General features: G+C 67.0%; 48 protein-coding genes (2 of these 48 only partly in view). 20 read left to right on the forward strand and 28 right to left on the reverse strand.

Annotated elements, in window-relative coordinates; all coding sequences use genetic code 11:
- From EA796_RS05685 to EA796_RS05695, 3 genes are all read right to left on the reverse strand, one after another.
- Nucleotides 1–228, reverse strand: the 5' portion of a protein-coding gene (locus EA796_RS05685) for a YidH family protein (RefSeq protein WP_122107870.1). It extends 156 nt beyond the left edge of the window; 228 of the gene's 384 nt are visible here — the first part of the coding sequence; it begins with the start codon at nt 226–228; its stop codon lies beyond the left edge, outside the window.
- A 264-nt stretch (nt 229–492) separates the two neighbouring features.
- On the reverse strand, nt 493–1863 hold the full coding sequence (locus tag EA796_RS05690; RefSeq protein ID WP_122107871.1) for a DUF1329 domain-containing protein: 1371 nt from the start codon (nt 1861–1863) through the stop codon (nt 493–495).
- Nucleotides 1864–1875: 12 nt separating this feature from the next.
- Nucleotides 1876–3657, reverse strand: coding sequence for a DUF1302 domain-containing protein (locus tag EA796_RS05695; protein ID WP_122107872.1), 1782 nt, complete (start codon nt 3655–3657; stop codon nt 1876–1878).
- Between the two features lie 287 nt (nt 3658–3944).
- Between EA796_RS05695 and EA796_RS05700 the strand changes: the two genes are divergently transcribed.
- The gene (locus EA796_RS05700) at nt 3945–4916 is read left to right on the forward strand and encodes a LysR family transcriptional regulator (protein ID WP_122107873.1); all 972 of its coding nucleotides are present in this window, start codon (nt 3945–3947) and stop codon (nt 4914–4916) included.
- On the opposite strand, the gene EA796_RS05705 is transcribed toward EA796_RS05700, so the two are convergent.
- The 4 genes from EA796_RS05705 to EA796_RS05720 all read right to left on the reverse strand — a co-directional run bounded on the left by EA796_RS05705 (nt 4880) and on the right by EA796_RS05720 (nt 10585).
- Entirely contained in the window at nt 4880–6181 is a 1302-nt protein-coding gene (locus EA796_RS05705) for an MFS transporter (protein ID WP_122107874.1), read from the reverse strand. The two genes, EA796_RS05700 and EA796_RS05705, sit on opposite strands and share 37 nt — an antisense overlap.
- A gap of 72 nt (nt 6182–6253) precedes the next feature.
- Entirely contained in the window at nt 6254–7417 is a 1164-nt protein-coding gene (locus tag EA796_RS05710; protein ID WP_122107875.1) for an acyl-CoA dehydrogenase family protein, read from the reverse strand.
- 14 nt (nt 7418–7431) lie between these two features.
- Complete coding sequence (locus EA796_RS05715; protein ID WP_122107876.1) at nt 7432–8979, reverse strand: AMP-binding protein; 1548 nt, start codon at nt 8977–8979, stop codon at nt 7432–7434.
- 421 nt (nt 8980–9400) lie between these two features.
- A complete protein-coding gene (locus EA796_RS05720; RefSeq protein WP_122107877.1) occupies nt 9401–10585 on the reverse strand; it encodes an acetyl-CoA C-acyltransferase in 1185 nt (394 codons plus the stop codon).
- 342 nt (nt 10586–10927) lie between these two features.
- Here EA796_RS05720 and EA796_RS05725 point away from each other — a divergent pair, with 342 nt between their 5' ends.
- The 3 genes from EA796_RS05725 to galU all read left to right on the forward strand — a co-directional run bounded on the left by EA796_RS05725 (nt 10928) and on the right by galU (nt 13594).
- The gene (locus EA796_RS05725) at nt 10928–11251 is read left to right on the forward strand and encodes a hypothetical protein (protein WP_021442129.1); all 324 of its coding nucleotides are present in this window, start codon (nt 10928–10930) and stop codon (nt 11249–11251) included.
- A 102-nt stretch (nt 11252–11353) separates the two neighbouring features.
- A complete protein-coding gene (locus EA796_RS05730; protein ID WP_122107878.1) occupies nt 11354–12715 on the forward strand; it encodes a UDP-glucose/GDP-mannose dehydrogenase family protein in 1362 nt (453 codons plus the stop codon).
- Nucleotides 12716–12754: 39 nt separating this feature from the next.
- A complete protein-coding gene (gene galU, locus EA796_RS05735; protein ID WP_021442131.1) occupies nt 12755–13594 on the forward strand; it encodes a UTP--glucose-1-phosphate uridylyltransferase GalU in 840 nt (279 codons plus the stop codon).
- A gap of 88 nt (nt 13595–13682) precedes the next feature.
- Here the strand turns inward: galU and EA796_RS05740 are convergent, their stop codons facing one another.
- A complete protein-coding gene (locus tag EA796_RS05740; protein WP_122107879.1) occupies nt 13683–14105 on the reverse strand; it encodes a VOC family protein in 423 nt (140 codons plus the stop codon).
- A 76-nt stretch (nt 14106–14181) separates the two neighbouring features.
- On the opposite strand from EA796_RS05740, the gene gorA reads away from it, so the two are divergent.
- The 3 genes from gorA to EA796_RS05755 are packed head-to-tail and all read left to right on the forward strand — an operon-like array spanning nt 14182 to nt 16557.
- Entirely contained in the window at nt 14182–15540 is a 1359-nt protein-coding gene (gene gorA, locus EA796_RS05745) for a glutathione-disulfide reductase (RefSeq protein ID WP_122107880.1), read from the forward strand.
- 7 nt (nt 15541–15547) lie between these two features.
- Nucleotides 15548–16171, forward strand: coding sequence for a trimeric intracellular cation channel family protein (locus EA796_RS05750; RefSeq protein WP_021442134.1), 624 nt, complete (start codon nt 15548–15550; stop codon nt 16169–16171).
- Between the two features lie 2 nt (nt 16172–16173).
- Entirely contained in the window at nt 16174–16557 is a 384-nt protein-coding gene (locus EA796_RS05755) for a VOC family protein (protein WP_122107881.1), read from the forward strand.
- 30 nt (nt 16558–16587) lie between these two features.
- Here the strand turns inward: EA796_RS05755 and EA796_RS05760 are convergent, their stop codons facing one another.
- The 16 genes from EA796_RS05760 to tssA form a co-directional block, all read right to left on the reverse strand.
- Nucleotides 16588–17829 (reverse strand): TIGR02270 family protein, encoded by a 1242-nt coding sequence (locus EA796_RS05760; protein ID WP_122107882.1) that lies wholly within the window; start codon nt 17827–17829, stop codon nt 16588–16590.
- The gene (locus EA796_RS05765; protein WP_122107883.1) at nt 17830–18750 is read right to left on the reverse strand and encodes a hypothetical protein; all 921 of its coding nucleotides are present in this window, start codon (nt 18748–18750) and stop codon (nt 17830–17832) included. It lies immediately after the preceding gene.
- Nucleotides 18751–18768: 18 nt separating this feature from the next.
- On the reverse strand, nt 18769–19935 hold the full coding sequence (locus EA796_RS05770) for an HNH/endonuclease VII fold toxin-2 domain-containing protein (RefSeq protein WP_122107884.1): 1167 nt from the start codon (nt 19933–19935) through the stop codon (nt 18769–18771).
- Nucleotides 19935–20975, reverse strand: coding sequence for a hypothetical protein (locus tag EA796_RS05775; protein WP_122108011.1), 1041 nt, complete (start codon nt 20973–20975; stop codon nt 19935–19937). The genes EA796_RS05770 and EA796_RS05775 overlap by 1 nt, the downstream gene beginning before the upstream one ends.
- Nucleotides 20972–22084: a DUF2169 domain-containing protein gene (locus tag EA796_RS05780; protein ID WP_122107885.1), complete on the reverse strand. Its 1113-nt coding sequence runs from the start codon at nt 22082–22084 to the stop codon at nt 20972–20974. Before EA796_RS05780 ends, EA796_RS05775 begins: the two co-directional genes overlap by 4 nt.
- Before the next feature lie 13 nt (nt 22085–22097).
- On the reverse strand, nt 22098–22532 hold the full coding sequence (locus EA796_RS05785; RefSeq protein WP_122107886.1) for a DUF6484 domain-containing protein: 435 nt from the start codon (nt 22530–22532) through the stop codon (nt 22098–22100).
- A 35-nt stretch (nt 22533–22567) separates the two neighbouring features.
- Nucleotides 22568–24793 (reverse strand): type VI secretion system Vgr family protein, encoded by a 2226-nt coding sequence (locus EA796_RS05790; RefSeq protein WP_122107887.1) that lies wholly within the window; start codon nt 24791–24793, stop codon nt 22568–22570.
- Nucleotides 24794–24822: 29 nt separating this feature from the next.
- A complete protein-coding gene (gene tssH / locus EA796_RS05795; RefSeq protein ID WP_122107888.1) occupies nt 24823–27525 on the reverse strand; it encodes a type VI secretion system ATPase TssH in 2703 nt (900 codons plus the stop codon).
- On the reverse strand, nt 27518–28555 hold the full coding sequence (gene tssG / locus EA796_RS05800; protein ID WP_122107889.1) for a type VI secretion system baseplate subunit TssG: 1038 nt from the start codon (nt 28553–28555) through the stop codon (nt 27518–27520). The genes tssH and tssG overlap by 8 nt, the downstream gene beginning before the upstream one ends.
- Entirely contained in the window at nt 28519–30378 is a 1860-nt protein-coding gene (tssF, locus tag EA796_RS05805) for a type VI secretion system baseplate subunit TssF (protein WP_122107890.1), read from the reverse strand. The genes tssG and tssF overlap by 37 nt, the downstream gene beginning before the upstream one ends.
- Nucleotides 30375–30887 carry a type VI secretion system baseplate subunit TssE gene (gene tssE, locus EA796_RS05810; RefSeq protein ID WP_122107891.1) on the reverse strand — a complete coding sequence of 171 codons (513 nt, stop codon included), beginning with the start codon at nt 30885–30887 and terminating at the stop codon, nt 30375–30377. Before tssE ends, tssF begins: the two co-directional genes overlap by 4 nt.
- A gap of 2 nt (nt 30888–30889) precedes the next feature.
- Entirely contained in the window at nt 30890–31675 is a 786-nt protein-coding gene (locus EA796_RS05815) for a type VI secretion system accessory protein TagJ (RefSeq protein ID WP_122107892.1), read from the reverse strand.
- Nucleotides 31676–31837: 162 nt separating this feature from the next.
- Nucleotides 31838–32326: a type VI secretion system tube protein Hcp gene (locus EA796_RS05820; RefSeq protein WP_031303038.1), complete on the reverse strand. Its 489-nt coding sequence runs from the start codon at nt 32324–32326 to the stop codon at nt 31838–31840.
- A gap of 77 nt (nt 32327–32403) precedes the next feature.
- Entirely contained in the window at nt 32404–33900 is a 1497-nt protein-coding gene (tssC, locus tag EA796_RS05825; RefSeq protein WP_021443732.1) for a type VI secretion system contractile sheath large subunit, read from the reverse strand.
- A 16-nt stretch (nt 33901–33916) separates the two neighbouring features.
- Nucleotides 33917–34432 (reverse strand): type VI secretion system contractile sheath small subunit, encoded by a 516-nt coding sequence (gene tssB / locus EA796_RS05830; RefSeq protein ID WP_003245007.1) that lies wholly within the window; start codon nt 34430–34432, stop codon nt 33917–33919.
- Nucleotides 34433–34488: 56 nt separating this feature from the next.
- Nucleotides 34489–35511 carry a type VI secretion system protein TssA gene (tssA, locus tag EA796_RS05835; RefSeq protein WP_122107893.1) on the reverse strand — a complete coding sequence of 341 codons (1023 nt, stop codon included), beginning with the start codon at nt 35509–35511 and terminating at the stop codon, nt 34489–34491.
- Between the two features lie 375 nt (nt 35512–35886).
- On the opposite strand from tssA, the gene tagH reads away from it, so the two are divergent.
- From tagH to tagQ, 12 genes are all read left to right on the forward strand, one after another.
- Nucleotides 35887–37311 (forward strand): type VI secretion system-associated FHA domain protein TagH, encoded by a 1425-nt coding sequence (tagH, locus tag EA796_RS05840; RefSeq protein ID WP_122107894.1) that lies wholly within the window; start codon nt 35887–35889, stop codon nt 37309–37311.
- Nucleotides 37312–37379: 68 nt separating this feature from the next.
- Nucleotides 37380–37847 (forward strand): type VI secretion system lipoprotein TssJ, encoded by a 468-nt coding sequence (gene tssJ / locus EA796_RS05845; RefSeq protein ID WP_122107895.1) that lies wholly within the window; start codon nt 37380–37382, stop codon nt 37845–37847.
- Between the two features lie 20 nt (nt 37848–37867).
- Nucleotides 37868–39202, forward strand: coding sequence for a type VI secretion system baseplate subunit TssK (gene tssK, locus EA796_RS05850; RefSeq protein ID WP_031303387.1), 1335 nt, complete (start codon nt 37868–37870; stop codon nt 39200–39202).
- Between the two features lie 6 nt (nt 39203–39208).
- The gene (locus EA796_RS05855; RefSeq protein ID WP_122107896.1) at nt 39209–40570 is read left to right on the forward strand and encodes a DotU family type VI secretion system protein; all 1362 of its coding nucleotides are present in this window, start codon (nt 39209–39211) and stop codon (nt 40568–40570) included.
- Nucleotides 40567–44082 carry a type VI secretion system membrane subunit TssM gene (gene tssM / locus EA796_RS05860; protein ID WP_122107897.1) on the forward strand — a complete coding sequence of 1172 codons (3516 nt, stop codon included), beginning with the start codon at nt 40567–40569 and terminating at the stop codon, nt 44080–44082. The genes EA796_RS05855 and tssM overlap by 4 nt, the downstream gene beginning before the upstream one ends.
- Nucleotides 44079–44768: a type VI secretion system-associated protein TagF gene (gene tagF / locus EA796_RS05865; protein ID WP_122107898.1), complete on the forward strand. Its 690-nt coding sequence runs from the start codon at nt 44079–44081 to the stop codon at nt 44766–44768. The genes tssM and tagF overlap by 4 nt, the downstream gene beginning before the upstream one ends.
- The gene (locus tag EA796_RS05870) at nt 44768–45496 is read left to right on the forward strand and encodes a PP2C family serine/threonine-protein phosphatase (protein ID WP_178082537.1); all 729 of its coding nucleotides are present in this window, start codon (nt 44768–44770) and stop codon (nt 45494–45496) included. Before tagF ends, EA796_RS05870 begins: the two co-directional genes overlap by 1 nt.
- A 15-nt stretch (nt 45497–45511) precedes the next feature.
- On the forward strand, nt 45512–48571 hold the full coding sequence (locus EA796_RS05875; protein ID WP_122107900.1) for a serine/threonine-protein kinase: 3060 nt from the start codon (nt 45512–45514) through the stop codon (nt 48569–48571).
- Nucleotides 48571–49275: an ABC transporter ATP-binding protein gene (locus EA796_RS05880; RefSeq protein WP_122107901.1), complete on the forward strand. Its 705-nt coding sequence runs from the start codon at nt 48571–48573 to the stop codon at nt 49273–49275. The genes EA796_RS05875 and EA796_RS05880 overlap by 1 nt, the downstream gene beginning before the upstream one ends.
- Nucleotides 49275–50468 carry an ABC transporter permease gene (locus EA796_RS05885; protein WP_122107902.1) on the forward strand — a complete coding sequence of 398 codons (1194 nt, stop codon included), beginning with the start codon at nt 49275–49277 and terminating at the stop codon, nt 50466–50468. Before EA796_RS05880 ends, EA796_RS05885 begins: the two co-directional genes overlap by 1 nt.
- On the forward strand, nt 50461–52278 hold the full coding sequence (locus tag EA796_RS05890) for an SUMF1/EgtB/PvdO family nonheme iron enzyme (RefSeq protein ID WP_122107903.1): 1818 nt from the start codon (nt 50461–50463) through the stop codon (nt 52276–52278). The genes EA796_RS05885 and EA796_RS05890 overlap by 8 nt, the downstream gene beginning before the upstream one ends.
- A gap of 88 nt (nt 52279–52366) precedes the next feature.
- Nucleotides 52367–53266: a type VI secretion system-associated lipoprotein TagQ gene (gene tagQ / locus EA796_RS05895; RefSeq protein ID WP_122107904.1), complete on the forward strand. Its 900-nt coding sequence runs from the start codon at nt 52367–52369 to the stop codon at nt 53264–53266.
- Nucleotides 53267–53514: 248 nt separating this feature from the next.
- Here the strand turns inward: tagQ and EA796_RS05900 are convergent, their stop codons facing one another.
- The 3 genes from EA796_RS05900 to EA796_RS05910 are packed head-to-tail and all read right to left on the reverse strand — an operon-like array spanning nt 53515 to nt 55686.
- A complete protein-coding gene (locus EA796_RS05900) occupies nt 53515–54219 on the reverse strand; it encodes a glutamine amidotransferase (protein ID WP_122107905.1) in 705 nt (234 codons plus the stop codon).
- Complete coding sequence (locus EA796_RS05905; RefSeq protein ID WP_122107906.1) at nt 54216–55244, reverse strand: homoserine dehydrogenase; 1029 nt, start codon at nt 55242–55244, stop codon at nt 54216–54218. Before EA796_RS05905 ends, EA796_RS05900 begins: the two co-directional genes overlap by 4 nt.
- A gap of 19 nt (nt 55245–55263) precedes the next feature.
- On the reverse strand, nt 55264–55686 hold the full coding sequence (locus tag EA796_RS05910) for a VOC family protein (protein WP_122107907.1): 423 nt from the start codon (nt 55684–55686) through the stop codon (nt 55264–55266).
- Between the two features lie 105 nt (nt 55687–55791).
- On the opposite strand from EA796_RS05910, the gene EA796_RS05915 reads away from it, so the two are divergent.
- Entirely contained in the window at nt 55792–56661 is an 870-nt protein-coding gene (locus EA796_RS05915) for a LysR family transcriptional regulator (RefSeq protein ID WP_122107908.1), read from the forward strand.
- A gap of 512 nt (nt 56662–57173) precedes the next feature.
- Here EA796_RS05915 and EA796_RS23035 read toward each other — a convergent pair.
- Nucleotides 57174–57671, reverse strand: partial view of a DUF308 domain-containing protein gene (locus EA796_RS23035; RefSeq protein WP_147459030.1) — the 3' end only. 654 nt of this gene lie beyond the right edge of the window; the window shows 498 of its 1152 coding nt (coding positions 655–1152); its start codon lies off the right edge, out of view — the gene reads right to left on this strand; it ends in the stop codon at nt 57174–57176.

Below are 57671 nucleotides of genomic sequence, written 5' to 3' on the forward strand. Positions count from 1 at the left end.
CAGCAGCAGGCTCAGCGCCAGCAGGCTGAGGGTGATCGACAGCCGCAACCAGGGCGCGAAGGCCTGACCGGCGAAGGTTTCCACGGCGATGCCGCCGCCGAGCAGGGCCAGCGCGGTACGGGCCCAGGCCAGGAAGGTGCGTTCGTTGGCCAGGGTGAAACGCGGGTCGGGCTCTTCGCCGCCGAGCAGGGCTTGCGTCAGGGGTTTGCGCAAAGGAGGAGGGGTCATGGGGCACCGGAAAGATCGGAGGCAGATTGCACGGCGAGGAGCGGAGCAAGGCGCCTGTAGGCGCGAATTTATCGGCTATGTCTGCGTTAAGTGTTGGCAAAGGCTCGTGGGCTTTAGCCCACCAGTGGTAGTCCGCGTGGGCTAAAGCGGATCGCCGCCCGGCCCAGCCTACAAGGCTGCCCATTGCGCCTTACGCGGATGAACCTCGGGCGGCCGCCACAAAAAAACCGCCGACCCACAACGGGCCGGCAGTCGGCTAAAGCATCAGCGCAGGCCCTTGCTGCGCAGGGCGCCCGGCGAGTAGTCGGAGGCGCTGGCGCGGTAGCTGAAGTCGAACGGCTGGCGCTGTTCGTTGACCAGGCCCGAGGCCAGATAGCGGCCGTTGTTGAGGTCGTAGGTCACTTCCATGGCGTTGACCGCGGCCTGCCCGATCGGGTGGTAGAAGCTGTGCGCCTCGCCGATGCGCCAGAGCTCGCCGCGGTTGTCGTAGTGGTCGGCGGCGAGGATCGCCCAGGTGTCCTCGTCGATGAAGTAATGGCGCTTGCTGTAGATATGGCGCATGCCCGGTTTCAGGGTGGCGACCACCTCCCAGACCCGATGCAGCTCGTAGCGGGTGGCCTCGGGGGCGACGTGGCCGGGCTGGATCAGCGCCTCGTAGCTGCGCTCGGGCGAGGCTAGGCGGTAGCTGTTGTAGGGCACGTAGAGGGTCTTCTTGCCGACCAGCTGCCAGTCGTAGCGGTCGGGCGCGCCGTTGAACATGTCGCGGCCGTCGGCGGTGCGCAGGCCGGCGGTGGTCGGCCCGGCGCTGTCGTAGGCCACGCTCGGCGCGCGCCGCACGCGGCGCTGGCCGGCGCTGTAGACCCAGGACAGACGCGGCTCGGCGACCTGGTCGAGGGTCTCGTGCACCAGCACCACCTCGCCGACCATGCGCGCCGGCGCGGTGAGCTTGTGGCTGTAGTAGTAGAGGATGTTGCGCGCCTTGTCGGGCGCCTGGCCCTGCACCGCCTCGCCACGGGTGAAGTACTGCTGGGTGGTCATGACGGTGTAGGCGCCGTCCTTCTGCGGCGCGGCACTGTCGGTGATCAGGCTGAAGCTGGGGTTGCGGTTGCGCGTGAGGTGGTTCCACAGCACTTCCAGGCCGTTCTGCGGAATGGGAAAGGCCACCACGCCGGCGAAACCTTCCACGCCGTTGCCGCCATTGCTCAGCTTGGCGTTGACCGCGTTGCGCGCGGCCGCCTGGGCCACGGACTCGGAGACCGCCACGCTGCGGTGGCTGGGGTAGACCGGCAGCCGGTAGCTGTCCGGGAAACGCCGGAGCAGGGCGATCTGGCCGGGACTGAGGTGCTCCTGGTGCTGGGTGTAGTTGCTCGCATCGATGGTCAGCAGCGGCTGTTCATCGGCGAACGGATCGGCCGGTATGCCGTTGGCCAGCAGCCTCAGGTTGGCCTTGGCCAGGCCGCCGTCCCAGGCGGGGATGCGCCCGTCGGCACTGGCGGCGCGCTCGGCGCCGATGGGGGTCAGGGTGGTTTGCAGCTGCGCCGCTTGTTCGGCGGTCACGGCTGCCAGGGCCGAGCCGGCCAGCAGCAGGGTGCAGAGCAGGGCGCCGCCGCGCAGCAGGGTTTTGGTGTGGTTCATCAGGGACTCCGCTTAGAAATTGACGCCCAGGCTGATCGAGACGAAGTCGCGATCGCCGCGGGTGCCGTAGTCGCCGTCGATATAGTCGGTGTACGCCAGGCTGGCGTTGTAGGTGTTGTTCAGCGTGGCATCGAGGCCGAGGCTGATGGCCTTGGAGCCTTCGCTGAAGGCCGAGCCTTCGCCGGGGCCGTTGCCGTCGACGTCGTGCTGCCACGACAGGCTGGGGCGCAGGTCGATGCCGGCGATGGCGTTGGCATAGCTCCAGGTGGCGCGCAGCCGGTAGCCCCAGGAGAAGGAGGTGAGGAAACCTTGGTCGTTGCAGTGCTCGGGCGTCTTCGAGATGGACGCGCAGGCGCCGCTGGCGAGGATGCCGTTGCCGAAGGTGCCGTTGCGCCCGTAGCGCGGGCCGAACTTGCCTTCCAGGCCGCCGACCCAGGTGCCGCCGACCTCGCCGACCAGCACCAGCTGATCGGCGCCCATCACCTGGCTGAAGGAATGGGTGGCGGTGACCTGGGCCTGGGTCACCTCCTTGCGCAGGTAGCCGTTGAACAGGCTGTCGGCCTGCGCCGGGCGGATGCCTTCGGCGACCAGCGGCGAACGCGCGGCGTCGTTGAGCAGCGACTGGATGACGTCGGTGCCGTTGAACTGGATCGGCATGTTCGGCCGGTAGCTGACCTCGCCCTGCAGCGCCGTGCCGGTACGCAGGTTGGTGGAGAAGGTCAGGCCGTACAGGCGGATGTCCTCGGGGTACTGCACCACGTACTGCGAGGTGCCCAGGCGCAGGGCGTTGTCCAGCGCGTTGCCGAATACCGGGCTGTTGTAGTACGGACTGCTGATGGTGCCCAGATAGGGCAGGCGGCTGTGGTAGTTGGCCAGGTAAGCGCCGAACTCGGTATCCAGCTCGGCGGCGAACCAGCGCAGCGACAGGCCCCACTGGCCGCCGTTGCGGGCGTCCTGGTCCTGGCCGCGGGGGATGCGGATGCCCTCGTCGGTGAGGTTGACGCCGAACGGCGTCAGCGCCGTCACCGCCGCCGGAATGCCGGTCAGCACGCTGCCGACATCGAGGCCATCGCAGCCGTCGGCCATGAAGTCGTTGCTGGAGAAGAAGGTGCCGCAGTTGTCGAGCTGGGTCTGCTCCCAGTCCAGCTGGTAGAAGAAGTCGCCGGAGAGCGCGTCGCTGAGGTTCTGCGACAGGTAGAACATGTTCACCGGCACCAGGCCTTCCTTGACCTCGGCGCCGGGCCGGCGCAGCGCCGACAGGTTGTAGGGGTTGACCGTGTTGAGCCCGCCCTGGATGAAGGTGCTCTCGCCCCAGTTCACCACCTGCTTGCCCAGGCGGGCCGAGCCGGGCTGATCGGCGACGGCGTAGTTGTAGTAGACGAAGGCGTCGAGCAGCTCGGCGCCGGCCGATTTCGCCGAGCGTTTGCGGTTGTTGTCGACCACGTCCTTGAACGGCTGCTCGCGGTCGCGCAGCACGTAGTCGTACCAGTAGCTGCCGCGCAGGAAGGCGCCGAAGTCGCCATGGCGCAGCTCCAGGTCGTGGGTGCCCTTGAAGATGCCGGAGAAGGCGTCGCCTGCGCCGAAATTGCGCCGACCGTCGTCGCCGCTGGCACTCTGCATCAGCTTCGGGTCGGGATTGGCGGTGGCGATGCTGGTGCCGATCGACAGCGAAGAATCCAGCTGGGCTTCGAGTTCGCCAAACTGGAAGTTCGCCGCGGTGGCCGAGCCGATCAGGCAGCTCAACGGCAACAGCAGATAAGGGGGCTTGATAAAGCCCGATGCTTTGCATCTCATCACTCATTATCCTCTTTGTTGTCGAGTGAATAGTTAAGTTGTGGGTGCGCTGTCGATAAGTTGGTCCGGACAATATTCGGGGCGAACGTTTAATTCGTCTGGCGATATACGGCAGGCCGCGAATTAATTGTTCCGGTGGAAAAACTTAATGTTTCGCGCGGTAACTCTGGGTAGTGCCTACTCCCTGGATGGCGGTGTTTCGGCGATACTAGGGGCGCCTGAAAAAGCCGACAAATAGTGTCTTCGGATAGTTGCCATAACGCTTCGGCATAGCCAGAGAGAACCGCATGACCCTCAAGCAGCTCCGCTACCTGATCGCCATTGCCGAGGCCGGCAGCTTTTCCGCCGCCGCACGTCGCGCCTATATCGCCCAACCGGCCCTGAGCCGGCAGATCGGCCTGCTGGAGAGCGAGCTGGAGATGCAGTTGCTGGAGCGCCAGCACGACGGCGTGGCGTTGACCGACGCCGGGCGCCGGCTGTACGAGGTGGCCCGCTCGGTGGTGCAGAAACTCGATTCGGTGAAGGACGAGCTGGCGTCGACCCGCGGCGACCCCAGGGGCCACGTGTCCATCTCGATTCCGGCCACGGTCTCGGCGCTGCTGCTGCCGGAGATCATCCGCCGGGCCTCGGACAAGTTCCCCGGCATCAGCCTGACCATCTGCGACGGCCTGACCCGCGAAGGCGGCCAGTCCATCGAGCTGGGCAAGGTGGATTTCGGCGTGGTGCCCAACGCCGAGGAACTGGAGCACGTGATCGCCGAGCCGATCTTCACCGAGGACCTGTACTGGGTTGGGCCGGGTTCGAGCGCCGAGAGCGGCACGCCGATCAGTCTGGCCGAGGCCGGAGCCACGCGCCTGGTGATGGCGCCGCGAGCCCTGCACCTGCGCCGGCGTATCGAGCAGGCGGCGATGGAGGCGGGGGTGACGCTCAACGTGGTCTACGAGCAGCAATCAGCGCCGGGGATCGCCAGCCTGGTGCGCCATGGGCTGGCGGCGACCATCTGCAACTGGCCGCCGCTGGAGGAATTGTTCGAGTCCACCGCGGCGCGGTTGATCATCGAGCCGCGCATCACCCGCACCGTGTCCATCGCCTACTCGGTGCACAAGCCGCTGTCCTTCGCGGCCTCGTGCATGCGCGATCTGGTGCGCGGGCTGCTGCTCGATGCGGTGGGCGACGGCCGCTGGCGCGGCAGCCTGATCGAGCGCAGCCCGGAGGAGTCGGATCAGGCCCGCGAACAGGCAGCCGACACCGCTTCCTGAGCCCGCAGACGCTGGCGCGAGCGCTGCGGGTTCATGCTCACCAGGCCGATCAGGCCCGCCACCACCAGCACGCCGCCGCACACCAGAAAGCCCTGGGCATAGCCCAGCGGATGCGCGGCGCCGGCGCCCTGCACCAGCATGCCGGTGATTACCGGCGCCGACAGGCCGGCCAGCGAGGCCACCGCATTGCCGATGGCGAGAATGCCGCCGCGCTGGCTGCTGGGGGTGAACTCGCCGAGCATGGCCGGACCCACCGAGTACATCACCAGGGCCAGGCCGCCGCTCAGGGTCAGGCAGGCGACGCGGGTGGCGACCGACAGCTCGGTGAGGATCAGCGAGGCCGACAGCAGGCCGCTGGCGATCAGGCACACCGAGACGAAGGCGCCGCGCGCCACCCGCGAGGAGTAGCCGCTGCGCAGCAGACGTTGCGACAGCCAGGCCATGAACAGGCTGAGCGGGGTGGTCACCACCACGAACATGACGAAGATGTGCCCGGTCTTCAGCGGGTCGATGCCCAGGCCGATCTCCAGGTAGCTGGGCACCCAGGTCAGGGTCAGCGCCAGCGACCAGTTGGCGGCGAAGTGGCAGAGGTAGTTGCCCAGCACGCTGCCGTCGCTGAGCAGGCGGCGGTAGGGCAGGCGCTCGCCATCCGGCGCCAGCTGACCGGCCCGCAGGCTGTCGAGGCTGCCTTCGCGGCCGAAACGCAGCCACAGCACGCACCAGACCGCGCCGATGGCGGCCAGCACGGCGAAGTTGACCCGCCAGCCGTAGTTCAGGCTGATCCAGGGAATCATCGCGCCGGCCACCAGCAGGCCCATGGCGCTGCCGGAATGCAGCAGGGCCACCGGCAGGCTGCGGCGGTCGTTGGGGAACCACTTGTACAGCGCGTGGGTGGCCACCGGCGAGGCGGGGCCCTCGCCGATGCCGAGCAGCACGCGGCAGGCGACGATCATCCACAGCGAGCTGGCGAACAGCATGGGCAGCTGGATCAGCGACCAGAACAGGCCCATGCCCAGCAGCAGGGTGCGGGTCGGCCGGCGGTTGGCGAGAAAGCCGCCGATCACCGCGGAAATGGCGAAGAACCAGTGCAGGGCGCCGCCGATCAGGCCGAACTCGGTCGGGGTCAGGCCCAGTTCCTGGGTCATGGGCACGGCCACCAGGCCGATCACCACCTTGTCGAGGAAGTTGACCAGCATCATGAAGGCCAGCAGGAAGGCGATGGTCCAGGCGGTGCGAGGGTGGAAGGCAGGGGCGTCGCGAGTCATGGGGGTAATCTCTGATCTTGTTGTTATGGAAAAAGGCCCGCCCCGCGTGGGGGACGGGCCTGTCCTGCCGCCCTAGCCGGGCATCAGGATGCCCTTGGCAATGGTATTGCGCTGGATTTCGCTGGTGCCGGTGAGTACCCGCATCATACGCGTGGCACGGAACAGCCACTCGACCGGATGGCCCTTGATCAGCCCGGCGCCGCCGTGGACCTGCACCGCCTTGTCGGCGATGCGGAAGGCGGTTTCCGAGGCGAACAGCTTGCACATCGGCGCCTGCAGCTTGATGTCGCCGCCGGCGTCGTTCAGCGCGGCGGTGGCGTACATCATGCTGCGCGCGGCGTACAGCTCGGTGGCCATGTCGGCGAGCTGGTGGTTGATGGCCTGGAACATGGCGATCGGCTGGCCGAACTGCTTGCGCGTGCGGGCATGCTCGAGCGACAGGTTCAGCGCCAGGCCGGCCATGCCGAGCATGGTCGGGCAATGCAGCAGGCGGTTGAGGGTGATGCGGCCCATGGCCAGCTTGAAGCCTGCGCCTTCCTCGCCGATGCGGTTGTCCACCGGCACCCGCACGTTGTCCAGGTGGATGTTGCCGTGGGCGCCGCCACCGGACATCACCGCGTAGTCGCTGTCCACCCGCACGCCCTCGGCGTGCAGGTCGACGAAGAAGGCCGAGATGCCCTGGGCACCGCGGCCGGGTTCGGTGACTGCGAGCAGCACGGCGAGATCGGCATAGGGCGCGCCGGAGATGTAGCGCTTGGCGCCGTTGAGCACATAGTGCTCGCCGTCGCGGCGCGCGGTGGTGCCGATGGCGCTGGCGTCGGAGCCGGCCCCGGCCTCGGTGAGGGCGAAGCACACGGCCTTGTCCGCCGCACACACCGGGCGCAGGAAGGCGTCGACCTGGTGGGCGCTGGCCACCTTGAACAAATGGCCGATGCGCGGTGGCCCGGACAGCTCGCCGAGCACGTGCGCGGCCAGCGGCGAGCCGCTGAGCGCCGCCGCCTCCTTCACCGCGCACAGTTCGGCGACACTGAGCCCGGCGCCGCCGAGGCTTTCCGGCAGCATGGCGTTGTAGAAACCCAGTTCGCAGGAACGCTTCCACAGGTCGCGCAGCAGCGGCCTGGGCACCGGTTCGCCCCAGAGGATGCCCTCGCGTTGCGCCAGCGGGGCGACCTCGTCGCGGATAAAGGCCTTGAGCCCGTCGATCAGTTGGCTGGCCTTGGCACTTGGTTCGATCATGTTGAACTCTCCCATCAGATGCGGCGGTCGGTGTTTTGCCAGTAGGCTTCGCGGATCAGGCGGCGCACCACCTTGCCGTTGGGGTTCTTCGGCAGCTCCTGGACGAAGTCCACCGCGCGCGGTTTCTTGAAGCTGGCCAGGCTGCGGCCGCAGTGCTCGATGACGGCCTCGGCGCTCAGGCTCGCGCCCGGTTTGAGCACCACCACGGCGCGCACGGCCTCGCCCCATTGCTCGTCGGGCACGCCGACCACCGCCGCCTCGAACACCTGCGGCAGGCTGTAGAGCACCTGCTCCACTTCGGTGGGGTAGATGTTGAAGCCGCCGGAAATGATCATTTCCTTCTTGCGGTCGACGATGAACAGGTAACCGCGCGCGTCCACCGTGGCCAGGTCGCCGGTGAGGTAGTAGCCGTCGCGCATCACCTCGGCGGTGAGCTCCGGAGCCTGCCAGTAGCCCTGCATGATGTCCGGGCCCTTGACCACGATCTCGCCGATCTCGCCGGGCTTCACGTCTTCGAAGTCTTCGTTGACCACCCGCAGGTCGGTCTCGAAATAGCAGCGGCCGCAGGAGGCCAGGCGGCTGAAGTCGCCGTCCTCGATCAGGTGGTCCTGCTCGGTCAGCACGGTGACCAGCGAGCAGGTCTCGCCGGCGCCATAACCCTGGGCGAGGATCGGCCCGAACACCGCGATGGCGCGCTTGACCAGCGCCGGCGCCATGGGCGCGGCGCCGTACATCACCAGGCGCAGACTGGACAGGTCGAAGCGCTCGACCTCGGGGAAGTTGACCAGGCGATTGATCATCGCCGGCACCAGGAACAGCCGGGTCACCCGTTCGCGCTCGATGGTCTCCAGCAGCAGGCGGTCGTCGTAGCGCTCCAGCAGCAGGTTGCAGGCGCCGACCGCCAGCAGCGGCATGATCTGCATGCCGCTGGCGTGGGTGATGGGGCCGACATGGGCCATCACGTCGCCCGGCGCGGCGCGGCGGGTCGGGCTGGCGATGCTCTTGCGGATCAGCGCCTTGCGGTTGCCGAAGCTGAGCATGGCAGCCTTGAGTACACCGGAACTGCCGGAGGTGTAATGCAGCACGGCCAGGGCGTCGTCGGCCGGATCGCTGTGTACCGGCGCCTCGTTGCCGCTTCCCAGCAGCGTGGGATAGGCGATATCGCCAGTCTCGTCGTCGAGCGAGATGATCCAGCGCAGGTGCGGGGTCTCCGCACGGCGTGCCTGCAGGGCGGCGGCGAAGCGACCCTCGGCGATCACCGCCTGGCTATGCGAGTCGTTGAGGATCTGGATGATCTCGTCCAGGGACAGGCGGGCGTTGATCGGTACCTTGACCATCGCCGCCTTGTAGAAGGCGACTTCCGCTTCGGCCAGTTCGACCCGGTTCAGGGCCAATATGGCCAGATGCGCACCGGGCTGCAGGCCGAGCTCGAACAAGCCCGAGGCCAACCTGTTGGTGCGAAGTTCCAGTTGCGCGAAGTTGATGCGCTGTTTGTTATCGACGAGTGCCTCATGGTCTGGCCAATAAAGTGCACTGCGGCTGATGATTTTTCCGAGGTTCAATTTGTTGTTCTCATCGGCTGGACAATGTTCGCCGATGCTAGCCAGGCAAGTTCGCCGATAACTAATACAAGAGTTCGATGCAGCCCATATCGTTATTGGATGGCGACAGATATAACGGCAACCGGCGCTAACTTTGCCGTGCAGCAAGAGTGTCCGGGGACGTGCTGAAAATGCCCTTTACCGTAACCCCCGCGACGACGGGAGCCCAGCTACCAGGCCGGTTGTGGATCAGGTCAGCGCAAGCGCTGTTCAGCGATAAAGCTGCGCTCCCGCCTGCGCGGGAATGACGACTACTTCAGCTGAGGGGCCGGCCGATGCATTGGCCCTGCATCGGCGGCCAAGCGGCCGCTCGTCGGCTGCGCCGCGCGCACCAACGGCTGGTGCGCACGGCTTCGCCGGGCTGGATGGGGTGTGAACGGCGTTACAGCACTTCGAACAGACCGGCCGCGCCCATGCCGCCGCCCACGCACATGGTCACCACGACGAACTTCACGCCGCGGCGCTTGCCCTCCAGCAGTGCATGGCCGACCATGCGCGCGCCGCTCATGCCGTAGGGGTGGCCGATGGCGATGGCGCCGCCGTTGACGTTGAGCTTGCTCGGGTCGATGCCGAGCCGTTCGGCGCAGTACAGCACCTGGCAGGCGAAGGCTTCGTTGAGTTCCCACAGGCCGATGTCGTCGACCCTCAGGCCATGCTGCCTGAGCAGCTTGGGCACGGCGAACACCGGGCCGATGCCCATTTCCTCCGGCGCCAGGCCGGCCACGGCGATGCCGCGATAGAGGCCGAGCGGGGCGACGTCGTGGCGGGCGGCCAGGCTGCCGCTCACCAGCACGCAGGCGCTGGCGCCATCGGACAGCTGGCTGGCGTTGCCGGCGGTGACGCAACCGCCGTCGACCACCGGCTGGAGCCGACTCAGGTCCTCCAGCTGGGTCTGCGGGCGATTGCCTTCGTCCACGCTCAGGGTCACTTCCTCGTAGCTGACTTCGCCGCTCGCCTTGTCCACCAGCTTCTTGCGCGCCGTCACCGGCACTATCTCCTCGGCGAACAGGCCGGCCGCCTGGGCCGCGGCGGTGCGCCGCTGGGATTCGAGGGCATAGGCATCCTGCTCCTCGCGGCTGATGCCGTAGCGCTTGGCCACCCGTTCGGCGGTGTGCAGCATGGGCATGTAGGCGTGCTCGGCGTGGCGGGTGACATTGGCGTCGGCTTCCGCGGCGGCCCACTGCATGTGCGGGTTCTGCACCAGGCTGATCTGCTCCTGGCCGGCGCCCAGGGCGATCTGCATGCCGTCGACCATGATCTGCTTGGCGGCGATAGAGATCGCCATCAGGCCGGAGGCGCACTGGCGGTCGATGGTCTGCCCGCTGACCGTCAGCGGCAGCCCGGCGGCCAGCAGGGACAGGCGCGCCAGGTTGGTCGAGGCGCTGCCGCCCTGCATCGCCGTGCCCATCACCACATCGTCGATAGCCGCCGGGTCGATCCCCGCGCGCTGCACGGCCGCCTGGATGGCGATGGCGCTCATGCTGGGCGCTTTGAGGTCGTTGAATGCGCCGCGAAAGGCCTTGGCTATCGGCGTGCGCGCGGTTGAAAGGATTACGGCATCTTGCATGGTCAACTCCTGGCTGATCGCTGGCGTCGCGGAGGGAAATGGAGGCGAGACCGCCAAGCGGGCCGGCCCTGAAGGCCGGGCGGCGAGGCCGGCGCGCTGCGCCGCCTGGCGGATGTCGCTGAGCCCGGCTCATCGCACCCTAGTGACCCGGCGACTATTTGAGAAATGACATGTCGTGATGCCAGGTATTCAGTCGATGAATTCATGGGCGAATGGATGCCGTTGCCCGCCGCTTGCCGGCGCACAAGCAGCGAACGAGCCGCGAGCAAATAGCCTGGCGCCGCTGTCTGAGAGGTATCCGGTGCCTCCGCCGTCGCGGAGGAGGTTGATTGGCGAGGTTGCATGATGCTCTGTCGGTTCATTTCGCGCGGTGTTCTGCCGTTCTGCTGGGCGGCGCTGTTGGCCAGCCAGGCCAGTGCCGAACACCGTCACGATGGTCATGACAAATGGGAAAACCGCTACCGGGACGGGCCGTGCCGCGTCAAAGAGGAGTTCGACCGGGGCGATTACCTGCTGGAAATCAAATGCCCGGACGGGCACGGGCGAAGCTGGCCACGCGGTGAATGGAAGGAGGAGTTCCGCGACGGTGCCTGCCGGGTGAAGATCGACGCCAAGCGCGACGAGTACAAGAAAGAGGTGAAATGCAAGGAGTGGGATGACGACTGAGGGGTGGCCTTGCGCCGACTGTCATGGCCCGGTCACCTGACGGTCATACCGCTGCCACCGCCATCCGCTGCAATCGCTGCAACCCGTCGAGAGGATGCAACGATGCAGATATGCGTAATTGGGGCTGGCTACGTTGGGCTGGTGACGGCGACCTGCTTTGCCGAGATGGGCAACCGGGTGATCTGCGTCGAGCGCGACCCCCTGCGGGTGGCGCGGCTCGCCCGCGGCGAGGTGCCGATCTACGAACCCGGCCTCGAGGCGATGCTCAAGGCGCAACTGGCCAGCGGCCAACTCAGTTTCACCGCACAGCTCAAGGCCGGCATTCGCCGCGCCGAGGTGGTCTTCATCGCCGTGGGCACGCCCAGCGGCGAGGACGGTTCGGCCGATCTGTCCCATGTGCTGGCGGTGGCGGATGAGCTGGGCGAACAACTCGAGCACGGCTGCCTGGTGGTGGACAAGTCCACCGTGCCGGTGGGCACCGCCGAGCGCGTCGCCCAGCGTATCAACGCCGCCCTGGCGCGGCGTGGCCTGCGTGCCCGGGTCATGCTGGCGAGCAACCCGGAGTTTCTCAAGGAGGGTTCGGCGGTCGAGGACTTCATGCGCCCCGACCGGGTCATAGTCGGCTGCGACGACGAGCGCGGCCGGGAGCTGCTGCGCCGACTCTACGCGCCATTCCTGCGCAACCACGACCGCCTGCTGTGCATGGGCGTGCGCGCCGCGGAGTTCAGCAAGTACGCGGCCAATGCCTTCCTCGCCACCAAGATTTCCTTCATCAACGAGATGGCCGGCATCTGCGCGCGCCTGGGGGTGGACATCGAGGAGGTACGCCGCGGCATCGGCAGCGACAAGCGCATCGGCACCCACTTCATCTACGCCGGTTGCGGCTACGGCGGCTCCTGCTTTCCCAAGGACGTGCGCGCGCTGATCCGCACCGCCGAGCTGGAGGGTTTCGAACCGGGCATCCTGCGGGCGGTGGAGGCGCGCAATGCGCTGCAGAAGACCCTGCTGTTCCAGGCCCTGCGCGAGCACTTCAACGGCCATCTGCAGGGCAGGGTGGTGGCGCTGTGGGGGCTGGCGTTCAAACCCGGCACCGACGATCTGCGCGAGGCGCCCAGCCTGGTGCTGCTCGACGCGCTGCTGACGGCGGGTGCGCGGGTGCAGGCCTGCGATCCGGTGGCGACTCCGGCACTGGCGTCGCGCTACGCCGAGTACCTGGCCAAGGGCCAGTTGCTGCTCAGCGATTCGCCCTATGTGGTCAGCGAGGGCGCCGACGCCCTGGTGCTGGTGACCGAGTGGAAGCAGTTCCGCCAGCCGGACTTTCTACGTATCCGCGCCGCGATGCGCATGCCGGTGCTGTTCGACGGGCGCAATATCTACGATGCGGCGCAGCTCGCCGAGCTGGGTTTCCTCTATCGCGGCATCGGCCGGCCGGCGCTGGGCAGTTGTAAGGCCAGCGCAGCTTGATAGACTGGCGGCGCATTCCACACGCCATCTGGGAGTCCCATGATCAAGAAATGCCTGTTCCCCGCCGCCGGTTACGGCACCCGCTTCTTGCCCGCGACCAAGGCCATGCCCAAGGAAATGTTGCCGGTGGTGAACAAGCCGCTGATCCAGTACGGCGTCGAAGAGGCGCTGTCCGCTGGTCTCACCGAGATCGCCATGGTCACCGGCCGCGGCAAGCGCGCGCTGGAGGACCATTTCGACGTCAGCTACGAGCTGGAGCACCAGATCCGCGACACCGACAAGGAAAAGTACCTGGTCGGCATCCGCCGCCTGATCGACGAGTGCAGCTTCGCCTACACCCGCCAGGTGGAGATGAAGGGCCTGGGGCACGCCATCCTCTGCGGCCAGCCGCTGATCGGTGACGAACCCTTCGCCGTGGTGCTGGCCGACGACCTGTGCCTGAACCTGGAAGGCGACAGCGTGCTGACCCAGATGGTCAAGCTGTACAAGCAGTTCCGCTGCTCCATCGTCGCCATCCAGGAAGTGCCGCGGGACGAGACCCACAAGTACGGGGTGATCGCCGGCGAGATGATCCGCGACGACATCTACCGGGTCAGCAACATGGTGGAGAAGCCCAAGCCCGAGGACGCGCCGTCGAACCTGGCGATCATCGGCCGCTACATCCTCACCCCGGACATCTTCGATCTGATCCGCGACACCCCGCCGGGCAAGGGCGGCGAGATTCAGATCACCGATGCGCTGATGCGCCAGGCCCAGCAGGGCTGCGTGATGGCGTACAAGTTCAAGGGCCAGCGCTTCGACTGCGGCAGCGCCGAAGGCTATATCGAGGCGACCAATTTCTGCTTCGAGAACCTGTACAAGACCGGCAAGGCCTACTGAGCCTCGGCAACCGGGGCCCCCGTAGGATGCGCCGTGCGCACCAGGCCTGCGCAACACAGGACGCCACCTTCGGGTGGCGTCTTGCGTTTCAGGGGATGGGCATCCGCTCCGACCCCGGCCCCAGCGGCTGGCCGTAGCTGAACTCCACGTAGTTGCCGGCCGGGTCGCGCAGGCCGCAGTAGTAGCCGACCGGGTAGGGCTCGTCGCGTGGCGGCCAGATCAGGCAGCCGCCTTCCTCGGCCATGGACGCGACGCGGTCTACCTCCTCGCGGCTGGCCAGGGCGAAGCCGAAATGGCTGTAGTCGTCGCTGGCCAGCCGGCGATCCTGGCCGCCGGGCATGATGACGAAGATGAACTGATGCTCCTTGCCCGGCTCGGCCATCCAGACGATGCGCGTGCCCTTGCCGGGGCGCTGGTGGATCACCTGCATGGCGCAGTAGCGTTGGTAGAAGGCGATGCAGGCGTCCAGATCGGGCACGTGCAGCGCCAGGTGGGTCAGGGTCGGGCGCATGGCGGCTTTCCTCCTTGGCTGTCAGCTTAGTCTTTGCCTTTCCGGTATGCTGGCGTCCTGTCCAAGGAGGCCGCAGATGAGTTACGACTTCGACCTGTTCGTTATCGGCGCCGGTTCCGGCGGCGTCCGCGCGGCGCGCTTCGCCGCCGGTTTTGGGGCCCGCGTGGCCGTGGCCGAGAGCCGCTACCTGGGCGGCACCTGCGTCAACGTCGGCTGCGTGCCGAAAAAGCTGCTGGTCTACGGCGCGCATTTTGCCGAAGATTTCGAGCAGGCCGGCGGTTTCGGCTGGTCGCTGGGCGAGGCGAACTTCGACTGGGCGACCCTGATCGCCAACAAGAACCGCGAGATCCAGCGCCTCAACGGCATCTACCGCAACCTGCTGGAGAGTAGCGGGGTGAGCCTGTTCGAAGGTCACGCGCGGATTCTTGACGCCCATAGCGTCGAGGTGAACGGTCAGCGCCACAGCGCCGAACGCATCCTCATCGCCACCGGCGGCTGGCCGCAGATCCCCGACATTCCCGGGCGTGAGCATGCCATCAGCTCCAACGAGGCATTCTTCCTGGAAACCCTGCCCAAGCGCGTGCTGGTGGTGGGCGGCGGCTATATCGCAGTGGAATTTGCCTCGATCTTCCATGGCCTGGGCGCCCAGGTCACCCAGCTCTACCGCGGCGATCTGTTCCTGCGCGGCTTCGACGGCTCGGTGCGTCGGCACCTGAAGGAGGAACTGAGCAAGAAAGGCATCGACCTGCAGTTCAACGCCGATATCGAACGTATCGAACGGCAAACCGACGGCAGCCTCAACGCCACCCTCAAGGACGGCCGCGTGCTGCAGGCCGACTGCGTGTTCTACGCCACCGGCCGCCGGCCGATGCTGGACAACCTGGGCCTGGAAAACGTTGAGGTGAAGCTGGACGAGCGCGGCCATATCGAAGTGGACGAGCAGTTCCAGACCAGCACGCCGTCGATCCTCGCCATCGGCGACGTGATCGGCCGCGTGCAACTGACCCCGGTGGCACTGGCCGAAGGCATGGCCGTGGCGCGCCGCCTGTTCAAGCCTGAGCAGTACCGCCCGCTGGACTACCGGATGATTCCCACCGCGGTGTTCAGCCTGCCGAATATCGGCACCGTCGGTCTGAGCGAGGAACAGGCGGTCGAAGCGGGGCACCGCGTGCAGATCTTCGAGAGCCGCTTCCGACCGATGAAGCTGACCCTCACCGAATGCCAGGAGCGCACCCTGATGAAGCTGGTGGTCGATGCCGACAGCGACCGCGTGCTGGGCTGCCACATGGTCGGCCCGGAGGCGGGCGAGATCGTCCAGGGCCTGGCCATCGCGCTCAAGGCCGGCGCCACCAAGCAGATATTCGACGAGACCATCGGCGTGCACCCGAGCGCCGCCGAGGAGTTCGTCACTTTGCGTACGCCAGTCAGTCGCTGAGGCGGTTATGCAGGAGCTGTTCTACTTCGCCGACCTGTTCGGTGTGGCGGTGTTCGCCATCACCGGCGCGCTGATGGCCGGACGCAAATCCATGGACCTGTTCGGCGTGCTGGTCATGGCCATCGTCACCGCCCTGGGCGGCGGCACCCTGCGTGACCTGATTCTGGACAATCACCCGGTCAGCTGGATACGCGACGACACCTATATCCTGGTGGCGTCGCTGGCGGCGCTGGGCACGGTGGTCTGGGTGCGCATGACCCGGCCGATCCATGAGAAGGGCCTGCTGATCGCCGACGCCTTCGGCCTGGCGGTGTTCACCGTGTACGGCACCGAACTGGCGCTGCAGCACGGCACGCCGATCAGCACCGCGGTGATCATGGGGGTGATGACCGGCGTGGTCGGCGGGGTGATCCGCGACGTGCTGTGCAACGAGATCCCGCTGATCTTCCAGAAGGAGATCTACGCCACCGCCTGCATCGCCGGCGCGCTGACCTTTATCGGCCTGCGCGCACTGGACACGCCGCACTGGCTGGATACCAGCGCCGCCATGCTGGTGGTGTTGGGCGCGCGCCTGGCGGCGATCCACTGGCACCTGGGGCTGCCGCGTTTTCATCTGCTGGACAGGCATTGAACATGATCGAACGACTGGATCACCTGGTGCTGACCGTGGCCGATATCGACGCCACCGTCGCCTTTTACGAACGGGTGCTGGGCATGCGCCATGAGCGCTTCGGCGCCGGGCGCAGTGCGCTGGTCTTCGGTCAACAGAAATTCAACCTGCACCAGGCCGGCCGCGAGTTCGAACCCAAGGCCGCCAGGCCGACGCCGGGTGCCATCGACCTGTGCCTGATCAGCGCCTGGCCGTTGGAGCGCATCCTCAGCCATCTGGCAGCGCAGGGCGTCGAGGTGGAGGAGGGGCCGGTGGCGCGCACCGGCGCCATCGGTCCCATCGAGTCGGTGTACTTCCGCGACCCGGACGGCAATCTGATCGAAGTCAGCCGTTATCCGGCCGCCTAGGGTGCACCGCCAGGAGCGGTTGTTTCACGTTCATGTCTTGAGCAAGGCCCGCTGCCGCCAGGCGGGCGCGGCGACCGGGAACAACGCCTCGGTCGGGCGAAAACGCGCCAGGCCATAGGCCGCGATCCCGCGTTGGCGCTGCTGTGCCGTGGATAGGGCCAGGCGATAGCCCTGCTCGCTTACCGGTTGGCCGAGGAAATAGCCCTGGCCATTCTGGTACGCGCCTTTCTCCCCTTGCCACCAGGCCTCGACCAACGCCGGATCGGGCCAGGGCAGGTTCTCGTCCTCGTCCATGGCCACGTTGGCATCGGCCGGATCGTCGTTGGGGCCGGCGTCGTGCTCGGGGGTGTCGCGCAGCTCCAGATCGAGCAACGCCAGGTCTGCTCCAGTGATGAGGCTGAAGGCCTCGCCGGCGACCCGGGCCTGCGGCACCTCCTGCATTTGCTGGATCAGCCAGGGCAGACTTAACGGATCGCCCAGCAGGCCGACCGCCTGGATGGCCATGCGGCGCTGCTGCGCTTGCGGCATCAACTGACGAATCCAGGCGACGCTGGTTTCTCTGGGCTGCCAGGCCAGTAGCACCGGCAAGGCGCGCTGCTGCAGCGGGCCCGGTTGTTCGGCGAACTGGCGCAGCGGCAGCAGCGCCTCCTCGTCGCCCATCTGCACTGTGGCCCAGTTGGCCCAGAAGCGCGCGTTTTCGTCGGCCTGCAGGCGATGGGCACGGATCGCCGGCAGCAGATCGCGCCGGCGCAACTCGCCGGCGGTGCGCGCGGCCTGGGCGACGACTGCCGCGTCGGCATGCGCCAACCCGGCGATCAGCGCCGGCCCCGGATCGCGGCGGTGCATGCCGCAGGCGGCCAGGCCGATCTGACGAAACAGTGCCTCGGGCGAGCCAAGCAGATTGTCCACCCAGGGCTCGACTCGGGCCCAATCCAGCCAGCCCAGGGCCGCGGCCATAAAACGCGCGCTGTCGGGGGCGGCGCGCACATGCTCGGCCAGCCGGGCCATGGCGGCGGTATTGGCGGTCTCGAAGGCCAGCACCGTGGCCGCGAAGATTTCGCCCTGGGCGTTGGGATCGAGCTGCTGGAGCAGGGTTTCTAGAGCGACCGGGCCGGCGATACGCAGGCCGTCCAGATGGGCCTCGATACGGTTGTCGAGGGTAGTCAGATGGTTGAGGTCGTAGTGGGGCTCGTGGACGGCGATGCTGCGCAGCAGGCCGAGGAATGCGGCTTCTTCGCTGTGTTGGTCGACTATCACTTCAAGACTGGGCATCTAGTCGATCCGTTGCCACTGGTTTCCATCGAAGGCGAAGACATCTTTGCCGGCGATACTCCATAGCACGCCGTCGGCGGAACTCAGGTGGAAACAATTGGTAGGCTCGTCGTCGCCAAAGTCGACGGACTGCAGATGGCCGTTGTGCAATTTATAGATAGCGGTCGAACTGGAAACGTAGAGCGTCCCCATGAACCAGGCAAGACTCCAGAGATCATCTTCGGTGTCGCCGTGCTCGATAACCTCCCAAGTGGCATGCCGGCCACGGAGTAGGGTGCCGAGCTGTCCGCAGGCATATACGTAGCCGTCCTCCGCACAGCACAGTGCAGTAAGGACAAGATTCGTCGGGCTGACCTGCGGACGCCATAGCTTGCCGTCGAATGACCAGATTTCACCTTCCCAGCCTGCCGCATAGATTTCGCTCTTAGCGAAACCGGCGATGGCTTCGAAGCCGACGATGCGCTCGTCCTCTGCTGCAGGTCGAGCTCCGGCATCCATCGCACGCCAGTCGTTCTCGTCATGTCGGCGGTAGACCTGCCTGTCCATCCCGCAGGCGTAAGCGACACCCTCGACGGCACATAAGCCGCGCATCTCGCCGCGTCCGGGAATGGCGGAATCATCATTGGGGAGCTGCTCTTCGTGGGTGTCGCCAGAGCCCATGCAGATGACCTGACCGCCCGCGCCGAGAAACAATGCCTGTTCCAATGGCGAGTGAACCAACGTAGCGGCGACCACCGACCAATGCTGGATATCGTCATCGTCGTCGCCGACTCTCCAGGTGCCCGCATCCCACTCGGTGATATAGATGTGATTGATCCGCTTGGCCTGCATTTCATCCGATACCGATGCCAGGTAGGCCAGGTCGTGATACCTGACGACGCCGGTAACGAATGAGAAGATTCCTGTCCATTGTCCAGCCATGAGCTTCCTCCTTTTTGTTTAACGGCCGCCTCTGCCACGAGGGCTGGCCAGCCTGGCGTTTCGTGCGCTGACCGCCTGATTGGCTGCACGGACATCGCTCTGCCCGGTTTCCACGGCCTTGATCTGTGTCGTGTCCTTGATCCCGCACTGGTTGTGGTAGTTGTCCAACTGGGCCTCGATGCATTTCTTCGAGCATTTGGACTGTGGAAAGGCTTTCGACATTGCGGTCACCGCATTGCCTTTTGCCTTCTTGTAGCTCATGCGTTTGGCTTTGGTGGTGTAACCGTTCTCGAAAGTGAGATTGCCTCTGCGGGCTTTGGCCGAGCCGCTGCTCTGGTAGGTATGCATCAAACCGTGCGTCCCCACATTCTGGTTCACCCCCTCGGCACAGACGCAAGGAGCTTTTCCCTCCTTATAGTCCTTGATGCCCTTGAGCGGCGATGAACCAGTACCACCGCGTCCGGTGTCATGTAGCGAACTGGCTTCTATCAGGTGGTGCGGTGTCTGTTGCGGACAGCAGCCGCTGGGCTTGTACGGCTGCAGGGAGCAACGACGAGCAGACAAACACTTGCTGGCGGCAGCCTTGTCGGCCACCTGATCGGCTTCAGGGCTGGTTTTCTTACCCGAGGGTTTTTTCTTCTTACCCAACGCCGTGCAAGCATCCTTGCTGCCATGGGGTTTGAAGTCCGCGCAGTCGGTTTTTTCCTTTTCTACCTCCTTCTTGCAGGCGCCCCCTCCGGCATCCATCGCCAGCTTGTCCATATAGGGCCAAATTGGCGTATTGCCTGGCATTGACGCATGGTTATGGGTGGTCATATCCAGGTTCCTGACCACATTCTCTCCCTCGAACTTCACATCCATCGACCAGGAGGTGAAGTACACCTTGCCCTTGTTCTTGCTGGTGATCACCCCTTTCTTCGGCGCGCAGCCGGCCTCGTCGCCGTAGCTGGTCTTGAAGTAGCTCTTGTTCTTGAGCATCACTTCCTTGCCGGTGATTTTCACCGTGCGGGTGCCGTTGGTGGTGTCCTTGGCCATGCCGGTGTTGGGGTAGGGGATGGGCACCCCGGGTGGGGTGGCCGGGGTCTGCGGCGGGGTGAAGCAGACGTCCGGGAAGCAGGCCACGGCCTTGCCGTCGGCCGACTTGCACGACACTTCCATATTGTTGGCATAGACCTCGTTGCCCATCAGGCGGCCCTCACCGGTTGGTAGCTGAGCAGGGCGGCGGCGCGTTGGCCGGCGTCGTTGCCCAGGTGGCAGAGGATGTTCGGCCCATCACCGTAAGCCTTGCGGCTGGCGGCCAGGGCCACGACGAGCATGGCCGGACCGATGGCGGCGCCGACTTCGCCGATGCAGTCGGCCGGGTGCCAGATATGGAAGAACTCCTTGCGCACGCGCAGGCTGCGGCTCAGGGCCAGCGAGGCTTCCTTGAAGTAGTACTGCTCGCCGGACAGGTCGGTGACGCGGTAGTCCATCTGCTCCAGACCGCAGCCCACCTCGGCCAGCGCAGCGCGGATGGCCTGGGTCAGGCCCTCGGCGCGCAGGGGGATGTCTTCGCTTTCCACCGTCGCCGGCTCCATGCCAAAGCCCAGACCCAGGCAGGCCAGTTGCGGCTCCTCGCTGGCGACCGGAGCGCCGATCACCACGGCGGCGGCACCTTCACCCGGGATAAAGCCGTTGGAGTTCTGGCTGGTCAGCAGACGTTCGCGCTCCTCGAAGGCGGCCAGGGTCGGCGCGCTGAGGAAGGAATCGACACCGGCGATCAGCACGTGGCGATGGCCGCCCTGGTAGATCAGTTTGCGCGCATTGAGCAGCGCCACCGCGCCGCTGACCCGGCCGCGAGCGATGAGGTTGGAGCTGGGATGAAAGGCCAGGCCCAGTTCCCGTTCGATATCGTGCAGCAATTCGATATCCAGGCCCTCCAGCCGCCCTGGGCGTTCCAGTTCGGCGACGCCGAGCAGCAGCGGGGTCTGCGCCGGATCGACGCCGGGTGCACTCTGCAGGGCTTCGGTGATGGCGCGGGCGGCCATCTTGATCAGCTTGGCGCGGCCGCGCCAGGGCTGTTCCAGCGGCACGCTGGCGGCGATCAGCCATTCGCCGCCACGGTCGATAAAGCGGGTTTCCTGGAAGTTGTCGATGGCGCAGCGAATCGCCGCGCAGCTGGCCGGGGCGCTGAGGCCGACCGCGCTGACCATGCCGGAGCCGAGAATGCACAGGGCGTTCATCAGTCGGCCTCCGTCGCCTGGTGTCTGGACTTGACCAGGCTGCCGAGGCCGGCGTGGTAATCCTTGCCCAGCTCGCGCGCACGCCACCAGGCGCGCGACATGCTGCCCACCAGCACCTGGGCGATCTCGAACATATTGCGTTTGAGCGGACGCGATATGCGCCAGGTCAGCTGCACCTGGCGCGCCTCGGTGTCGATCAGCAGGGTGTCGATCACGGCATGCACCGTCTCATGGCCGCCCTTGTTGAGAAAGAAGGTTACCGGCACGGACATCTGCGGAATGCGAAAGCCCGCGCGTTCCTGCGCCGTGAGGTTGAGCAGCAGCACCTCCTCGCCGCCCTTGAGATAATCGGTCTGCTGATCGGCCGGCGCGGCCTGGAAGTAGCGGTTGTCGAAATCGGCCGGCAGGAATGGAAAGCAGTCCGCCAGCCAGGCCTCGTCGTAGGTGCCGGCAAAGGCGGCGCGCTGCGGCCAGTGACGGCCGATGGGCCCCAGCGCCATGGGGCGGAAGTCGCCATGCGGACTGTCGACCGGCTTGCCCAGTTCCTCGGTGCAGGGCATCGGCATGCCGAGCATGTCGGCGCTGTCCGTGCCGCGCGGATACCAGCCGATGCCGGCCGGGTTATCCGGGTAGGCCTGTTGTTGCTCGGGGTTGCCCTTGAGCGGATGGGCGCCGCCAAAGGCCTGGGCGTAGGAAATCGTCTGTTCGAGAAAAGGCTGCGGCAGCCCAGGGGCGACGCCGAGCAGGCCTGGCTGCCAGTGCCTGGGGCCGAGTACCGAGAAGGCCTTGCCGACCCGGCCGATGCGGATGCCGGCGGTGATCTGGGTCGCCGGCTTGCCGCCCGGCGCATGGGCCTTGCCCTGTACCAGCACGTCGCAGAAGGGTTTGACCGGGGCGAAGTCCATTTCCTGCAGCGGTGCGCTGAGGCCCGGCTCGCCGTGAAAGGTATCGGCCATCAGCAGCGGCTGCTGGGTGTCGAGCAGGCGCGCCTCGCGGCCGTCCAGCGGCAGGTCGAAGGTGCCCTTGGCGATCACTACCAGCGATTCGCGCCCGTCGGGCGCCAGGCCCTGGGTGAAGGCCGCCATCAGTCGGGTGGCATTGAGCAGTTGCATGGGCCTGCGCCTTCTAGTTGATCTGCACCGAGCCGCCCTTGATGCGGTTGACCCCGCTGGATCGGCTGGAGAGGTAGGCGCCCTGGATGATCACCTTGCCGGTGCGGGTCAGGGTGATGCTGGCCTTGCCGCAGCGCAGCACGATTTCCCGTTCGGCGCGCAGCTCCAGGCGTTCGTCGTCCAGCTGCACCTGGGGCGCCGCCGGCGCGCTGAGCAGGCGGCCGATCAGCAGCGGGCGACTCGGGTCGCCGTTCTCGAACATCAGCGCGACCTGGGCGCCGATATCCGCGGCAGCCAGCGGCGCCATGCTGCGAGCGCTTACGCCCTGGGCATCGGCGCAACCGGGAAAGTTCACCCGCGGCACGCCGTCCTCGGACAGGGCGAGTAGGGTGCCGATCATCACGCCGTCGAGGCGCGCCTGGCTGGGCAGGCAGTATTGAACCGTCATAAGCTGGGCTCCTGGCCGTGGGTAGAACCGGCCTGCTAGTTCTGCAGAATCTTCTGCCCCTTGACCACCACGTTCTTGCTGGCCTTGACGTTGATCGCGCCGGAGCCGTCGATGGTGATGTCCTTGCCGCGGATGGTGATGGTGCCGTCCTTCTTCATGGTGATGCTGGCCGAGCCGGTGGTCAGGGTGATGGAGTCGCCGGCGGTCAGCGAGAAGTTCTTGCCGACGCTCAGGCTGTCGTCCTTTCCGATGCTGCTGTCGCGGCTCTGGCCGACACTGCGCGACTCGTTCTTGCCGATGCTGGTGCTCTGGTTGCTGCCGATGCTGATTTCTTCGTTGCTGCCGACGCTCTCGGTACGGTTGCTGCCGATGGTGATGTTCTCGTTGCTGCCGACGTTTTCGGTGCGGTTGTTGCCGATGGTGATGCTCTCGTCGCTGCCGACGTTCTCGGTGCGGTTGCTGCCGATGGTGATGCTCTCGTTGCTGCCGACGTTCTCGGTGCGGTTGGCGCCGATGGTGATGTCTTCGTTGCTGCCGACGCTTTCGGTGCGGTTGACGCCGATGGTGATGGATTCGTTGTTGCCGACCTTCTCGATACGGTCGACGCCGATGGTGATGGTCTCGATGTTGTCCACCGTCTCGGTGCGGTCGTGTTTGACGTGCACGGTTTCGTCGTTGTCGATGGTCTTGGTGCGATCGTGGCCGACCCAGTGGGTCTCGTCGTTCTCCACCTCGATGTCCTGGTTCTTTTCCGCGTGGATGAACAGCTGTTCCTCGCCCTTCTTGTCCTCCATGCGGATCTCGTTGAAGTTGGCCGGCGTGCCCTCCTTGCTCGAACGGCTCTTGACCCCGCTCTGGGTGGCGTTGGCCGGCAGGTCGTAGGGCACCGTCTGCTCGGCGTTGTAGACACGGCCGGTGATGATCGGCCGGTCCGGGTCGCCTTCGAGGAAGCTGACGATCACCTCCTGGCCGATGCGCGGCAGCTGGATCGCCCCCCAGTTCTTGCCGGCCCAGGCCTGCGACACGCGCATCCAGCAGGAGCTGTTCTCGTCGGACTGGTCGTGGCGATCCCAGTAGAAGTGCACCTTGACCCGGCCATACTGGTCGGTCCAGATCTCCTCGCCGCTGGGCCCGACCACCATGGCGGTTTGCGGCCCACGGACGATGGGCAGCGGCGTCAGCGGCAGCGGGCGGAAGGCCTGGCTGGCGTCCATGCAGTCCAGCTCGCTGGTGAACTGCTCGCTGCTGTCGCCGAAGCCGGTTTCGTAGGGCTCCTGGTGGATGCGGTAGCGCGCGCCCACCACCAGGTATTCGCGGTTCTGGTCGGCGCGCTCGTAGCCGCTGAGCTTGAACAGGTGCCCCGAGCCCAGGCCGCGGGCGCGGCCACGCAGCTGCACGCGTTCGAAGCGGGTGTGGATGGCCTCGATGCGCGTGCGCGCGTAATGCTCGCCGTCTTTGCTCTGCACGTACTCGCCGGGGTAGTCGAACAGCGGGTATTCGGCGTTGCTGTGGCTGCGCGACACGCTGGAGCGCACCTCCAGGCTGGCGCTGGGGCGCTGGAAATCGTAGTCGGTCAACGCCAGGGCGCCGGGCTGCACCTCGCGCGCCAGTTGCCAGTCGTAGAAATGATCGCGCTCGCGCATCTGCTGCTCGGGCGGGAAGAAGGGCACCGAGGCGTAGCCCTCCACCGTCGAATGGGCGCCGTAGGCATCGGCCAGCACCAGCACGTGGCGCGCCTTTTCGTGGCGGAAGTAGTAGTAGATGCCTTCCTGCTCCATCAGCCGGCTGACGAAGTCGAAGCTGGTTTCGCGGTACTGCACGCAGTATTCCCACTCGCGGTAGCTGCCGCTGAGGCTGTCCTCGAAGTCGGAGAACCCCAGGTCGCGGAACACCTGCTTGATGATGTCCGGCACCGTCTTGTTCTGGAAGATGCGGCAGTCCGAGGTGCGGCTGAGCAGCCACAGCCAGGGCCGCAGCGTCACCTGGTAGCCGGCGTACTGGCCGGTGCCGACGGTCTGCCGGCAGGCACAGACGATGCCGTGGAAGTAGCGCTCGCCGCCGTCGTACAGCTCCAGTGCCAGGCCCATGGGTTTACCCAGCAGCTGGTCGAACTTGACCGAGGCGTCCTCAGAGGTCAGCTCCAGGTGGTACTGGAAGGGCCGTCCGAGTTCCTCGCTGCCTTCCAGGCTCTGCAGCAGCAGGACATTGGCGCCCAGCGGGCCGTTGACCTGCACCAGGCGCTGGGATTGGGTCAGTGCCATCTACGTTCTCCCTTGGCGATCACGGCCTGCTAGTCGAAGCGGTAGCTGAACTGGCCATTTTCGGCGCCGATATGCACACCGGCCAGCGGCTTGCCCTCCAGCAGGCGGCCGAGAAACTCGCGCGACAGGTCCGGCAGCAGGCTGTTGGTGAGGATGGCGTCGATCTGCCGGCCACCGCTCTCGGCCTCGGTGCAGCGCGACACCACCAGGTCGAGCACGCTCTGCTCGTAGTCGAACGGCACCTTGTGCGTGGCCTCCACACGCTTCTTGATGCGGTCCAGCTGCAGCCGGCTGATGCTCTCGAGCATCTTGTCGCTCAGCGGGTAGTAGGGGATGGTCACCAGGCGGCCGAGCAGGGCCGGGGGGAACACCTTGAGCAGCGGCTCGCGCAGCGACTTGGCGATGGCCTCGGGGTCCGGCATCAGCTCGGGGTCGCTGCACAGGCCGGCGATCATCTCGGTACCGGCGTTGGTGGTGAGCAGGATCAGGCAGTTCTTGAAATCGATCATGCGGCCTTCGCCGTCTTCCATCACGCCCTTGTCGAACACCTGGAAGAAGATTTCGTGCACGTCCGGGTGGGCCTTTTCCACCTCGTCCAGCAGCACCACGCTGTAGGGCTTGCGCCGCACGGCCTCGGTCAGCACGCCGCCTTCGCCGTAGCCGACGTAGCCGGGCGGGGCGCCCTTCAAGGTGGAGACGGTGTGCGCCTCCTGGAACTCGCTCATGTTGATGGTGATGACGTTCTGCTCGCCGCCGTACATGGCCTCGGCCAGGGCCAGGGCGGTTTCGGTCTTGCCCACCCCGGAGGTGCCGGCGAGAAGGAAAACGCCGATCGGCTTGCTCGGGTTGTCCAGCCCGGCGCGCGAGGTCTGGATGCGCTTGGCGATCATGCTCAGGGCGTGGTCCTGGCCGATGATGCGTTTTTTCAGGTGCTCGTCGAGGCGCAGCACGGTGTCGATCTCGTTGCGCGCCATGCGCCCGACCGGGATGCCGGTCCAGTCGGCGACCACCGAGGCCACCGCCTGGTAATCGACGGTGGGCAGGATCAGTGGCGTTTCCCCCTGCAGCGCGCTGAGGCGGCTCTGCAGATCCGCCAGTTTGCCGTGCAGCGCCTGGCGTTCGTCGTCGCTCAGCTGCGGGCTCGGCGGCTGCGCCTGGGCCGCGCCGGTGGTGTCCACCGCTTCGGCGGCGGCGCGCAGGCTGGCGCGGGTCGCCAGCAGCTCGTCGACCAGGGCCTTTTCCTCGCTCCAGCGGCTTTCCAGGGCGGCCAGGCGCTCGCGCTCCTCGGCCAGGGCGCCTTGCACGTCGCTCTGGCGGCTGCCGATGGCGATGCCGATGGCCTGTTCTCGGGCGATGATGGCCAGCTCGGTTTCCAACGCCTCGATCCGCCTGCGGCTGTCGTCCACCTCGGCCGGCACCGCGTGCAGGCTGATGGCGACGCGGGCGCAGGCGGTATCCAGCAGGCTCACCGACTTGTCCGGCAGTTGGCGCGCCGGGATATAGCGGTGCGACAGCTTGACCGCGGCCTCCAGCGCCTCATCGAGAATCTGCACCTTGTGGTGCTGCTCCATGGTCGAGGCCACGCCGCGCATCATCAGGATCGCCTTGTGCTCGGACGGCTCGTCCACCTGCACCACCTGGAAGCGCCGGGTCAGCGCCGGGTCTTTCTCGATGTGCTTCTTGTATTCGGCCCAGGTGGTGGCCGCCACGGTACGCAGGGTACCGCGGGCCAGCGCCGGCTTGAGCAGGTTGGCGGCGTCGCCGGTGCCGGCCGCGCCGCCGGCACCGACCAGGGTGTGGGCCTCGTCGATGAATAGGATGATCGGCTTGGGCGAGCTCTGCACGTCCTCGATCACCTGGCGCAGGCGCTGTTCGAACTCGCCCTTCATGCTCGCCCCGGCCTGCAGCAGGCCGACGTCGAGGGCGCGCAGCTCGACATCCTTGAGGCTCGGCGGCACGTCGCCGGCGACGATGCGCAGGGCGAAGCCCTCGACCACCGCGGTCTTGCCGACGCCGGCCTCGCCGGTGAGGATCGGGTTGTTCTGCCGGCGGCGCATGAGGATGTCCACCAGTTGGCGGATCTCCTCGTCGCGCCCGACTATGGGGTCGAGCTTGCCGCTGCGCGCCTGCTCGGTGAGGTCGACGGTGAAGCGCTTGAGCGCCTCCTGCTTGCCCATGGCGCTGGGAGCCATGGCGCCGCTGGCTTCGCCCGGCGCGCCGGCGGCGCTGAAGCCGTCGCTGGCGCCGAGGCCGTTCTCCGGCGAGTTGCCGACATACTCGTCGAAGCGCTCGATCAGGCTCTCCACCTTGATCTTGTCGAACTCGCGGGAAATCGCCGTCAGCGCGTGGCGCAGGCTCGGCGTCTTGAGGATGCCGACGATCAGGTAGGCGGTGCGCACCTGGCTCTCGCCGAACATCAGGCTGCCGTAGACCCAGCCGCGCTCGACCGCTTCCTCGACGTGGGAGGACAGGTCGGTGATCGAGGTGGAACCGCGCGGCAGGCGATCCAGCGCCTCGGTGATGTCCTTGGCCAGGCGCGCCGGGTCGAGGCTGAACTGGCGCACCAGCTGGTGCAGGTCGGAGTCCTGCAGCTGGAGGATCTGGTGCAGCCAGTGCACCAGTTCGACGTAGGGGTTGCCGCGCAGCTTGCAGAACACCGTGGCGGCTTCGATGGCCTTGTAGGCCAGGCTGTTCAACTTGCCGAACAGCGCGGCGCGGCTGATCTCACTCATGTTCGCAGCTCCTCGAATCGGGGATGGATTGGCTGGCGTAGTCGCGTACCAGCGAGAGGTCGTCGGGGTCGTGCAACGGGGTGCCGAGCCAGGTGTTGAAGCCGAGCTGGGTGCCACCGTCGAGGTCGATGCGCGGCACCTCCTGGCAGCGCAGCACCAGGTTGACCTCCCAGTCCAGCTCGTCGCCCTGGTGCTCGGCGACCCAGGCGGCCAGCTCGGCGAAGTTCTCCTGGCCCGGCAGCAGGCGCTGGTACTGCTCGAGGCTCAGCGGGCCGAGGCGGATGCGGAACTTGTGCTGGCGATCCCATACGTGGGTGCCCAGGCACAGGTCGCTACCGAGGGTGCAGGCGGCCGCGCCGACCTGGCTGTACTGCGGCAGCTGCAGCCACTGGCCGACGTATTCCTCGATGCGCACCGGCACCTCGAAATAGGCTTCGAGGATGCTACGCAGGCCGTCCGGGTAGCGGGTCTGAGCGGCCAGGTGGCCGCTGAAGTGCAGGCTCGCCGAATCGGCCAGCGGGCCCTGGCCGAGCAGGCTGGGCATGCCGCGTCCGGACAGGGCGGCCAGGCGCATCGACCAGTAGTCGTCGTCCGGCCGGTCGTGGCTGACGGTGGGCCGTGCCTCGGCCCAGGCGCGGTAGAACAGGGTCAGCAGGCGATGGTGGAAGACGTCGAGAAAGCGCTTGAAGGTGGCGTCGCCATTGTTGCGCTGGCGCTCGCGGGCGTACTCGGTCAGGTGCAGCGGCAGCGGCCCGTTGGGGCCGGTGAGGCCGAAGAAGAACTGTTCGATACGCGGCACCGGGCCCTGGTGCACGCTGGCCAGGGTCGCCGGGGCGAAGCTGCAGTCGGGCTGCTGGCCCAGGCGCAGCGGATCGTCGGCCAGGCGCACGGAGCGGCCGATGCGCGGCTGCGCCACGGCCGCGCATTCGATACGGCGCAGCGCCTGGAAGAAGTCGTAACTCCAGGGCGCGGCGGCCATCTCGGCGGCGCCGCTCAGATGTTCGGGCGGCGACCCGGTTGTGCCTGCCATCGCATGACCTCTCCGCGCTCGGTGGTGCGCAATACCGTTTCGGTAAAACTGTTGATCGACACGTAACGGGCGAGAAAGCGCTCGAATACCGCGCCGAGCAGGTATACGCCGGTGCCGCGAAAGGCGTTCTCGTCGAATTCCAGGCTGATCTCCAGGCCGCGGCCGAACACGATCGGCCCGGGCATCGGCAGGCGCCGCGTGCAGGGGCTGCTGCGCACCTCGCGCAGGCCCTCGATCTGCAACTGCAGCGCCGAATCGGCCGGATCGCCGTACAGGCGCAGCAACTCGCGCAGGGCCGCGGCGCCCTGGCCGCGCTCGCTGAGCGACAGGTAGTTGAGCGACAGCTGGCTGATCAGCCGCCAGGCGCTGGCATCGTGGGCGCGGCTGGCGCGCGGCCGGCTCGGCCCGGCCAGGCAGCGCACCGCCTGCACCGGCGCGCTGTCTTCGAGGGTGAAGTCGCTCTTGCCGGTGCCGATCGGCATCAGCAGCGGCAGGTCGCGGTTGGTGCACAGCGCGCCGATGCCCAGTTGGCGCAGGTCGTGGCGGTAGGGCGCCTGGTTGACGTCGACCAGGGATACGAAGGTCTCGCTGCCGACGTAGGTGGAGCGCGGCCCGCGCCGGCGCGCCTGGCTGGACAACCGGCGCGGCTCGCGGCGCACCACGTAATAGGCCTGCTCGCGGCCGTAACGGGCCGGATCGCGAATGGCGTAGAAGGGCTGAAACGGCTGCTCGGGGCCGCTGCCGTGGCCGCTGACCTGGGTCAGCGAGTGGATCTCGAAGTCCAGCGGGCGGGTGCGGTCGGCGATCACCTGATGTTCGTGCACGCGGTCGCTGAGGTGGATGCGGTCGGCGCGGCGCGGGAACAGGTTGACCGCCGGGGTGCAGAAAGGCACGAACTGGGCGGCCGACACCGCGCCTTCCAGGCTGCTGTCCAGGCGGGTGAACAGCACCACCAGTTCCAGCTCCTGGGCGTTGCAGCGCGCCACGCCGCGCGCGAGGCCGGCGAACTCGACGAACAGGAAGCGATTGGGCAGGGCGAAATACTCCTGCAGCAGGCGGTAGCCCTGGAAGGCGCGCGGCACCACCGGCAGCACCGCGTCCTCGTCGTCGAAGCCGCGTGCCTGGATGCCGCTCAGCGGCAGGCGTTCGGCCCATTCGCCATCGACGCTCTTGATAAACAAGGCGCAGGCGTTGCCCAGCAGTTGCTCGTAGAGGCGGAACGGTTGCTCGTCGGCGCCGCCGAGAAACAGCGGCAGGCTGTCCAGCGCCAGGGCCTTGAACGGCATGCCGGCGCCGCATTTGAGACGGATGCGCAGGCCGGCCTTGGCTCGCGGTTCGGCCGCGGCGAGGCGGCCTAGGGCGGTGGCCGGGTTGCCGAAATACTCGGCACGGCTGACCTCCAGCGGCCACAGGGTGACGTCATGGCAGGTACGGTACTCGCAGGCGGTCTGCTCCTCGTGGCCGAGCTGGCCGCGCAGGGCGGCGCCGCGTTCGACGCGAAAGCCGCTGGCCAGCGAGCCCTCGTCGGGGTCAGCGCACAGTTGCACCACGGCCACCGAGGGCGTCGGCGCCAGGTAGTGCGGGTAGGCGATTTCCAGCAGGTTATGGGTGAAGGTGGGGTACTCGGCGTCGAGTTTCAGGTGCACGCGCGCGGTGAGGTAGGCGAAGCCCTCCAGCAGGCGCTCGACATAGGGGTCGGCGCAGTCGATGCCGGACAGGGTCAGGCGGCTGGCGATCTTGGGGAACTCGGCGGCGAACTCGGCGGCGCTCTCGCGGATGTGCTGCAGCTCCTGGTTGTAGTAGTCGAGCAGGCGCGGGTTCATGCGCGCCTCCTGCCGTCGACCGGGGCGACCTTGATATGCCCGGTCTCCAGGTCCAGATCGGTGGACAGCAGCAGGCGCAGCGGCACGGGCTCGGCCCACAGGTCGGCCTCGATCTCGAAGCTCAGCGCGTTGTGGTTCATCTCGTCGCTTGCCAGCTGCGCGCGCACCCGTAGCGAGCCCTGGAGCAGGCGTGGCTCGTAGGTTTCGATGATCTCGGCGAGCAGGCTCTCGACCAGCTGTACGTCGATGCTCGAGGCGGTGTGGCCGGACAGCGGCGGCAGGCCGAAATTGATCACCGAGGTGCCGGCCGGCATCTGTGCCGCGGTTTCCGGGCCGAACAACGCGGTGGTGTTGAGCAGCCAGGCCAGGTCGCGCAGTACCGAGGCCTTGAGCTGGTTGAGATTCATCACCCGGCGCTCGGCGCTTTCCTTGGGGTTGCTCGGCTCGTCGTCGGTGAGTCGATCGAGCAGCGAAGGCTGCAGTCGCTCCTGCAGGGTCAGCTCGGCCATGCTCAGGCGTCCCCGGCGGCGAAGCGCAGGCTGCGCAGGTCGAACAGCGCGGTTTCGCCCCGGTCGGTGGCGAACAGGCGCTGGCCGATGGGCAAACCGTTGTCCTGCCAGTCGACTTTGCGCGCCAGGCGCGCGGCGTCGTCGCCGAGTTCGATGGTGTCCGGGTAGCGGCTGGGAATCAGCGCCACGGTGGTGCCGCCGTTGCGTAGGGTCAGCTCGGCCGGCATCCACACCAGGTCGCGCAGGTCGCTAGGCGCCTCGCAGCTGAGGCTGACGAGGTTCTCCATCGGCAGCCAGACGTAGCGGCCGTTGACTATCAGCTCCAGCACCGGACCGAGCCGCGGATCGGCGTCGGCGCACCAGGCGAAGGGTTCGTCGTTGAGTTCGCCGGCGATGGCCGGGGCGGCGTCGAAGGCCTGCTCGCGCAGCTGCGCTGCGGCTTCGGCATGACCTTCGGCATCCAGCTTGAGGGCCTGGATCAGCGGTGCCAGCCAGTCCGCCGGCTGGCCCAGCAGCACCGGCGTCAGGCGCCCGGCGAAGACTTCGCCGCGCAGCGCCTCGCATTCCAGGGCCGTGCGGTAGGTCTGCACCATGGCCAGGGCGCCGGCATCCAGCTCGCCGGCGACCTTGAGCTGGTTCTGTGCGCGGCCCCACTGGCCGAGCACGGCCAGCAGTTGAAAGAGGAAGACGCGCAGGGCGGGGTTGGACGGCTGGCTGCGCACTTGATCCTGCAGGGCGCCCAGGGCCTCGTTCAGCTGACCGGCACGCACAAGTTCATCGGCATTCATCGCTGCGTCCTTCCGTTCATGTGCCGCGCAGCAGTGGCGCTGCGGGCCGCGGGTGTCCCGGCCTTTGGCGGCGATACCAGACGTGCGCGCCGAGCGCCTGCGCTGGTGCCATGGCCGACGAAACGAGCGCCCGGCGCCGCAGCGGCGCCGGGCGGTCATGCCTCAGATCTTGACGTTTTCGCGGATGTTCCAGCCGTACTTGATAGGGCCGCCGTCCTTGCTGCCGTCCTGTTTCTGCGGTTGATAGTCGACCTGAACCTGGCCGAAGTTGAGGGTGACGTTCTCGGTCAGGCGATCCTCGCCGCCACTGCCGCCGGTGCTGATGGACGACACCAGCACTTCCTTGAGGGTGATGATCAGGTACTCCACCGGATCCTCGCCGCCGGCTTTGCGGATGGTCAGCTTGGCCTCGGGGTAATGCTTGCCGCTGGAGCAGGCCATCATCAGGTTGGGCGAGGACTTGTCGATCCACTTGGTCAAAGAGATGTCCTGGATACTGACCTTGCCGGCGCCGCCACCACCGCCCACATGCATGCTGCCGGACTGGGACATGCCCCAGCTCCAGGCCAGTACGTCGATTTCCTTGGCGTGGGTCTTGTCGGCGGATTCTCCGTCCACATCGCCGATCTTGATAAACATATCAACAGCCATCATGCCTCCTTGGTGGCTCGCGCCACGCTACGTGGTGCGGTATCCGCCGCCGTGGCGGATACCAATGTGAGGGTGGATCAGGCGCCTTTGGCCGAGGGCAGCTTGGAGACCAGGCGCAGGGACACCGTCAGGCCTTCCAGCTGGTAGTGCGGGCGCAGGAAGAACTTCGAGTTGTAGTAGCCGGGGTTGCCCTCGACTTCCTCGACCACCACCTCGGCGGCGGCCAGTGGGTGCTGGGCCTTGGTGGTTTCAGTGGAGTGCGCCGGGTCGCCGTCGACGTAGTTGAGAATCCAGTTCTGCAGCCAGCGCTGCATGTCGTCCTTCTCTTTGAACGAGCCGATCTTGTCGCGCACGATGCATTTGAGGTAATGGGCGAAACGGCAGGTGGCGAACAGGTAGGGCAGGCGCGCCGCCAGGTTGGCGTTGGCGGTGGCGTCGGGGTCGTCGTACTCGGCCGGCTTCTGCAGCGACTGGGCGCCGATGAAGGCCGCCAGGTCGGTGTTCTTCTTGTGCAGCAGGGGCATGAAACCGTTCTTCGCCAGCTCGGCCTCGCGGCGGTCGGAAATGGCGATCTCGGTCGGGCACTTCATGTCTACGCCGCCGTCGTCGGTGGGGAAGGTGTGCGCCGGCAGGTTCGGCACCTCGCCGCCGGACTCCACGCCGCGAATGCGCGAGCACCAGCCGTAGAGCTTGAACGAGCGGTTGATGTTGACCGCCATGGCGTAGGCCGAGTTGGCCCAGGTGTACTTGCTACTGTCGGCGCCGGCGGTGTCCTCCTCGAAGGCGAAGGCATCCACCGGGTCGGTCTTGGCGCCATAGGGCAGGCGGGCGAGGAAGCGCGGCATGGTCAGGCCGATGTAGCGCGCATCCTCGGACTCGCGCAGCGAGCGCCAGGCGGCGTACTCGGGGGTGGTGAAGATCTTGGTCAGGTCGCGCGGGTTGGACAGCTCCTGCCAGGAGCCCATGCCCATGACGGTGGGCGATGCCGCGGCAATGAACGGCGAATGCATGGCTGCGCAGACCTTGGACAGCTCGCCGAGCAGCTCGACGTCCGGCGGCGACTGGTCGAAGTAGTAGTCTCCGACCAGGCAGCCGTAGGGCTCGCCGCCGAACTGGCCGTACTCTTCCTCGTACATCTTCTTGAAGATCGGGCTCTGGTCCCAGGCGGTGCCCTTGAACTTCTTCAGGGTCTTGTGCAGCTCGCCCTTGGAGATGCTCATCACGCGGATCTTCAGCTGCTCGTCGGTCTCGGTGTTGTTGACCAGGTAGCTCAGGCCGCGCCAGGCGCTTTCCAGTTGCTGGAAGTCCTGGTGGTGCATGATCAGGTTGATCTGCTCGGTGAGCTTGGCGTCGATGGCGGCGATGATCGACTCGATGGACTTGATCGCATCGTTGGAGATCAGGTCGGTCTTTTCCAGCGCATGTTCGGCCAGGGTGCGCACCGCGGTTTCCACCGCCTCGCGGGCGCGCTCGGTCTTGGGTTTGAATTCCTGCAGCAGCAGCGACGCGAAGTCGCTGGTCTCTTCGGTAGCAGTCCCGCCCTGGGCCTGCTGTTCGGTCATCGGTTCGGCCATGGTCTGCGTCCTCTAATCAGCTTTGCGGCTCGGAGTCGGTCGGTTTCGGCGCGCTGGCCAATGCCTGCAGCAGGGCCGGGTCCTTGATCGCCTTCATGATCATTTCCTCGGCGCCGGTCTTGCCGTCCATGTAGGTCAGCAGGTTGGCCAGCTGGGTGCGGGCTTCGAGCAACTGGTTGAGCGCGTCGACCTTGCGCGCCACGGCGGCGGGGCTGAAGTCGTCCATGCTCTCGAAGGTGATGTCGAGGCTGAGGTTGCCCTCGCCGGTCAGGGTGTTGGGCACGTTGAAGGCCACCCGCGGTTTCATCGCCTTGAGCCGGGAGTCGAAGTTGTCCACGTCGATCTCGAGGAACTTGCGGTCGGCCACCGCCGGCAGCGGTTCGGCGGGTTTGCCGGCGAGGTCGGCCATCACCCCCATGACGAAGGGCAACTGGACTTTCTTTTCCGCGCCGTAGAGCTCCACGTCGTACTCGATCTGCACCCGTGGAGCTCGGTTGCGAGCGATGAATTTCTGGCTGCTGGGGTTGGCCATCTTGTTCCTCCTGCGCTGCGTATGCGGCTATGGGCTGTGAATGAGGTGACCCGACGCTATTCGCCGTCGGGCCCCCTGAGCTTTTCGAACTGGGAGAAGCCGTCGGGGATCAGGTTGCGCACTATGGTGGCGAAGTCGGCGCTGACCAGCGTCTTGGCCCGGCTCAGCAGCACCGGCACCGGGCTGGAGGGCTCGTGCCGGGCGTAGTAGGCGAGGATGCGGTCGAGGGTCTTGAGCACGTCGTCGCGATTGCCGATTTCGCCGCTGATGCGCGGTGCGGCGGGCGCGCCCGCTGTTGCCGCGCTGGCGCCCTCTGCGGCGGGAGCCGTCTCGGCCACCTCTGCCGCGGTCGCGGCGGGCGCCTGTTCGGCGACTATCTGCACGGCATGCCGCAGCAGTTGCTTGATGGTGCCCAGATCGGCGCCGCGGTCCGAGCCGACGCGCTCGTTGACCTCCCGTTCTATCCCCTGCAGCGCTGCCTGGGCGGCGCCGACCGCGGCGCGGCAGGCCTCGACCTGCTCGGCATCGCTGTCGCGAAAGGCCGCCGCGACCTGTTCCAGGCCCAGGCTTTCGCTGGCGAAGCGCTGCAAGCCGCTGGCATTGAGCGCGGCACGCAAGGTCACGGTACCGAAGGCGCGCGAGCGGATCAGCGGCATTTCCCACAACAGCCGCACCACCGGCTCGGCGCCTATGCCGGCCAGGGCGTTGATGCGGAAGGTGGGGTCGTTGTCGTCCTCGACGTCTAGCATCGGATAGAGGCTGTCCCAGTACTGCTGCAGCAGCGCCTGGATCAGCTGCAGCGCCTGGGCCAGGCCGGGCAGGCCATCGAGGGCGATGCTGCTTTGCAGGTAATAGTTGGCGATGCGCAGATCCTTGCTGCGCGCGAACAGCTCGACGCACAGATCGCGCACCTGGCGCCATTCCGGCGGCTCGGCGGGCAATACCGAATCGCCCATCTGGCGCTCGGGTTGGCCCTGGGCGACGCGCTCGAGTTCGAGGAACGCCGAGTCGTATTCGAGATCGGCGCCACTCGGGGAGTCGGGGGATACCGCGGTCAACAGCTGCTGTACGTCCACCACAATGGGTGATCTCCATATCCAACCTGCTGCGGGCAGGCATACCGTCAGAGCGAACGTTGGACTTCAATCCACATCCTGTGGATTACGTTCTATTCGGAGCGGGGCATGGCCACTCCGATCGAGTTGTTAGAGCAAGTCTTGGCGTTGTTTTAGGCTTGTCAAGAAATTGGCCAGGCGCCTGGACGAACTGTCGAGCGGATTAAGATAGGCGAGCCGAAATTCTTTATTTAGTGTCTTTCGCTATATCGCTAATTACAAAAAAGCAGATTCAAAGTGTTACTCCTGAACAACACTGGTCAACTTTGTGATGCCTATACTCAGGGCACCGGTTGGGGACTCATGCGGTCGATGAGCGAAGTTTTGTAAGGAGTTTGAATGCCGCTGCGTTTGACCATCACCAGTTATCACAAGCTGACGCCCGGGCAGCGTGCGGACATGGAGCTCGACCGCGGCGAGCTGCGCATCGGGCGCAACCCGGAGAACGACTGGGTATTGCCCGACCCGGAGCGCCTGGTATCGGGCCAGCACTGCGTGATCCAGTTCCGCGACGGCACCTATTACCTGACCGACACCAGCACCAACGGCGTGCAACTGGTCAACGCCGGGGTGCGCCTGCACCGCGGCAATAGCGAGCCGCTGCGGGACGGCGAGCTGGTGCGCCTGGGCGAGTACGACATCCTGGTACAGATTACCGGCGCCGACATATCGTCGCCGGGGCTGCCCGCCGCCAGCGATCCCTTCACCGGCTTCGATGCGCTGATGAACCGTCAAGGCGCCGGCGCGCCGAGCATGCCCGCGCCGCCGCCCGCCGCCCCGGCGCAGATGCAGGCGGGCGGCTCGCCGCTGGACACCAAGCCCGACCTGTTCGACTTCCTCGCCACACCGGCGGTACCGCCGCCGAGCGCGCCCGATCATATTCCCGCCGAACGCCACGATTTCCGCCCGCCGCAGGCGCAGGTGCCCGCGCCGCCGGTCGAGGCCAGCCCGGCAGCGGCGCATGCGATTCCGGCGGACTGGGATCCCTTCGCCGAACTGGGCATCGCCGCGGCGACGCCGCAGGCCCCGCCCGCCGCACCGTCGGCGCCGCCAGCGGTGCCGGCTGCCCAGCCTGTGCCAGTGGCCGCGCCGCTGCCGGCCGCCCCAACGGCGCCCGTCGCCGCGGCCGTTCCGCCGGCTGTCGGCACGCCGCAGCCTGGCGCGGCGGCGCCTACCGACGACGCCCTGGAAGCCTTTCTGCGCGGCGCCGGAGTGGCGCAGCTGCGCATCGAACGGGGCGAGGCGCTGGCGCAGATGGAGGCCATCGGTCGCAGCTACCGGCAGATGGTCGAAGGCCTGGTGGACGTGCTGCGCGCCCGCGCCAGTCTCAAGGGCGAGTTCCGCATGGCGCAGACCATGATTCAGCCGGTGGAAAACAACCCGCTGAAATTCGCGCCGAACGTCGAGGAGGCACTGCTGCTGTTGCTACGTTCCGGCAACCAGGCCTTCATGCCGGCCGACCAGGCCATCGCGGAAAGTTTCGATGACCTGCGCGCGCACCAACTGGCGGTCATGGCGGGGGTACAGGCGGCCATCAAACATCTGTTGAAGCGCTTCGAGCCGGCCACTCTGGAGGCGCGTCTGAACAAACCTTCGGGTATTGGCGGATTATTGTCGGGGGGGCGCCAAGCCAAGTACTGGGAACTGTTCACCGAAACCTATGCCGCCATATCCCGGGAAGCGGAGGACGACTTCCAGGACCTGTTCGGCCGCGAGTTCAGTCGCGCCTATGAAGAGCACAGCGCCAAACTGCGTAGAACTTAGTGTTTGTTATGGAGCGGCGGGCTGTTAATTCTGAATTGAAATAATAAAACTTCTAGAGGACGCCAAAGATGCCAAGGATATTGTGGGGAGTGCTGGCCCTGTTGCTGACCGCCTGTGCATCGGAGCCGCCACCGCCTGCGCCCACCGTGGTGCGTCTGCAGATCCAGGCCTCGGCCGACCTCAATCCTGCGCCGGGCGGGCAGCCGGCACCGGTGCGGGTACGCCTGTACGAACTGAAGAGCGGGGCGGTGTTCAGCCGGGCCGACTACTTCTCCCTGGTCGAGTCGGCCAACGCCACCCTGAGCAGCGATCTGGTGGCCCAGGACGAGTTGCTGATCCAGCCCGGCGAACAACTGATCCTCGACCGCACCCTGGACGAACAGAGCCGTCTGCTCGGTTTGGTGGTCGCCTTCCGCGACCTGGACGACTCGGTGTGGCGGCAGCTGGTCAACATCCCGCCGCACCAGACCAGCGTGCTCAACGTCAGCCTCAGCGCGCGCGCGGTCAGCGCCGTGCCCGCGCCGCCGACCAAATAAACCACTCGGGAGATTCGCTCATGTCCTGGAATAACCGAGTGGTGTGGTCCGAGGGGATGTTCCTGCGCCCGCAACACCTGCAACAGCATGACCGTTATCTGGAAACCCTGGTCGACAGCCGCTGCCGGCCGATGTTCGCCGGCGGCTGGGGGTTCTCCGAACTGCAGCTGGACACGGCGCTGCTGACCCAGGGCAAGCTGGCCATTCTCGGCGCCCGCGGCGTACTGCCCGACGGCACGCCGTTCGACATCCCCGGCGATGACGTGGCGCCGACGCCGCTGATCGTCGACCCGCAGATGCGCGACCAGCTGATCTACCTCGGCCTGCCGCTCAAGCGCGCCGGTACCCGCGACACCGTGGAGGAGGGCGAAGCCCTCGGCGGCGCCCGCTACGTCAGCCAGGTGCGCGAGGTGCGCGACGACAACGCGCCGTTCGAGAGCCGCGCGCCGCTGGCCATCGGCGGCAAGGCGCTGCGCCTGCTCACCGAGCGCGACGGCCTCGGCGAGTACGCCTGCATCGGCGTGGTGCGGGTGGTGGAAAAACGCGCCGACAATGCCTTGCTGCTCGACGAGAACTACATCCCGCCATTGCTGGACGTCGCCGCCTCGCCGCCGCTGGCGGCCTTTCGCAGCGAACTGCAGGGCCTGCTGCATCAGCGTGGCGAGGCGCTGGCGGGCAGGGTGGTGGCCTCCGGCGCCGGCGGCGCCTCGGAGATCGCCGATTTTCTGCTGCTGCAGCTGGTCAACCGCGCCGAGCCGCTGATCAGTCACCTGGCCCGGCTCAGCCCGCTGCACCCGGAGGCCTTCTACCGCGAGGCGGTGGCGCTGGCCGGCGAGTTCGCCACCTTCTCCAGCAGCGGCCGGCGCCCGGCCGAGTACCCGGCCTACGAGCACGACGACCTGGCGGCCAGCTTCGCCCCGGTGATCCGCGAGCTGCGCCAGGCACTGTCGATGGTCATCGACAGCCGCGCCACGCCGATTCCCATAGTCGAGAAATCCTACGGCGTGCACGTGGCCATGCTGGCCGACAAGAATCTGCTGCAGGGCGCCAGCTTTGTCCTGGTGGTGCGCGCCGACGTGCCGGCGGAAAACCTGCGCAGCCTGTTCCCGCAGCAGGCCAAGGTCGGCTCGGTGGAGCACATCCGCGACCTGGTCAACCTGCAGCTGCCGGGCATCGCCCTGCTGCCGATGCCGGTGGCGCCACGGCAGATTCCCTATCACGCCGGCTCCAGCTACTTCGAGCTGGATCGCGGCAGCGACCATTGGAAGCAGTTGGCCAACTCGGGGGGCTTCGCCTTCCATATCGCCGGCCAGTTCCCCGGTTTGAACCTGGCCTTCTGGGCCATCCGAGGATAGTTCGCCATGCATCCGATCGACGATCCCTTCGGCGGCCCACCCGGCAACGGTGGCGGCGGCTCGGGCGGCGGCAGCGACCGCACCATGATCATGCCGCGCCCCGGTGGCCGGGCACCTGAGCCGCCCGGCGGGCAGCCTCGCCCGGCGCCCGCAGCCGGGCCAGCCCCGGCCATGCCTGGCGCGCCCTTGCCCAGCAGCCTGGCCCAGGGCCTCAACCCGCTGGAGCGCGCGGCGGCACCGCTGCTGGCGTTGCTGACGCGGCTGCGCAACACCATTTCCCACCCGATGCCGGCCAGCCTGCGCGCGCAGCTGCTGGCCTATCTGCGCCAGTTCGAGGAACAGGCCAAGGGCGCCGGCGTGCCGCAGGACGAGGTGATGCTCAGCCGCTACGTGCTCTGTACCGCGCTGGACGAAGCGGTGCTCAGCACGCCCTGGGGCAGCGGCAGCGACTGGGGCAAGCAGAGCCTGCTGATCACCCTGCACAACGAGGCCTGGGGCGGCGAGAAGGTGTTCCAGCTGCTCGAGCATTGCCTGCAAAACGCCCGGCAGAAGCTGAACCTTCTCGAGCTGCTGTATCTGTGCCTGTGCCTGGGTTTCGAGGGCCGCTACCGGGTGATGAACGACGGCCGCAGCCAGCTCGAAGCGCTGCGCGAGCGCACCGCGGCGACCATCCGCAGCGTGCGCGGCGAGTTCGAGCGCGAGCTGTCGCCGCGTTGGCGCGGGGTCAGCGCGGTGCGCGATCGGCTGTCGCAGTTCGTCCCGCCCTGGGTCGGCGCGGCCATCTGCCTGGCGCTGCTGCTGCTCTTGCTGTTCGGCCTGCGTCTGAAGCTGGCCAGTGACGCCGAGCCGGTGTTTCGCAACATCCATGCCCTGGGCGAGATCCCGGTGCAGACCATCGATCGCCCGCCGCTGCAGCCCAAGCTGATCGAGCGGCCGCGCCTGGCGCGTTTTCTCGAAGAGGACATCCGCGCCCAGCGCGTCGCCGTGGAGGACGCGGTGGACCGCTCGGTGGTGACCATCCGCGGCGACGAGCTGTTCGCCTCCGGCAGCGCCAGCATTTCCGACGCCCTGCAGCCGCTGTTGCTGCGCATCGCCGAGGCCATCCGTCAGGTCAAGGGCAACGTGCTGGTCACCGGCCACAGCGATGACCGGCCCATCGCCACCCTGCGTTATCCCTCCAACTGGAAGCTGTCGCAGGACCGCGCGCAGCAGGTCATGGATGTGCTGGCCGCGCGCAGCGGCCAGCCCGAGCGCTTCACCGCCGAAGGGCGCAGCGACACCGAGCCGGTGGCCTCCAACGAGACCGCCGCCGGCCGCGCGCGCAATCGCCGGGTGGAGATCACCGTATTCGCGGAGGGCAACCTGTGAAGGCCTTCTTCAATTTCTGCGTGCGCTGGCTGGTGCCGCTGCTCGGCCTGCTCGCCCTGAGCCTGGTGATCTGGTTCGTCGGCCCGCTGATCGCCATCGACAGCTACGAGCCGCTGGCCTCGGCGACGGTGCGCTGGATCCTCATCGCGCTGCTGTTCCTGACCTGGATCGGCTTTCGCGTCCTGCGCCTGATCCAGGCCCGGCGCAACGCCGCCAAGGTCATGCAGGGGCTGGTGGCGGTGGCGCCGGATGCCGCCAGCGTGGCCACCGCCGAGGAGCTGGCGACCCTCAAGCAGCGCATGGATGAAGCCCTGCAGCTGCTGAAGAAGGCCAAGCTCGGCGGCCAGGAGCGGCGCAACCTCTATGAGCTGCCCTGGTACGTGATCATCGGCCCGCCCGGTTCGGGCAAGACCACCGCGCTGGTCAATTCCGGACTCAACTTCCCACTGGCCGAGCATATGGGCGGCGGCGCCATCCGCGGCGTCGGCGGCACGCGCAACTGCGATTGGTGGTTCACCGACGAGGCGGTGCTGCTGGACACCGCCGGCCGCTACACCACCCAGGACAGCCACGCCGAGGTGGACAAGGCTGCCTGGCTGGGCTTTCTCGACCTGCTGAAGAACCAGCGCAAGCGCCGTCCCATCGACGGCGCCTTTATCGCCATCAGCCTGTCCGACCTGCTGCTCGGCAGCGAGAGCGAGCGCGCCGCCCATGCCCGCGCCATCAAGGCGCGCGTTCAGGAGCTGTATGCCCAGCTCGGCGTGCGTTTCCCGATCTACGTGATGCTGACCAAGTTCGACCTGGTGCCGGGCTTCATGGAGTTCTTCGACGGCCTCAGCAAGGAGGAGCGCGGCCAGGTCTGGGGCTGTACCTTCGCCCTGGACGACGGCAAGAGCGGGGAAGGGCCCTTGGCCGGCTTCAGGCAGGAGTTCGCCGCCCTGGAGGAGCGCCTGACCCAGCGCCTGGTCGAGCGCCTGCAGCAGGAGCGCGACCCCAACCGGCGCGACCTGATCTACGGCTTCCCGCAGCAGTTCGCCGCGCTGCGCGACAACCTCGCCAGCTTCCTCGACGGCGTGTTCAAACCCAATCCCTATGAAGAGCGGGTGCTGCTGCGCGGCGTCTATTTCACCAGCGGCACCCAGGAAGGCAGCCCCATCGACCGCCTGATCGGCGCCATGGCGCAGAGCATGAACCTGGATCGTCAGCAGCTGGCGCGGCAGACCGGTACCGGGCGCAGCTACTTCATCGAGCGGCTGTTCCGCGAGGTGGCCTTCGGCGAGCGTGGGCTGGTCGGCGCCAACCCCAAGGTGGAGCGTCGGCGCAAGTGGATCACCCGTGGCGCCCTGGCCGCCTCGGTACTGCTGTTCGTCGCGGTCGCCGGCGTCTGGCTGGCCAGCTACAACGCCAACCAGGCCTATATCGCCGAGGTCGACGCCCGCGTGGCGCCGCTCAAGGGCCAGCTTGAGGCCCTGAGCCCGGCGCAGCGCGAGGTGCTGGCGGTATTGCCGCTGCTCAACGCCATCCGCCACGTGGCGGACAATCCGCCGTCCTGGGCCGAGGGCTTCGGCCTGTACCAGGGCGACATGCTCGGCGCCGAGGCCAGCAGCGTCTACCGCAAGCTGCTGATCGCGGTGATGGCGCCGCGGCTGCTGACCCGCATCGAGGAACAGCTGCGCAGCGGCGGCAACTCCGACTTCCTCTACGAAGGGCTCAAGGCCTACCTGATGCTGGCCAGCGCAGAGCAGTACGACGCGGACTTCATCAAGGCCTGGATCAACCTGGACTGGGACCAGAGCCTGCCGCGCGACCTGGCCCCCGAACAGCGCCTGGCGCTCGCTGAGCACCTCGATGCGCTGTTCGCGCGCAAGCCACCACCGGCGCGGCTGGACGAAAACCTGATCGAGGACCTGCGCCGTCAGCTGCAGCAGATGTCGGTGGCGCAGCGGGTGTACAACCGAGTCAAGCGGCAACCGCTGCCCGACGGCCTGGCGGATTTTCGTATCAGCGAAGCGGCCGGGCGCGACGCGGCCCTGGTGTTCACCCGCAAGAGCGGCAAGCCGCTGAACGATCCGCTCAGCGGCTTCTACACCTACCGCGGCTATCGCCAGGTGTTCATGGTCGCCAGCCTCAGCCAGTCCGGCGCACTGGCCGAGGAGCAGTGGGTACTGGGGCGGCCGCTGAGCGACAACCAGGACGCCGCAAGCCTGGCCCTGGAGGTGCGCAACCTGTACTTCCAGGACTTTCTAGGCCAGTGGGAAAGCCTGCTCGGCGATGTCGATTTCGTCGCCATAACCAGCGTGGCCCAGGCCGCCGACGTGATGCGAGTGCTGTCCGGGCCCAATTCGCCGCTCAAGCAACTGCTCGAGGCGGTGGCGCGGGAGACCGACCTGCAGCAGGAAGACCGCCTGCTCGCCGACAAGCTCAAGGCCGCCGACGGCACGGTGGACAAGCTCAAGCAGCAGCTCGGCTCGCTGGTCGGGCAGACGCCGCAGAACCAGGCACAGGCCGCGCCGCAGGTGGACCCGATCACCGCCCGTTTCAACGAGCTGAACAGCCTGGTGCGCAAGCCCGAGGGCAGCAACAGCGCGCCCATCGACGACCTGCTGGCCCAGTTCAACGAGCTCTACGTGCAGCTCAGCGCCATGAGCGGCGCCAGCGGTGATGCCCTGCTGGGCGAGGCGAAGAACCAGGCGGTGGCCTCGGCGCAGCGGGTCAAGCTGGCCGGCGAACGCCAGCCGCCGCTGGTGCAGAACCTGGTCAACTCGGTGGTCAACGCCACCACCAACAGCATGATGGGGGGTATCCGCAGCCAGCTCAATGCCGCCTGGGTGGCCGAGGTGGTCAACGTCTACCGCCAGTCGCTGGCCGGCCGCTACCCGCTGGACAGCGGCAGCACGCGCGACGCCACCCTGGAGGATTTCGGCAACTTCTTCGGCGTCGGCGGGGTGATGGACAGCTACTTCCGCAAATACCTGCAGCCCTACGTCGACACCTCGGCGACCACCTGGCGCTGGCAGCCGGGGGCGGCCGAACGCTTGGGCATAGGCGGCGGCGTGCTGCAAACCTTCCAGCGCGCGGCGGCGATCCGCGATGCCTTCTTCCGCTCCGGCGGCGTGCAGCCCACCGTGCGTTTCGAGCTCAAGCCGGTGGCCATGGACGCGGCGATCAGCCAGTTCATCCTCGATCTGGACGGCCAGCAGATGACCTACGACCACGGCCCCAGCCGGCCGGTGGCCATGCAGTGGCCGAGCCCCAACAGCCTGGGCGTGGTGCGCCTGTCGATCACCCCGCCGACCAGCGCCGGCCGCTCCGGTCTGACCCTGGACGGGCCCTGGGCCTGGTTCCGCCTGCTGGAACAGTCCGACCTGACCCCGGGCGCCTCGCCGGACCGTTTCACCCTGCGCTTGCGCGTGGACAACGCCAGCGTGGCCTGCGAACTGCGCGCCAGCAGCGCCTTCAACCCGTTCAAGAGCCGCGTGCTGACCGGCTTCAGCCTGCCGGAGCGGCTATGACGGCGGGCTTTTACGGCAAGCTGGCCAGTCGCGGCGACTTTCTTCACCGCGGCCTGCCGAGCAGCTTTATCGAGCCCTGGGACGCCTGGCTGGCCAGCGGTATCGCCACCAGCCAGCAGGAGCTGGGCTCGGCCTGGCTGGATGCCTACCTGGTCAGCCCGCTGTGGCGCTTCGCCCTGGCCCCGGGCCTGATTGGCAACGAGGCGGTCACCGGGGTGATGATGCCCAGCGTCGACCGGGTCGGCCGCTACTTCCCGCTGACCGTCGCCTGCCTGCTGGACGCCGACGCCGACCTGGGTTCGCTGCTCGGCGGCCCGGACGCCTGGTACGAGCAGGTCGAGAACCTGCTGCTGGCGACGCTGGAGGAGGGCAGCGAGTTCGAGGCCTTCGAGGCGGCGGTGGCCGCCCTCGACACGCCGTCCTACGGCCGGCGCATGCCGCGCACGCCGGGGTTTCGGCAGATGCATTTCTGCGTGGCCAGCCCGGGCGAGCGCCTGGCCGTGCTGGCCCAGCTCACCTGCGAAGGCGCCAGTCTATGGTGGGGGCGCGGCTCGGAGCATGTCGCCGCCGGCCTGCTGTGCTGCGCTGGGATGCCGGCAGCGCAGGCGTTCAGCGGCCTGCTGCTGGGGGCGGACGTCTCGCCTGCGCCCGGCCTGGCCGCGCAGTTGCAGAGCGAGGGCCGATGATGAGCGCAGCCGCAGTGGAGCAGTACCAGTCCGCCAGCCACAGCCATGTCGGCATGGTCCGCCAGATCAACGAGGACGCCTGCCTGGACGCCCAGGAGGTCGGCCTGTGGGCGGTGGCCGACGGCATGGGCGGCCACGCCGCCGGCGATTTCGTCAGCAGCCTGATCGTCGACAGCCTGCGCCGGGTGGCGCCGGCGCAGCGGCTCGATGACTACGTGCAGGCGCTGCGCGACAGCCTCGACGAGGTCAACCAGGCGGTACGCGAAGAGGCCCGGCGCCGCGGCGTGAGCATGATGGGCAGCACCCTGGTGCTGCTGGTCGCCCGCGGCAGCCAGGCCACCTGCCTGTGGGCCGGCGACAGCCGCCTGTACCGCCTGCGCGACGGCGCGCTGCAGGCCATCAGCCACGACCACAGCTACGTGCAGGAACTGATCGACAGCAGCCTGCTCAGCGAGGCCGAGGCGCGCGAACACCCCATGGGCAATATCGTCACCCGCGCCGTCGGCGCCCAGGAGCGCCTGGAGCTGGCCGAGGTGCAGCTCGAGGTGCTGCCCGGCGACTGCTTCCTGCTGTGCAGCGACGGCCTGACCCGCACCGTGGAGGAACACGAGCTGCAGGAGGTGCTCGGCCACGTCGCCCCCTACGAGATGGTGCGCAGCCTGGTGCACCTGGGCCTGACCCGCGGCGCGCCGGACAACATCACCGCCATAGTCGTCAAAGCCTATTGAAGGACGCAGTAATCCATGGATATCGACATCCCCGGGTACGAGATCGAGCGCGAGCTGGGCGACGGCGCCATGGCCGTGGTCTACCTGGCGACCCAGCGCTCGCTGGAGCGCAAGGTGGCGCTCAAGGTGATGGCCGCCGCGCTGGCCGCCGACCCCAGCTTCTGCGAGCGCTTCCTGCGCGAGGGCAAGACCCTGGCGCGGCTGTCCCACCCCAATACCGTGACCATCCACGACATCGGCAACGTCGGCAGCCATTACTACATGGCCATGGAGTACCTGCCCAACGGCACGCTGAAGGAGCGCATCGCCGCCGGGCTGAGCGCCGAGCAAGGCATCCAGTACCTGCGCCAGATCGCCTCGGCGCTCGGCTATGCCCATGCCCAGGGCCTGGTGCACCGCGACGTCAAGCCGGCCAACATCCTGTTTCGCGCCGACGGCACCGCGGTGCTGTCGGACTTCGGCATCGCCAAGTCGCTGGAAGACCGCACCCAGTTCACCCAGGCCGGCTTCGCCGTCGGCACGCCCAGCTACATGAGCCCGGAGCAGGCGCGCGGTCAGCAGGTCGACGGCCGCGCCGACCTCTATGCGCTGGGCGTGGTGCTCTACGAGATTCTCACCGGCAAGCTGCCCTATGTCGGCGCCGACTCGCTGTCCACCGCGCTGGCCCACCTGACCCAGCCGCTGCCCGAGCTGCCGATTGCCCAGGGCCGCTACCAGCCGATTCTGTCGCGCCTGCTGGCCAAGGACCCGGCCGATCGCTTCCCCGATGCCGCCGCGCTGATCCAGGCGCTGGACGCACTATCCGCCAGCCCGACCCCCGCAAACGGCGGCGACAGCGAAGCTACCCAGTTCCGCCCGCTGGGCCTGCCGGAAACCCCGGCGCAGCGCTCCGGCGCGGCCGATCTCGGCGGCCTGCAGGCGGTCTCCGTCAACATGCCGCCGGCGCAGACCGAGCCGCCGCCACGGCCGGCCGACGAGCATGCCACCCGCGTGCCGCCGACGAAACCGAGCCCGCCGCCCGAACCCTCGCGCAGCCCCATGCTGGCCATAGTCGCGCTGGCCCTGGTCGGCCTGCTGGTGCTGGCCGGCGGCGGTTACTGGCTGTTCAGTGGTTCGCCCAAGCCACCGCCACAGGGGCAGGCGCAGAGCGACCCGCCGCCTGAGGAGACGAAGCCGCCGGTGGCGAACGGCGGCACGCCGGGCGCGCAGGCCAGCGACGGCGGCGAGCGTCCCTTGCTGATGCCGGGCAAGAAGAGCTTGTTCCAGCGCGTGCTGAGCAAACCCGAGGCGCGTCTGGCCAGCCAGCCCGGCGAGGCGGGGCAGGGCAGCGAGCTGCCGGCCTTCTCGGTGCTCTACGTCTACCGTCGCCAGGAGCACGGCGGACAGACCTGGCTGGAGGTCGGCGCCTCCAGCGACGGCACGCGCGAGGGCTGGCTGGCGGCCGCCGACGTCAGCGACTGGAAGCAGAGCCTGGTGCTGAAGTTCACCGAGCGTTCCGGGCGCTCGCCGGTGATGTTTCTCGACAGCCGCAGCGCGGTGGAACAGTACCTGGCCGATCCGGCGCAGGCGCGCACGGCGCTGCACCAGGCGCAGTTCGAAGAGCGCGTGGCGCCGCAGATCGTCGCCCTGGAGCCGGCGGCCAGCGCCATCCCGCAGGAGCAGTTCTACCTGCTGCCGATCTTCGAGTCGCACGAGACCTTCGACGGCAACGGCGCGCCGGTGCAGCTGCTGAACGTGGCGTCGATCGATCCGGGCGACGCCGAACGGGTGGTCGGCGATGGCAGTCCGCGCATCCAGCACGACAAGTTCCGCACCGGCATCGTCCTGGTGGTCGACACCTCGGTGTCGATGCAGCCCTATATCGACCGGGTGGCGCAGGTGGTCGACGAACTGCACCGGCAGATCGCCAGCCGCGGCGACCTGGACAGCGTCAGCTTCGGCCTGGTGGGTTTTCGCAGCAACGTCGACAAGACCCCGGGGCTGGAATACGTCAGCCGCACCCTGGTGAGCCTGGAGGAGGGCAGCGATCCGCAGCGCTTCGCCGAACTGGCGCGCCAGGTACGCGCCACCAACGTCTCCAGCCATGCCTTCAACGAGGACGCCTTCGCCGGGGTGATGGAGGCGGTCGAGGGCATGGACTGGACGCCCTACAGCGGCCGGCTGATCCTGCTGGTCACCGATGCCGGCGCGCTGCGCAAGAACGACCCACTGAGCCGCACCCAGATGAACGAGGCCGAGGTGCGCGAGGCGGCGTTGCGCAAGCAGATCAAGGTCTACGCCCTGCACCTGCGCACTCCGGTCGGCCGCGACAACCACGGCTTCGCCGAGCAGCAATACCGCAGCCTGACCGCCGACGCCAACCCGCAGATCGGCGACCTGTACATCCCGGTGGCCGATGGCGCGGTGGAGAAGTTCGGGCAGACTGTGAAGGAAATCGGACTGATCTTCGCCGAACTGGTGAACAAGGTGGCGAACAACCAGGTGCAGGCGCCGAATCAGCATCAATCGATCCGCAGCATTGCGGCGAAGACCTCGGCCATCGGCTACGCCATGCAGATGGATTTTCTCGGCCGCCGCGCCGCCGCCCAGGCACCGCAGCTGGTCACCGCCTGGACCGCCGACCACGACCTGACCAACCCCTCGCTGCCGGCCTTCCAGGTCTGCGTGCTGCTGACCAAGCTGCAGCTCAACGACCTGCAGCAGTCGCTCAAGCTGATCGTCGACGCGGCGCGGCGCACCCAGTCCTCGCCCAAGGATTTCTTCCAGGAGATCGCCAGCGCCAGCGCCTACATGAGTCGCGACCCCAGCGGCCTGAGCCAAGGCCGCAACCTGGCCGAGTCCGGCATCCTCGGCGAGTACCTGGAAGGGCTGCCGTACCGCAGCAAGTCGCTGAACATGACCCAGGAGCTGTGGCTGTCGCTCAGCGTCGCCGAACAGCAGGACTACATCGACGAGCTGGAGTCGAAGATCCGCCTGTACGAGACCTTCCATAACGACATCGCCCACTGGGTACGCTTCGGCGATGCGCAACCGGGCGACGCGCTGTACCGCGTGCCGCTGGCGACGCTGCCCTGATGCTGCGCCTGCGCGACATCGGCAAGAGCCGCCCGGGCTACCGCCTGCAGGTGCCGCGCCTGGACCTGCGCCCTGGCCAGCGCCTGGCCCTGGTCGGGCCCAGCGGCAGCGGCAAGAGCACCTTGCTCGACCTGCTGGCCCTGGTGCTCAGCCCGGATCCGGGCGGCACCCTGGAATTCACCCGCGACGGGCGCAGCACCGACATCGCCGGGCTCTGGCGCCACGACCGCCAGGATCAGCTGGCCGAGCTGCGCAGTCGGCTGATGGGCTACGTGCTGCAGACCGGCGGGCTGCTCGGCTTTCTCGACGTGCGCAGCAATATCGGCCTGTCGCGGGCCTTGCTCGGCCTGCCCGACGATGCCACGGTGCAGCGCCTGGCCGAGCGCCTGGAAATCGCCGACCAGCTCGACAAACTGCCGGCCGCGCTGTCGGTGGGCCAGCGCCAGCGCGTCAGCATCGCCCGCGCCCTGGCCCATGGCCCGGCCCTGGTGCTGGCCGACGAACCCACCGCCTCGCTCGACCCGCTCAACGCTGAGCGGGTCATGCAGCTGCTGGTGGAGCGGGCGCAGGAGCAGGACGCCTGCATCCTCATCGCCACCCACGACGAGACCCTGGCACGCCGCGTCGGCCTCGACCTGCAGCGCCTGGCGGTCGAGCGCGACGGCCAGGGCGGGGTGCTCGCCACCCTGCGGGAGGCCGGCTGATGCGCCTGGGGCTGATGGGCCGACTGGCCTGGCATGACTACCGCCGCGAAGGGCGGCTGTCGGCCTGCGCGGTGCTGGCCCTGGTCGCCGTATTGGCGCCCTTGCTGGTGCTGTTCGGTCTCAAGTTCGGTCTGATCAGCACCCTGACCGAGCGCCTGGAGCGCGACCCCGGCATTCGCGAGGTGATCCCGCTGGGCGGCGGCCGCTTCGGCAATGAGGCCATCGCCGAACTGCGCGCGCGGGCCGACGTGGCCTTCGTCGTGCCGCGTACCCGGCAGATCGCCGCCACCGCCGAGCTGTCCGCCGGCGCCGGCAGCCTCACCGTGGAGATGATTCCCACCGCACCGGGCGACCCGCTGTTGCCGCAGCAGGGTCAGCCCCTGGCGCTGGACGCCGTGGTGCTCAGCCAGCGTGCGGCAGAGAAACTCGGCGTCGCCGCCGGCGACGAACTGCAGGCCGCCTTCGGCCGCCAGGTCGGCGGGCGCAGCGAATTCCAGCGCACCCGCCTGCGCGTGCAGGCGGTGCTGCCGCTCAGCGCCTTCGCCCGCGACGCGCTGTTCGCCGACCTGCGCCTGCTGGAGGCGGCCGAGGACTATCGCGACGGCCTCGCTGTGCCGGCGTTCGGCTGGCCGGGTCTGCAGGAGACCCGCGACGCGCGGGTCTACCCGGGCTTTCGCCTGTACGCCGCCGATTTGGACAGCGTCGAAGTGCTACGCCGCCACTTCGCCAGCCGCAACCTGGAAGTGGCGACCCAGGCCGACACCATCGCCCAGGTGCGCTCGCTCAGCCGCAACCTGACCCTGGTGTTCTGGATCATCGCCTGCCTGGCCCTGGGCGGCGCCTTCGCCGCGATGACCGCCAGCGCCCTGGCCGCGGTGGAGCGCAAGCGCCGCGCGCTGTCGGTGCTGCGCCTGCTGGGTTTCTCGTCTTCCGCGATGGTCGCCTTCGTGGTACTGCAGGCGCTCTATACCGGATTGTTCAGCACTCTGCTGGCCTGGGCGCTGTATGCCGGCGCGGAACTCGGCCTGAACCAGCTGTTCCAGCACAACCCGGGCGAATACGCCTGCCGCCTGCTGGCCGGGCATTACCTGCTGGCCCTGTTGGTCACCCTGTTGTGCAGCAGCCTGGCGGCCGCTTCCGGCGGCTGGCGGGCGGCGCGAATCGAAGCTTCTGAAGGATTGCGCGATGTCTAGATGTCAGTGGCCTCTGCTGTTGCCCGCGTTGTTGGTGCTCGGCTGCTCCGAGGGTGAACAGGCCAAGCCCGTTGCCGCCAAGGTCGAGGCGGCGCAGGAAGCTGCGCCGAGCGTGGCGGAAGCGCCAGTCGAGGCGCCGCCGCCCAGTGCCGCCGCGGTACCCGCGCCGGCGCCAGGCAGCCCGGCCGACTACAACCCCAAGCCGCTGGAAGACGACGTCAGCCTGCCGCTGCCCTGCGGCGGCGAGATGGTCTTCCGCCACGTCTATATCCTCGCCCGCGGCACCCTGGACGACCGCGAGATCAGCCTCGGCTACCCCTTCAGCGAGGACGAGCCGGGCTATCAGCAGTCCTTCATCTCCGGCTACCGGCGCGATTTCATCAACGGCCAGTTCGTCGTCGAGGACCTGCCCGAGGACTGGCGATCGCGCATCGCCCCGACCCTGCCGATCCGCCAGGACGACGAGCTGCTCAAGCCCATGCTGTACTTCGTCGGCAAGTACGAGGTCACCGAGCGCCAGTACCAGCAGGTGATGGATCAGGCGCCGGCCCTGGTCGAAGGTGGCGAGGAGGTCTGCACGCCGGTCGCCGGCGGGGTGATGGCGCGCCGGCCCAAAGTCAATCTGTCGCGCTTCGAGGCCGAGCGCTTCGCCGCGGTGTACAGCGCCTGGCTGCTCAGGCACCACCGCGAACGCCTGCCGATCAGCGGCCGCGGCGAGAGCCTGGAAGACGGCGGCGTCGGCTTCGTGCGCCTGCCCACCGAGGTGGAATGGGAGTTCGCCGCCCGCGGCGGCCATGCAGTCAGCCGTCAGGAGCTGGAGGCGCGGTTGTTTCCACGGCGCGAGGAGGGCGTCGACGGCGATGGCCCCTTGGCCGACTGGGCGGTGTTCACCCAGGTCGCCGGCGGCACGGGGCAGGGCGCGCGGCTGCTGCCGGTGGGCAGCAAGAAGCCCAACCCACTGGGGCTGCACGACGTGATCGGCAATGCTGCCGAGATGGTCCACGATCCCTTCCAGATGGTTCACGCCGGGCGCCGCCAGGGCACCTATGGCGGTTTCGTGGTCAAGGGCGGCAACTACCTGGAAGGCGAGCTGACCCTGTTTACTGGCATGCGCCGCGAATATCCCTCGTTCGCCGCCGACGGCAGCGAGCAGCGCAACGAGACCACCGGCTTTCGCGTCGCCCTGGGCGCGCTGTCGGCGCCGCGCTCGCGCTATCAGGAGCTGTTCGAGCAATGGCAGAGGGAAGGGCGCCTGGCCGGCCTGACCGACGAGATCGAGGATGCCGACGACCCGACCCTGCTGCTCGACAACATCATCGCCGGCAGCGAAGACCCGGAGTTGCAGGCGCGCCTGGCGCTGATCAACGAGGAACTCAAGCGCAACGTCTCGCTGATCGCCCAGCAGCGCCAGGAGGCCGCGGCCAACCTGATCCAGTCCGCGGCGCTGGTGGCCGAGACGGTCAACAACTACAACATCCGCCTGACCAACCTGCAGAACAGCCTGAACCAGGCGCGCCAGGCCCAGGATCAGACCGCGGCGAAACTCTACGAGTCGGCCATCGCCAACGGCCGCAGCGCGCTGGACGGCGCGGTGAGCATCTATATCGACAACCTGGCCACCGGCACCCGCTACAGCGATGCGGTGATCCAGGCGCAGTTCCAGCGTACCCGTCAGGAGCTCGAGCGCCAGCCGGTGTTGGGCAAGAGTCTGGTGAAACGGGCTACGCTGTTTGTGAGGCATGTGGGCGAGTACCGCCTGCAACGCAAGGCTGATCCGGCGGCGATTCTCAAGGAGCTGCTGGCACCCTGACGTAGGAGAGCAGGCTGCGGGTGAGGGGCGCTGTACGCTCGAGCCGGCCCGGGATGGAATCAGACAACTCAAGCATGAGGCCAAGACCATGGAATATCCGCAGCAGATTCGCTTTCTACGCTCCTCCCTGATGTTCGCCGGCGCCTTTTCCGTCCTGTTGCTGGGCGGCTGCGCCAGCGTCGGTGGCGGGGTCAGCGCCAAGGTGGCCAAGACCACCCAGGCCAACTACTACCCGGCCTGTTACGAGCCGGTCAATCACCTGCGGGCCTCCGACGCGGCGATGCAGAAATCGGTGACCACCGGCGCGGTCACCGGCGGTCTGCTCGGTGGCCTGGCCGGCGCCCTGAGCGGCGGCGACCACGCCGGGCGCAACGCCCTGATCGGCGCCGCGGCCGGCGCCCTGGTCGGTGGCGCGGCGGGCTACTACACCGAGCGGCAGAAGCAGATCAGTGACGACCGCCAGCGCATCGCCTCCTACGGCAGCGATTTCGAGCGCAGCACCATGGACCTGGATCGCAGCATCGTCCACGCCAAGGCGGCGCAGGACTGCTACCAGCGCGAATTCGACAACCTGCGCGCCGCCCATCGCAGCAAGACCATGAGCGACAGCGAAGGGCGCAGTCGCTTCGCCGAGATCCTCAGCGGCCTGAAGGAAACCAACGCCTTGCTGGCCGCCGCCGACGGCCGCACCGGCGAAGACATCGATACCTACACCCAGGCCTACGAGAAGGACCTGCAACAGGTGGGCGTCGAGCGCCAACAGGTCGCCGTCGCCGCCAAGGTGGAAAGCGCGCCCGCGGCCAAACCGGCACCGGCGGCCAAGCCCGTGCCGCAAGAGGCGGTGGTCACCGAGCAGAAGATCCAGAAAGCCAGCGCCAAGCGCAGCGAGGCGCAACAGGTCAGCAGCCGCGGCACCGGCATGATCAGCAGCGCCTGCAGTAACCCCGATCTGGGCGACTGGGCACCCGATCCCTGCACCAGCGTGTAGTGCTCACAGCCAGCTGGCGTACTGCTGGGCACCTGAGAACGCTGCAATTGCTTGAGCAGTTGCGGCGTTCTTGTGGGAGAGCCGGCACCAGCAGGAGCGAATTCTGCTCGCCTATCTCTGACGCCTGGATAGGGCTGGAGGTGAGCTGACTCGAAACTGCCCGCGTTAACGGGTTAGATGTCGATAAAGCAGCCGCATCTCCATGTCTGGCGGCAGTCCTGCCACCAGGTTCGGGCTCTCTGACAGCTTCAGTGTTTCAGCTTCGCCAGCCAATCGTTGAGCATGACGGTGCCGGCTTGCTCCAGCGTGCGGGCGTAACGCTTGGCATCGTGGCGCAGGGTGACGGGGTCCAGGCCCGAGGTGGCCAATTCGCTTGCATGTCCCAGTAGCCAATGCTCGAAGCGGTCGCCGCGCACCTCTGGGTGGAACTGTAGGCCGAGCAAATTGGGGCCACGGGCAAAGGCCTGATGGCGGCACAGCGGTGTCGAGGCGAGGAGCGTACAGCCCTGCGGCAGATCGAAGGTGTCACCGTGCCAGTGCAGCACGGCAACGTCGCGCAGCGCGGCCAGAGGCTGAGACTTGGCTGAAGGCGCTAGTTCGAGCGTCGACCAGCCGATTTCCTTGGCCGGCCCGGGATAGACGCGCGCACCAAGTGCAGCGGCCATCAATTGCGCGCCGAGGCAGATACCCAGCGTCGGCCGGTCGGCTGCCAGGCGCGCGCGTAGCAATTGCAGCTCGTCGGCGACAAGTGGGTAGCTGTCGTGGTCGTAGACGCCGATGGGGCCGCCGAGTATCACCAGAAGGTCTGCGGCGAGTGGATCGAGTTGGCCGAGGTCGCGTTCCGCGGCATCGATGTATTCGATCTGGTAGCCGGCAGTGCGTAGAGGCGTCTCGAAGCTGCCAAGGTCTTCGAATCCGACATGACGGATGGCGTGCAGGGTGCGTCGGGTCATGCTGAATGTTCCGTAATGGAGACGGGGCGAGCGCCCCTGGCCTGGAGAATATGTTCAAAGTCCTTCAGCGCGGCGGCGGCCGTGGCGAGCGGTTCGACGCCGCAGCCGATGGCAATGGTCTCGCCCATGGCGTCGCTGCTGATACGGATCGCCTTGTTCTTCCCGTTCACTTGGGCGAATGGGTCGGACAGCGGGTAGGTCTTGATCCCGACGCTGGCGCGGATCGTGCCGCCTACCTGGCTAAGGCTGCCGACCAGCCGCGGAACCAGGCCCTGCGACTGCCAGGCATCGATACGCTGCGCCGTAACCGAGTGGATGCCTTCGACCTCGACATCAGACATCGTTAGGTTGGCGCCGAGGCCGAAGTTGGCCAGCAGCAGGAGTTTGCAGGCGGTATCCCATCCTTCGGTGTCGTTGCGCGTGTCCGCTTCGGCGAAGCCGCCGGTCTGCGCCTCGCGCAACGCCGCATCGAAACCGAGCCCCTGGGTGCGCATGGCATCGAGCAGGTAGTTGGTGGTGGCATTGAGAATGCCCTCTACGGCCAGCACCTTGCAGCCGGCCAGACTGTGTTCGAGCAGGTCGAGCGTGGGCAGGGCGGCCGCGGCTGCACCGCTGAGTTTCAGCTGCGCTCCAGAGGCGCGCGCCAGTTCGCGCAGCTGCGGCCCGCTGTGAACCAGCGCGCCTTTGGAAATGACGATGCAATCCTGCCCGGCCGACAACGCCGACCGAAGGTAGGCAAGGCCCGGTCCGCCGCTGCGAAAATCGCTGGGGCCGGCTTCGATGAGCACCGATGCGCCGCTCGCGGTCACGAAATCCGGCCCTGTCAGGCCGGGCTGCAGTGCGTCCAACTGATCCGCTTGCAGACCGTTGGCATCGGCCAGGCCGGTGCGTGAGCCACACACCGCAACCAGGCGCACGTCCACGCCGTAGAACTGGCGATAGCGTTCGCGGCGTTGCAACAGCAGGTTGGCCGTGGCGCGGCCGACACCGCCGAAACCGGCGATTGCCACCTTGAGCGTTTGCATGGCTTCGATCCTTTCGCGGTCAGCGGGCGAACAGGTTGTTGATGTCGGCGAAGGCCTTCATTTCGACGGCATTGCCGCTTGGATCCTTGAAGAACATGGTCGCCTGTTCGCCCGGCTCGCCCTTGAAGCGGATATAGGGCTCGATGATGAAGTCGACGCCCGCTGCGGTAAGGCGTTCGGCGGCGGCCTGCCACTGCGCCATCGACAGCATCACACCGAAATGACGTACCGGCACGCCGTGGCCGTCTACCGCGTTCGCCGGACCGGCGCCGGCCTCGCCGGGCGCCAGGTGCGCGACGATCTGGTGGCCATAGAAATTGAAGTCGATCCACTCCGGCGAGCTGCGACCCTCGCTGCAACCGAGCAGGTTGCCGTAGAAGTCACGGGCGGCGGCCAGGTCGTCAACCGGAAAGGCCAGGTGGAAGGGGCATAGCGCGGTCATTGGAGTTCCCTCGTTGTGGGTGAGTGGAATCATCCTAGTCGGCGACAATGTTCATAAAAAACTATATGTTCTGATCATGAGCAAAACGGAATCTTATCAATCGCCATGATCACCGAATTACGCACCCTGATCGCCGTCGCCCGTTATGGCACCTTCAGTGCGGCGGGCGACCGGGTCGGCCTGACGCAGGCTGCGGTCAGCGGCCATATGCGGCGCCTGGAAGAAACCCTGGGTTTTACCCTGTTTGATCGCACCGGTCGCTCGGCCACGCTGAACGCCGCCGGGCTGCGCACGCTTGCCCGTGCCGAGGCGCTGGTCGCCGGTTTCGATGCATTGGGCGAGCCGAACCAGGACGAGGAGTGGGCCCGGCCGTTGGAGATCGGCGCGATTGCCTCGGTGCAGGCGACCGTCCTGACGCGCGCGTTGGTGCCGTTTCGCCAGCGCTTTGCCAACTGTCGAGTGAATCTGTCGCCAGGCGTTTCCCTGCAACTGATGGATCGAGTAGAAGCAGGGGAGCTCGATCTGGCCATCCTCATCCGCCCGGCATTCGAACCGCCGCGGGAACTGGAATGGACGCCGCTGGCATGCGAGAACTATGTCCTGCTGGCAGCAGGCAATGTGCCTGGCGAAGACTGGCGCTCAGTGATTCGCGAGCAGCCCTTTATTCGTTACAACCGATCCTCATTCGGTGGACGACAGGTGGAGCGGTACCTGCGCGATCACTCGATAGCTCTGCAGGAATGGATAGAGGTCGATGATATCCAGGCCATGCTGTCGATGGTCGAGAACGGCCTCGGTGTGGCGGTGGTGCCACTTACGGAAACCATCCTGCCGCTACCGGGGAGCGTTCGCGCCATCGAGCTTGGCCCAGCGCCGATCCACCGCGAAATCGGCGCCCTGTATCCCAGGATCAGCCGCTCGGCGGCCATGGCGGGCTTTATCGAATGCCTGCAGAGCGTAGGCGTGGCTCGATAAAGAAGCCGTCGCGCTCGAGGTGAACGCAACATCGACACGTCCTTCGCCAGAGGTCTTGAGAGGGGGCTAACGAATCGGGGGCTGGTGCATTCATGCACATATCTGAAATAGCACATGATTTAACAATGAAGGCCGTTTCGGCACGTGTTGCGCCTCTGGACTTGCTGAGAGCCAAGCTATTCACAACCTCTTGGCCAGAGAAGTGAGGGGAGGCCTGTTGCACTAAAAAAGCGCGGCAGTGTTGCACGCATTTTGTTACAGACTCTCATAGCTTAGCCCTCACAGACCCTCATCTGTTGGGCTGGAGGTGGGTGATGAAGAACTCTCATGCGGTGATGAAGAACTCCCATGCGGTGATGAAGAACTCTCAGGGGCTGTTTCTTGCCGCTTGCTCCTGGCTCCAGCATGGGATTCATTGCTCTACCTCCCCACCGAGTATCCGCGTGCAGCAGAGGACGTTGGGGAGGGGAGGCGCTCTATGAAACCTTGGAATTTCCGCAACTAGCTACCAGCTATAAAGCCGAGAGAACAGTTTTCAGTTGTAGGTAGACAAACCAAGCAAATGAAGAAGCGCTCATTGATAGTAGTAGAATCATTATTAGCCTTCTCCATGGATACATACTCTCCTGCCAGAAGGCCACAATTTCGGCAAAGACTGAAGCGCTGCCATCCTCGGCAAAGAGGTAGACTAATCCCTCGGCCTCCCTGGAAATATGCACTGCGCTACGTTTTGGTACTTGATGTGAAATCTCCACATTGGAGTCATGCCAGTGCACGACAAGATCTCCTACCTTCGCACCACACCCTTGCTCTGCAAGATATTCGTCGACTCTACTTAATGACAGGCTTCTAACAAGAGGGCGACTACTTTCATATACAACGGATGGAGAAAAAGCCTCCAGTTTTCCATTGCATCTATTCTGGCGCCATGGCCGAGTCTTGCTGATAATTTCATATTCATGCAGGGCACTTTCTATATGAGCGCACGCATAAACACCAAAGCCAGAAAA

Origin of the sequence: Pseudomonas sp. AOB-7, assembly GCF_003696305.1 — a bacterium.
In the GTDB taxonomy this organism is placed as follows: Bacteria; Pseudomonadota; Gammaproteobacteria; order Pseudomonadales; family Pseudomonadaceae; genus Aquipseudomonas.

Coding starts and splice junctions, on each gene's coding strand:
- EA796_RS05690 (WP_122107871.1), bottom strand. CDS start 1,863: ATGAACCACACCAAAACCCTGCTGCGCGGCGGCGCCCTGCTCTGCACC.
- EA796_RS05695 (WP_122107872.1), bottom strand. CDS start 3,657: ATGAGATGCAAAGCATCGGGCTTTATCAAGCCCCCTTATCTGCTGTTG.
- EA796_RS05700 (WP_122107873.1), top strand. CDS start 3,945: ATGACCCTCAAGCAGCTCCGCTACCTGATCGCCATTGCCGAGGCCGGC.
- EA796_RS05705 (WP_122107874.1), bottom strand. CDS start 6,181: ATGACTCGCGACGCCCCTGCCTTCCACCCTCGCACCGCCTGGACCATC.
- EA796_RS05710 (WP_122107875.1), bottom strand. CDS start 7,417: ATGATCGAACCAAGTGCCAAGGCCAGCCAACTGATCGACGGGCTCAAG.
- EA796_RS05720 (WP_122107877.1), bottom strand. CDS start 10,585: ATGCAAGATGCCGTAATCCTTTCAACCGCGCGCACGCCGATAGCCAAG.
- EA796_RS05725 (WP_021442129.1), top strand. CDS start 10,928: ATGATGCTCTGTCGGTTCATTTCGCGCGGTGTTCTGCCGTTCTGCTGG.
- EA796_RS05730 (WP_122107878.1), top strand. CDS start 11,354: ATGCAGATATGCGTAATTGGGGCTGGCTACGTTGGGCTGGTGACGGCG.
- galU (WP_021442131.1), top strand. CDS start 12,755: ATGATCAAGAAATGCCTGTTCCCCGCCGCCGGTTACGGCACCCGCTTC.
- EA796_RS05740 (WP_122107879.1), bottom strand. CDS start 14,105: ATGCGCCCGACCCTGACCCACCTGGCGCTGCACGTGCCCGATCTGGAC.
- gorA (WP_122107880.1), top strand. CDS start 14,182: ATGAGTTACGACTTCGACCTGTTCGTTATCGGCGCCGGTTCCGGCGGC.
- EA796_RS05750 (WP_021442134.1), top strand. CDS start 15,548: ATGCAGGAGCTGTTCTACTTCGCCGACCTGTTCGGTGTGGCGGTGTTC.
- EA796_RS05755 (WP_122107881.1), top strand. CDS start 16,174: ATGATCGAACGACTGGATCACCTGGTGCTGACCGTGGCCGATATCGAC.
- EA796_RS05760 (WP_122107882.1), bottom strand. CDS start 17,829: ATGCCCAGTCTTGAAGTGATAGTCGACCAACACAGCGAAGAAGCCGCA.
- EA796_RS05765 (WP_122107883.1), bottom strand. CDS start 18,750: ATGGCTGGACAATGGACAGGAATCTTCTCATTCGTTACCGGCGTCGTC.
- EA796_RS05770 (WP_122107884.1), bottom strand. CDS start 19,935: ATGGGCAACGAGGTCTATGCCAACAATATGGAAGTGTCGTGCAAGTCG.
- EA796_RS05780 (WP_122107885.1), bottom strand. CDS start 22,084: ATGCAACTGCTCAATGCCACCCGACTGATGGCGGCCTTCACCCAGGGC.
- EA796_RS05785 (WP_122107886.1), bottom strand. CDS start 22,532: ATGACGGTTCAATACTGCCTGCCCAGCCAGGCGCGCCTCGACGGCGTG.
- EA796_RS05790 (WP_122107887.1), bottom strand. CDS start 24,793: ATGGCACTGACCCAATCCCAGCGCCTGGTGCAGGTCAACGGCCCGCTG.
- tssH (WP_122107888.1), bottom strand. CDS start 27,525: ATGAGTGAGATCAGCCGCGCCGCGCTGTTCGGCAAGTTGAACAGCCTG.
- tssG (WP_122107889.1), bottom strand. CDS start 28,555: ATGGCAGGCACAACCGGGTCGCCGCCCGAACATCTGAGCGGCGCCGCC.
- tssF (WP_122107890.1), bottom strand. CDS start 30,378: ATGAACCCGCGCCTGCTCGACTACTACAACCAGGAGCTGCAGCACATC.
- tssE (WP_122107891.1), bottom strand. CDS start 30,887: ATGGCCGAGCTGACCCTGCAGGAGCGACTGCAGCCTTCGCTGCTCGAT.
- EA796_RS05815 (WP_122107892.1), bottom strand. CDS start 31,675: ATGAATGCCGATGAACTTGTGCGTGCCGGTCAGCTGAACGAGGCCCTG.
- EA796_RS05820 (WP_031303038.1), bottom strand. CDS start 32,326: ATGGCTGTTGATATGTTTATCAAGATCGGCGATGTGGACGGAGAATCC.
- tssC (WP_021443732.1), bottom strand. CDS start 33,900: ATGGCCGAACCGATGACCGAACAGCAGGCCCAGGGCGGGACTGCTACC.
- tssB (WP_003245007.1), bottom strand. CDS start 34,432: ATGGCCAACCCCAGCAGCCAGAAATTCATCGCTCGCAACCGAGCTCCA.
- tagH (WP_122107894.1), top strand. CDS start 35,887: ATGCCGCTGCGTTTGACCATCACCAGTTATCACAAGCTGACGCCCGGG.
- tssJ (WP_122107895.1), top strand. CDS start 37,380: ATGCCAAGGATATTGTGGGGAGTGCTGGCCCTGTTGCTGACCGCCTGT.
- tssK (WP_031303387.1), top strand. CDS start 37,868: ATGTCCTGGAATAACCGAGTGGTGTGGTCCGAGGGGATGTTCCTGCGC.
- EA796_RS05855 (WP_122107896.1), top strand. CDS start 39,209: ATGCATCCGATCGACGATCCCTTCGGCGGCCCACCCGGCAACGGTGGC.
- tagF (WP_122107898.1), top strand. CDS start 44,079: ATGACGGCGGGCTTTTACGGCAAGCTGGCCAGTCGCGGCGACTTTCTT.
- EA796_RS05870 (WP_178082537.1), top strand. CDS start 44,768: ATGAGCGCAGCCGCAGTGGAGCAGTACCAGTCCGCCAGCCACAGCCAT.
- EA796_RS05875 (WP_122107900.1), top strand. CDS start 45,512: ATGGATATCGACATCCCCGGGTACGAGATCGAGCGCGAGCTGGGCGAC.
- EA796_RS05880 (WP_122107901.1), top strand. CDS start 48,571: ATGCTGCGCCTGCGCGACATCGGCAAGAGCCGCCCGGGCTACCGCCTG.
- EA796_RS05885 (WP_122107902.1), top strand. CDS start 49,275: ATGCGCCTGGGGCTGATGGGCCGACTGGCCTGGCATGACTACCGCCGC.
- EA796_RS05890 (WP_122107903.1), top strand. CDS start 50,461: ATGTCTAGATGTCAGTGGCCTCTGCTGTTGCCCGCGTTGTTGGTGCTC.
- tagQ (WP_122107904.1), top strand. CDS start 52,367: ATGGAATATCCGCAGCAGATTCGCTTTCTACGCTCCTCCCTGATGTTC.
- EA796_RS05900 (WP_122107905.1), bottom strand. CDS start 54,219: ATGACCCGACGCACCCTGCACGCCATCCGTCATGTCGGATTCGAAGAC.
- EA796_RS05905 (WP_122107906.1), bottom strand. CDS start 55,244: ATGCAAACGCTCAAGGTGGCAATCGCCGGTTTCGGCGGTGTCGGCCGC.
- EA796_RS05910 (WP_122107907.1), bottom strand. CDS start 55,686: ATGACCGCGCTATGCCCCTTCCACCTGGCCTTTCCGGTTGACGACCTG.
- EA796_RS05915 (WP_122107908.1), top strand. CDS start 55,792: ATGATCACCGAATTACGCACCCTGATCGCCGTCGCCCGTTATGGCACC.